The sequence below is a fragment of the Escherichia sp. 20412-1 genome (genome assembly GCF_003027595.1).
In the GTDB taxonomy this organism is placed as follows: Bacteria; Pseudomonadota; Gammaproteobacteria; order Enterobacterales; family Enterobacteriaceae; genus Escherichia; species Escherichia marmotae.
Map to the genome: position 1 here is coordinate 1 of NZ_PYQM01000002.1, position 57,671 is coordinate 57,671.

A 57,671-nucleotide genomic window follows, 5' to 3' on the forward strand; every position below is an offset into this window, starting at 1 on the left:
CAACCAGTTGAGCGGATTCGCGTTTAAACTCTGCGCTGAAATTTCTTTTTTTCATTGGAGCACCTGTGTTGTTCTGAGGTGAGCATATCACCTCTGTTCAGGTGGCCAAATTTAGTGTGCCACTACAATGCTGTTTTAACCTGTCTGTATGTTAAATAAAAGTAATAGTTGTATCTGCATTGTGAGCTGCCAGAAGGCGGATGATGAAGCCTCTGAAAGATGAGGAGGCAGCAGATGTAATTTCACGAAAACAAAGCCAAAGCGCCGTTTATCGGCCTTGTGCAACTCTGGCAGGCGGTGAGAAGCTGGTGGCTGAAAAAGCAGACCCGGCGCGTGTTACAGCAGATGAGTGATGAGCGGTTGAAGGATATTGGGTTGCGCAGGGAGGATGTGGAGTGAAGGACAGTTCGTCGCGGATAAACAGGATTTCTCTATAACCTCCACAAGGAAGTGGTTATTATTGCGCCATTATTGCTTCACGGAAGGACGCCAGGATGAAAGCCACAGAGGCTCGCCTACTCGATTTTTTAAAACGTTCGCAGCAGTTTGTTATTCCCATTTATCAACGCACCTATTCATGGACCGGGCAACAATGTCGGCAACTTTGGGACGACATCATTCGTGCCGGAAAGCGTGACGATATATCAGCGCATTTTATCGGTTCTGTTGTTTATATAGAGCAGGGGTTGTATCAGGTTTCTGGTATTTCTCCGTTGCTGGTCATTGATGGTCAGCAGCGGCTGACGACCGCAATGTTGCTGATTGAGGCTTTATCGCGCCATCTTGGCGAAGACGAAGTTTTTGAGGGCTTTTCGGCAATGAAATTGCGTAATTATTATTTACTCAATCCTTATGAGTCCGGCGAGAAAGGATTTAAATTACTGCTGACCGAGACTGATAAAGACAGTTTGCTGGCGTTAATAAAACAAAGACCAATGCCAGAAAACTATTCCCATCGAATAATGGAAAACTTTACTTTCTTTGATGAGCAAATTGCCAAACTCGGTGATGACTTGAGCCCCTTATGTCGTGGGTTAGCAAAGTTATTAATTGTCGATGTGGCGCTTAATCGTGGTCAGGATAATCCGCAACTGATTTTTGAAAGTATGAATTCCACCGGTAAGGCATTAAGTCAGGCCGATCTGGTGCGCAATTTTATTCTGATGGGCCTCGAACCAGAGCATCAAACCCGGTTGTATGAAGATCACTGGCGACCAATGGAAGTCGCTTTTGGTCAGCATGGTTACAGCGAATATTTTGACAGTTTTATGCGTCATTATCTGACGGTAAAAACGGGGGAGATCCCTCGGACAGATGAAGTCTATGAGGCATTTAAACTGCATGCCCGCAGCCAGAGTGTTGCTGAAAAAGGCGTGGATCGGCTGGTTGAAGATATTCACATCTATGCGGAGTATTACTGTGCGATGGCATTGGGTAAAGAAAGTGACAAATCGCTTGCCACGGCTTTTCATGACTTGCGTGAGTTAAAAGTCGATGTGGCGTATCCTTTTTTACTGGTGCTTTATCATGACTATAAAAATAGCGTTTTGTCTCACGAAGATTTCCTGCGCATAATTCGTTTAATTGAATCTTATGTTTTCCGCCGTGCAGTATGTGCGATTCCGACAAATTCTCTGAATAAGACGTTTGCGACTTTTTATAAGGCCATTAATAAAGAAAAATATCTGGAAAGCGTTCAGGCGCATTTATTAGAACTACCTTCATATCGTCGTTTTCCCAACGATGAGGAGTTTAAACGGGAATTAAAAATTCGCGATCTCTATAACTTCCGCAGCCGCAGCTACTGGTTACGACGACTGGAAAACGATAAACGCAGAGAGCGCGTGGAAGAGTTTACGATTGAACACATTATGCCACAGAACGAGAACCTGTCGGCTAAATGGCGCGAAGAGCTGGGAAGTGACTGGCAGCGTGTGCATAAAGAACTTTTACATACGTTGGGGAATCTCACTTTAACGCGCTATAACTCCCGCTACAGTGACAGATCTTTTGCGGAAAAACGCGATATTGAAGAGGGCTTTAAACATAGCCCGCTCTATTTGAATATCGGTCTTGGACAGTGCGAAAAATGGGATGAAGCTGCCATTCATGCCCGAGCCGCTCGCCTTGCGGAGCTTGCGGTCCAGGTCTGGGGGACGCCGTATCTTCCGGAAGAGGTATTGGCGGTCTGGCGTGCGCAACCGGCCCGCTTGCCCCGGTACAATTTGAATGATTATCCGTTCTTACAAAAAGGTGAGCATAGCCGAATCTTGTTTGATTATTTTTGCGATGCAGTGATGCATATAGATGCCGGGATTACGCAGGAAGTATTGAAACGGTATATCGCCTTTAAAGCTGAAACGAACTTTGTCGATGTGGTGCCACAGAAAAAACAACTGCATTTGACACTGAATATGCCATTTCCCGAACTGATTGATCCTCAACGGATGGCAAGAGATGTAACCGGTATGGCACGTAGTGGCAATGGCGATGTGGAAATTGGTTTCAGCGACCTAACACAACTTCCTTACATTATGGGATTAATTCGTCAGGCATTTGAAAAGCAGATGGAGAGCGCGTTGGTGTAACGCGGCGAATAATACCCGGTAGCACTGGCGCTACCGGGTCAATGTATCAGGCGACTTTCTGTTTACCCGCAATCACCCCAATAAACTCCTGCACCTGCTTTTGTTTACGTACCGACAGCTTGCACACCTGGCGCAGCGACTGCATCAGTTCGCTCTCTTCGGTGGCGGGTGGTTGGGCGGTGAGGACAATACAGCCTTCCATCACTTTGACATCTACCGCCGTGCCGGTGGCAAAACCGGCGGCTTCCAGCCACTGACCTTTCAGGGTGATGGCGGGAATACGGCTGTAATCCGGGTAGCGACTCGCATAACTCACGGTTAATTGACGGTTATTTGCCGGGGAGACTTCTGCTTCGAACGGTTGTGCAATAGAATGCGTGTCAGTCATAACTGCTATTCTCCGATAATAGTGATTGTGATGAGCGGTGCGGGTGTGTTGGCGCACATCCGCACCGCGCTAAATACCTGGATATATCATCAGTAAATACAGGGAAAGTCCAGCTAAAAATAGAATAAAATGGGCGGTTTCTGGAATGATTTAAATATATTTGCGTGAGTTATGATTGGCGTGAAATAATAAAAAGCGCACCGGAAAGGTGCGCCAGAAAATAATGATCAGGATTTTTTACGCGAGGCTTTTTTACCCCCGCTGGCTGCGCGTTCAGCTTTGATTTTTTCCAGCAACGCGGCGGCGCTGTTTTCTCCGCTGATTAATTCCGGGTTTTCGGCCCGCCACTGGGCGGTGAGTTCACCACGGAACGCTTTTGCCAGGATGGATTGCGTCAGGTTGTTGACGCGGGCCAGGGCGTTGTTGACCTGTTTTTCTATGGTGTCGGCGTAGGCGAAGAGTTGCTCGACGCGGCGAACGATTTCGGCTTGTTCGGGGAGTGGAGGAGTTGGGACTGGTATTTCACTCAAATCTTTTTGATTTATTTTAGGTAACACCGTACGGCTTTCTGCATTTGATGCCCAATCAGTGAAAGTGTTGGTCAACATCCAACGGAAAAGAAAATGAGTATCAATTTTACTATTAATGGGGTACATATCAGCACTACACATACCATCAAACGTTGCAATTGTGACTTTGCATAAGTATGGTCGGATTTTCGAGTAAATTATTTGACCTGTATAAAATTCATGCTTAGCACTAGTTACGCCATCTTCTAGAATAGTTTGATAACCAGATGCTTTACCTGTCCATGATTCAATATGATTCGGAGCAAGATGGATTGTATTAGGATAATCAAGTGGTGATTTTAATTTTGACGCAATATCAGCAACTTGATCAAACCGCATCCATGACCAATTATTGGGGATACTTGGTAGTTCTTTATTACGAAATTGTTTTAAACTGTTTTTTTCAGCGGAAAAAAAAGCAGGATTATTATTTTGAGAACGCCATTCTTTTGTTAATTCTCCATTCATGGCAAAGGTAAGCACCGCCTGACGAAAACGTTTCAGGATTTGTGGAATTTGCTCAAGACGTGCTTTGGCGCTGTCTACCTGCGCCAGCAGTGTATCGAGTTTTTCAGCGATGATTTTTTGTTCGGAAAGAGGAACAAGAACAAAATTAAATTTGCTGAGGTCATCTTTGTTAAAACCATTTTGTGCAGAACGAGATAATAATCTTAAAGGAAATTGGAAAATTTCGGATTCAAGATAATATCGAACAAAGGATCGCTCAAGTTGCTTCGGAATAATGACTTTAGCCAATGCAACATTGTATGCACCAGCATGACCTGTGCAAATTCTTCCAAGTGATGCACCATAGCGCCCTATGAGTAAATCTTCTTCTTTGCATTTCTTTAGTTTGCTTGTATCAGGGATGTATGTTGGCACAGGTTTATTGCCGAAATCCCTAATCTGTAATAGGCGTACGTAACCATCTTGCATTTCAGAGATAAATTCTGATTTAGGTGGTTGGGTTCCGCCTTGTACATCCAATAGCTCTGTAAAAGTGGTAATCACCCACCCCTCTGGCAATTTCCCCGCACTCATTCCTTCACCCCACCAAACGCTTCTTCCAGTAACTGACGCTGCAAATCGGCCTCATCGCTCGCTCCCAGTTCACGCATCAGCGCATCCAGTTCAGACAGCGCCTGCACCAGTTCTCCCATCGCTTCTGCCGCTAATACATCCGGCTCCGGCAGGCTGTCGGCATCAATGCTGTCTTTATCTTTCAGCCAGGAGATATCCAGCGAATCGGATTTCGCGGTACGGATCCACTCGCGGCTGAACTTGCGCCAGCGGCTGGTAGCCAGGTGCTGGTCGGTGTTTTTGTTCTCTTCGCTGTCGGCAACTTCCGTCTCTTCGGCGTTAAAACTCCATTCCCCTTCAGTGCGCGGGCTTAAACCGTGCGGGTCTTCGCCATACACGCGCTCAAACGGCTGCAAATGCTCGTCAGTAAACGGCGTGCGCTTGCCGAAACTCGGCATATTGGTACGCAGGTCGTATACCCACACATCATCGGTGCAGTTCTTATCCTGATTCGGGTTCACCACCGTCCCTTTGGTAAAGAACAGCACGTTGGTTTTCACGCCCTGCGCGTAAAAAATACCGGTCGGCAGACGCAGAATAGTGTGCAGATGACACTTATCCATCAGGTCACGACGAATGTCGGTGCCTTTACCGCCTTCAAACAGCACGTTATCCGGCACCACGACCGCCGCACGACCGCCGGGGTGCAGCGTTTCGATAATATGTTGCATAAAGCACAACTGTTTGTTACTGGTCGGGTGAACAAAGGTGCGGGTAATGTTGGTGCCTGCGGCGCTGCCAAACGGCGGGTTAGTGGCGACAATATGCGCCTTCGGCAGGTTTTCACCGTCGCTACCCAGAGTGTTGCCCAGACGGATTGCGCCGCCGTGGTCGAGGTTGCCTTCAATATCGTGCAGCAGGCAGTTCATCAGTGCCAGACGACGGGTGCCGGGCACCAGTTCGAGGCCGATAAACGCGCGGTGGATCTGGAAATCCTGCGTGTCGCCATCAAGGTCGTCCAGATCATTGGTTTGCGACTTAACGTAGCGGTCGGCTTCAATCAAAAAGCCCGCCGTACCTGCTGCCGGGTCCTGCACTACTTCACGCGGCTGCGGTTTCAGCAGATGAATAATGGTTTTAATCAGCGGACGCGGGGTGAAGTACTGGCCCGCACCAGACTTGGTTTCATTCGCGTTCTTCTGCAACAGCCCTTCGTACATATCGCCGAAGTCATCGCGCGACTTACCGTGCGCACCGTTGTACCAGTCCAGTGAATCCATATTGCTGACCAGCTCGGTCAACTGTTTTGGCTGGGTAATGGTTGTGTTGACGTTCTGGAATACCGCCTGCACCAGCTTTTGATTGTCGGCGCCCAGATGTACCAGCAGGTTACGGTAGAACTGCAACTGCTCCTGGCCGATGCGCGATTTCAGGTCATCCCAGCGGTAGCCTTCCGGCAGGTAATCGGCTTCCTGTCCGGTCTCTTTACACATTTTCAAAAACAGCAGCGAGGCGAGTTCATTGACGTAGTTTTGATAGGAAACGCCGCCATCGCGCAGGTTGTCGCACAGCTTCCACAGCTTCGCGACCAGATCGTTATTGTTCATTGTGAGTTCCGTAAATTAAGCAGCGGCCCGCATGTTCGGGGCCGCAGAAAAAGAAATTGCCGGGGGTAATATACACAAAATCATTCAGGTTGCATCAAGGTGGCAAGCGAGTGAATCCCCGGGAGCGTACAGAAGTACGTGACCGGGGTGAACGAGCGCAGCCAACGCAGAGGCAGCCTGAAGGATGAAGTGTATACGTGTCAGGCGAGTTCATCCCAAATATAATCGCTGAATTTATCGAGCAGGTTGTCGAGATTATCGTCAAAGGTTCTTTGCAGCATCGCCTTCCCGCCGCGACGGTGGAAGTTGCCGGTTTTGAACACATCGTCGTCGAGCACCACTTTCTCTTTCAGCGCCTGCGCTAAACGATCGAGCCAGCTTAATTGCTCGCTGCTCCAGTCGTTTTCGCCCTTAATGCGCGTCAGCGCGTGATCGACACGTTCCTCAAACGGTTTCAGCGCATCGCCCACCGCCGCGCGGCGAATATGTCCAATCAGCCGGGCGGCGATATCTTCATTGCGCGTCTCTTTCCACGCTTTGCGCAGGGAAGATTCCTCAAAGTGCTGGCGGTCAAACCACTCCTGTAGCTCGACCAGTCCTTTACGGGTGAGATCGCGCGGGCGATTGATCACCGCCTGCAATGCCGGTTGCGCGTTCGGGGAACGTTGCACCAGCGAGTCAAAGGCTTCGAGGAAATCCTGCGGCGTGTCGTAATCACCGTACAGCGATTTTACGCTCACCACTTCATCGTCAATATCGAGGAAGATCGGCGCATCATTCAGGTTGTTGATGTCGGTTTTCAGCTTTTCCAGACGGGCGATAAAGCCAGGCAGTTTGTTAAAGACTTCGGCGCTCCAGTGCGGCCCTTTTTCCCGCAGGCGCGAGGCGAAGCCGTTAAAGTTCACGCCCGCCGCGTCCTGGCATAGCTCATCCAGACGACGCACCTGTTTGTCTATCGTTTCGCTGCGGTCACGGTTAAACGTGGCCAGGCCGATGATGCGCTGGAGCTTCGCCACCAGTTGTTCATGGCTGTGCTCGGCAAAGCTACGGCCGTCCGCTTCGGTGATTTTATAGGTTCCTGAATCGGTAATTTCGTTGACCAGCGTTTGCAGTTCCACCTTCGGGCGCACCACCACCGGACGCATGGTGTCGACGCTCTCCAGCGTGCTGTAGATATCGACGCAGTCGAAAATCTTAAAGCTGGTTTTATTCACGTCCGGGCATAAGCGCGTGGCGCGGCCTTTCATCTGCTCGTACAGAATACGGCTGCGTACTTTACGCAGGAACACGATGTTACATATCGACGGAATATCGACGCCGGTGGTCAGCAGGTCGACGGTCACCACGATATTAGGCAGCCGCTCTTTATTGAAACGGGTGATCATGGTCTGCACTTTGCGCGCGTCTTTATCGGCATCACCGGTGATCTTGATGATCGCGTCGTGCTCCAGTTGCGGATACTTTTTCTTGAACGCGGTACGCAGCTCTTCCACCACCATATCGGCATGGGCATTGGTGACGCAGAAGACCAGCGTTTTTTGTGACCTGGTCGGGTCAAGGTAATTGGTGAGTTCGTTACAGACGGCGCGGTTAAACGCCGGGATCACCAGACCACGGTTAAAGTCGGCGACCTCAAAATCCTGATCGTCTTCCAGGGTGTCGTTGATCACTTCCCCCTGCGGGCTGATGCGTTCAACCTGTTCGCCTTTGGAGAGATAAACTCCCTCCTGTGCGTTGCGGGTGGTGATCTGAATCGGCGGATCCTGGTCGATCAGAAAACCGTCGATAACCGCGGTACGGTAGGTGTAACGGTAAACCGGCTCGCCGAAAATCTGCACCGTATGCAGCGCCGGGGTGGCGGTGAGGGCGATTTTTACCGCATCGAAGTGATCGAGAATGCGACGATAGGCAGAAACGTAATCCAGTTGGCTGCGGAACTGCAGTTCGCCTTCGGTCTGCTCTTTATCGAGAATGTAGCCGCGATGCGCTTCGTCAACGACGATACAGTCGTAACGGGCCACCGGCATCGGTTCATCTGATTGCAGGGTGCGTTTCACCAGCGACTGTACGGTGGCAACGTGAATTTTGGTACTGTCTTCCGGGAATTTATCCGTCAGCCCTTTAATGTCGAAAATGCTGTTGAAGGTGTCGCCGTTAATACGCGTATCTTCAAACGCGCCCAGCGCCTGCTCGCCAAGAGAACGGCGGTCAACGAGGAAGAGAATGCGTTTAAAACGCTGGGACTGGATCAGGCGGAACATCATGGCGATCGCCGTACGGGTTTTACCTGTACCGGTCGCCATCGCCAGCAGGATCTCTTGTTGACCGTTGACGACAGCCTTTTCAACCGCGCGGACGGCATCTTCCTGATAATAACGCAGGCCCAGCTCGCTCATGCCAGGGTTATTGGCAAACCACTGATTCTGTTTTTGCGGTTCGCTGGCGAGCATTTCCAGCAGCTCTTCCGGGCGATGCCACTCGGGTAGGGCTTTCGACATATTGCGGGTATCACGCACGTCGCGATACCAGATGCCACTTTTAGTCTTCATCGCTGCGCGGTATTCGCGCCCGTTGGTCGAGTAGCAGAAGGGGATTTTAAACCGTTGTTGGCCGCAGGTGTCCTGCCAACTGGTTTCATACTCCGGCACCGCTTCATGCACTTCATCCGGTGAGTAATGCTCAAGCAAGGTTTCCCGCAGGAAGCCATTATCGAAGCATTTACTGTAGCGATACGACTCATTGAGCTTTGCGGGAACGTCGATATTTTTACGTTTCGCCTCTACCACCGCGATGGGCTTGAGGCCGACAAACAGCACATAATCCGCAAAGCCTTGTTTACCCGTTTCATCTTTCCCGGTCGGCCATTCAGCAATGGCTTTATTGACGCCGGGTTCCGGGCGTGCGCCTTTGGAGAAGCGCAGGGTTTTGCTATCGGCCTGCCAGCCTGCTTTACGCAGTTGCGCGTCAATCAGGAAGCGACTCTCTTCTTCGCTAAGGTTGAGTGTGCGCTTGATGGCCTGATCGGTAATTTCTTTGTGGTAAGCCTTACGTTCCTGTTCGGTCTGTTTTGCCAGTTCTGCGTTCTTCTCGGCGAGCTGCGCTTCCAGTGCAGCAAGGCGAGCCTGGGTTTGCGCTTCGGTTTCCTGCTGTTTGCCTTCCAGAATGGCAATATAGCCGTTCAGGGCAACCAGCTTCTGCTGTTGCGCTTCGACTTCTGCCTGAGTCTGCGCTTTTTCTCGCACCTGCTGTTCAAGCTGTTGTTTTAGCGTCAGCACTTCCTGGTGATAGAGGTTCTCGCCACGTTCTGGCAATACAAACACAGGCACCGGGAAGTCATAATCTTTAGTGACCAGACGGTAGTACCAGACTGCCAGGCGGAACCCGAGTCGCAGGCACATCTGGGCATCGTCGAGATCGTTATGATATTCGTGCACCGCCTGGTTACCAATGCGGCGTAATTTGTGGAATACAGAGAGGATGTTGTCATCAACGAAGGCGATTTTGCCGAGTTCGCGCAGGAGATCGTGTTGATTCTCACAAGGGGGGATGTTGAGTAACAGACCAAGATGTTTCGCTGTGGCTTCGCCAAACATACGCATTTTAATCAGCGTCGTGTTGGGATCATCCGGGTAGTTATTTTCCGCCGCACAGGCGATGGCATAAGTGAAGTCGTTGACGCCTTTCAGGAATTCAAAATTGGATTTATTCATCATTGTTATTAATCCATTGCTGTGTGGGCCTGTCCAAATATTTAAGGCCCATAACATCTCATCTTAGCTTTCTGTACCTTTCCGGGCAATGACCGCGGTCACAGCAACTGACTCATTTCTAACGTGTTCGTCTATTTTTGTAGTGCTATAGTAGCCGAAAAACATCTACCTGATTCTGCAAGGATGTACTATGACGGTTCCTACCTATGACAAATTTATTGAACCTGTTCTGCGTTATCTGGCGACAAAACCGGAAGGTGCAGCCGCGCGTGATGTCCATGAGGCTGCCGCGGATGCATTAGGGCTGGATGACAGCCAGCGAGCGAAAGTCATTACCAGCGGACAACTTGTTTATAAAAATCGTGCAGGCTGGGCGCATGACCGTTTAAAACGTGCCGGGTTATCGCAGAGTTTGTCGCGTGGCAAATGGTGCCTAACCCCCGCTGGTTTTGACTGGGTTGCGTCTCATCCCCAGCCAATGACGGAGCAGGAGACGAACCATCTGGCCTTCGATTTTACGAATGTCAAACTCAAGTCACAGCCGGATGCCGTCGATTTAGAGCCAAAAGCCGACACTCCCGATCATGAAGAACTGGCAAAGAGCAGCCCGGACGATCGGTTAGATCAGGCGCTAAAGGAACTTCGTGATGCGGTGGCTGATGAGGTTCTGGAAAACTTATTGCAGGTTTCTCCTTCGCGCTTTGAAGTCATTGTTCTGGATGTTTTGCATCGCCTGGGGTATGGCGGCCACCGTGATGATTTGCAGCGTGTTGGCGGTACTGGAGATGGTGGTATTGATGGCGTAATCTCGCTTGATAAACTGGGCCTGGAGAAAGTTTATGTTCAGGCAAAACGTTGGCAGAACACTGTAGGCAGGCCAGAATTACAGGCGTTTTATGGCGCACTGGCCGGGCAAAAAGCGAAACGTGGAGTTTTTATTACCACTTCTGGATTTACGTCTCAGGCGCGTGACTTTGCCCAATCCGTCGAGGGGATGGTGTTGGTTGATGGGGAACGCCTGGTGCACTTAATGATCGAAAACGAAGTAGGGGTTTCTTCACGTTTGTTGAAGGTGCCGAAACTGGATATGGACTATTTTGAGTGAAAAACCTGGCCGGATGCGCTGTGCTTATCCGGCCTACCAGCCCTTACTTCCTCAACCCCGCAAACGCTGCCCTTATCTCTTCCTCCGGCAACTGGATCCCAATAAACACCATCGTGCTATGCGGTTTTTCATCGCCCCACGGGCGATCCCAGTCGGCGCTGTAGAGGCGCTGGACGCCCTGGAACAGCAGGCGGTTAGGTTCGCCGTCAATCCACAGCATCCCTTTGTAACGCAGCAGTTTATCCGCCGACTCCAGCAGCAGGTTTTCCATCACCCGGGAAACTTCGCTGATATCTACCGGGTAATCCAGTTCCACCACAATCGACGAAATATCGTTTTGTTTATCCGCGATAAAGTGGAAACGCGGTTTGGTGCTGACAACGTTTTCTTCCAGCATAAAACCGTTGGTGTTGAACAGCAGGCCCAGGTCGATGTCGCCGTGAGTGACGGTGTAGACCGGTGCACGGGCGTTGATTCGCGCCAGACGTTCACGCAGTTTTTCTGCTTCGCCTGCGACGTCGGTTTTGGTCAGCAGAATACGGTCGGCGTAGCCAACCTGTGACTGGGCGATAGTGAACTGGTTCATCTGCTCATCGGCATGTACCGCATCTACCAGCGCAATCACGCCGTCCAGCAGGTAACGCTGGCATAAAATCTCATGGGAGAAAAAGGTCTGAATAATCGGGCCGGGATCGGCCATGCCGGTGCATTCAATCACCAGACGGTCGAACTGAATATTGCCCTTGTCGAGATTATCCAGCAGGTCGAGCAGCGCATCTTCCAGTTCGTTGGAGCGGGAACAGCAGATGCAGCCGTTGGTCAGCGTTTTGATCTGCGTGGCGCGGTCGCCAATCAGTTGATCATCGACGGAGACTTCGCCAAATTCGTTTTCAATTACGGCAATCTTATAGCCGTGCTGTTCGTTAAGAATATGGCGTAGCAGGGTGGTTTTGCCCGCGCCTAAAAAACCGGTGAGTAGGGTGACTGCAATCGGGTTCATGCTCTCTCCATTAACAACAGCGCATACCGCCTTTACCATCGCCGCCGTAGCGCGCGTTCTGGCGTTCGCGGAAGAATTCTTCATAGCTCATGTACGGCTTGTCGGGATGGTTGGTCTTCATATGCTCGACGTAGTTGTCGTAGTCTGGAATGCCAATCAACATCTTCGCCGCCTGGCCGAGATATTTTTTTGCCTGTCCTAAGTTACCAAACATTTTGCCTTCCAGATATGCGTAAAGCCCGGAAGAGCCGGGCCGGGGATTTGCCGGATGCGGCGTAAACGCCTTATCCGGCCTACGATAGACATTTTGTAAGCCGGATAAGGCAACCGGTTAGTGATGCGAAGAGATCTTCACGCCGCCTTCCGGGATTGGAACGTACGGCGTTTCTTTGTCAGTACGTTTGTCACTGTTACGCACCTTCAGCCAGGTTTTGAAACCGTAGAAGATGATGCTGTACACCACAATCAGGAACAGAATACTCAGGCCTGCGTTGGTGTAGTTGTTCACAACGATGTGGTTCATGTTGGCAATCTGCTGTGCCGTCAGGTCAGTACCGTTAGCAATCTTCTCTTTGTACTGGCTTGCCATGTAGAAGAAGCCTTCCATCTGCGGGTTGTTGCTGAACAGCTTCAGACCCAGCGCCCAGGTAGTGCAGATAAGCAGCCATACTGCCGGGATAACGGTAACCCAGATGTATTTAGTGCGCTTCATCTTAATCAGCACCACAGTGCTCAGTACCAGCGCCACGGCTGCCAGCATCTGGTTAGAGATACCGAACAGCGGCCACAGGCTCTTAACGCCGCCCAGCGGATCGACCACACCCTGATACAGCAGGTAGCCCCACAGACCCACACAGCCCGCAGTACCGATGATACCGGCAACCAGAGAGTCGGTTTTTTTCAGGAACGGGATGAAGTTGCCCAGCAGGTCTTGCAGCATAAAGCGGCCAGAACGCGTACCGGCATCCAGCGCGGTCAGGATGAACAGTGCTTCGAACAGAATACCGAAGTGATACCAGAAGCCCATGTCAGCCATCGGCAGCACTTTGTGGAACACGTGAGCGATACCTACCGCCAGCGTCGGCGCGCCACCCGCACGGTTCAGGACAGAGGGTTCACCAATGTCTTTCGCAGTTTGCAGGATCTGTTCCGGCGAAATCACGAAGCCCCAGGAACTGACAGTTGCCGCCGCGTGTGCGGTAACGTCTTTCAGTTGTGCCATGATGACAGGCGCGTTCTCGCCACCCATTTCATGCAGGTTAGGCATGGTGATGCCGAGACCCGCTGGCGGGGTGTTCATCGCGAAGTAAAGACCCGGTTCGATGATGGACGCAGCAACCAGCGCCATAATCGCCACGAAGGACTCCATCAGCATTGCGCCGTAGCCAATGAAACGCGCGTCGGTTTCGTTAGCCAGCAGTTTCGGCGTCGTACCGGAAGAGATCAGCGCGTGGAAGCCAGATACCGCACCACAGGCGATGGTGATGAACAGGAACGGGAACAGAGCGCCTTTCCACAGCGGGCCAGTACCATCAATGTACTGAGTCATCGCAGGCATTTTCAGTTCCGGGTTCAGCACCACGATACCCAGCGCCAGGCCGACGATAACGCCGATTTTCAGGAAGGTTGCCAGATAGTCGCGCGGTGCGAGGATCAACCACACCGGCAGCAGCGCGGAAACAAACGCATAGCCAATCAGCGCGAAGGTAATGGTGGTGTCTTTAAAGGTCAGTGCCGGACCCCAGTAAGGGTCGTGAGCAATCACGCCGCCGAAGTAGATAGAGGCAACCAGCAGCACAATACCAATGACAGAGACTTCACCTACACGCCCCGGACGAATAAAGCGCATGTAGATACCCATAAACAGCGCAATCGGTACGGTTGAGCAAACGGTGAAGACACCCCACGGACTTTCGGCCAGGGCTTTAACCACGATCAGCGCCAGTACCGCCAGGATGATGATCATGATTAAGAAACAGCCAAACAGCGCGATAGTCCCAGGTACTGGCCCCATCTCTTCTTTGATCATCTCACCGAGAGATGCGCCGTTACGGCGAGAAGAGATAAACAGCACCATAAAGTCCTGAACCGCACCGGCCAGCACCACGCCTGCCAGCAGCCACAGCGTGCCTGGCAGGTAGCCCATTTGCGCGGCGAGAACCGGCCCCACCAGCGGACCAGCACCGGCGATAGCGGCGAAGTGGTGACCAAACAACACGTAACGGTTGGTCGGAACATAGTTCAGACCGTCGTTGTTAATAACCGCAGGCGTCGCGCGCGTGGGGTCGAGTTTCATCACCTTCTGGGCGATGTACAGACTGTAGTAGCGATACGCCACCAGATACACCGACACAGAGGCGACCACGATCCACAGGGCACTGACGTGCTCCCCCCGACGTAATGCAACTACCGCGAGGCAGAATGCACCGATGATTCCGAGAATCACCCAGGGTATGTGCTTGAATATCTTTTTAGTATCCATAGTAAAACCTGGCATGTATTGATTAATAGTTGGCCGAAGCCGTTCTAGGTTTGCGTTGCGTTTGAGGAGGTAAATTGACCGCTATCCTGCAGTGATGTTGCCAGAGTTACGCGCGCGTAAAGTAAGGTAAATAACTGAGCGGTTATATTAGGGATGTAAGCGGTCAGTTTTGCAGTTGAGCGGTATTGGGCGAGGTTTACGAAGGTTATTTATGTGATGATGATCACACCCAGGGCGAATTTTATCTCCCGGTTGTGTTACTCATATAAAAATTATATTTATTCTATATATATTAAATAACAATATAAAACCACACTTCCCAACCGGTAATATTGTTTTGGCCAATAATATTAAACTATTGGCAAATATTCTCATGTTCAAAATAGATACAATTAGTGTGAAAAAAATAACAAAAGAAAATGTACCAATGCGTGGCTATTGTATTTTTGAACAAAAATAAAAAAGTGAGGTAAATTTAGCCAGTTTAAAGCCGCTACCTATAAAGTTTTCTCATTCCAGGCCGAAAATCCTGCTATCGGTCAACAGGAAAAGAGAAACCATGCTAAAACGTATCAGGATCGTGACCAGTGTACTACTGGTTTTGGCCATTTTCGGCCTTTTACAACTAACATCAGGCGGTCTGTTCTTTAATACCTTAAAGAAGGACAAAGAATACTTCTCCGTTTTACAAACCATTCGCCAGCAGCAATCTACGCTGAATAGCAGTTGGGTTGAGTTGTTGCAGACGCGTAACACCCTCAACCGCGCGGGCATCCGCTACATGATGGATCAGAACAATATTGGCAGTGGTTCAACTGTTGCCGAGCTGATGCAGAGTGCCACTCTTTCACTGAAACAAGCGGAAAAAAACTGGGCAGATTACGAGGCATTACCGCGTAACTCGCGTCAGAGCACAGCGGCTGCTACTGAGATCAAACGCAATTACGATATCTATCACAATGCACTGGCGGAGCTGATCCAGTTGTTAAGTGCGGGCAAAATCAATGCGTTTTTTGACCAACCTACACAGGGATATCAGGACGGGTTCGAAAAGCAGTATATGGCGTATATGCAGCAAAACGATCGTCTCTATGACATCGCCGTCACCGATAATAATGCTTCCTATAACCAGGCAATGTGGGTGCTGGCGTGCGTGCTGATCGTCGTACTGGCGGTGATTTTCGCCGTCTGGTTTGGTATTAAAACGTCGCTGGTGGCACCGATGAATCGCCTGATCGACAGCATTCGCCATATTGCTGGCGGTGATCTGGTGAAATCGATTGAGGTGGACGGTTCCAATGAAGTGGGTCAACTGGCAGAGAGTTTGCGTCATATGCAAAGTGAGCTGGTACGTACCGTAGGCGATGTGCGTAACGGCGCGAATGCTATCTATAGCGGGGCCAGCGAAATCGCCACCGGCAACAATGACCTCTCTTCGCGCACCGAGCAACAGGCAGCTTCGCTGGAAGAGACGGCAGCCAGCATGGAGCAACTGACCGCGACAGTGAAACAAAATGCCGAGAACGCGCGGCAGGCCAGCCATCTGGCATTAAGTGCTTCTGAAACAGCACAACGCGGCGGAAATGTGGTGGATAGCGTGGTACAGACCATGCGTGATATTTCTACTAGTTCGCAGAAAATTGCCGACATTATCAGTGTTATCGACGGCATTGCTTTCCAGACTAATATTCTGGCCTTGAATGCGGCGGTCGAAGCGGCACGCGCGGGTGAACAAGGTCGCGGTTTTGCGGTAGTTGCGGGAGAAGTGCGTAATCTGGCTCAGCGTAGCGCTCAGGCGGCGCGTGAAATTAAGACTCTGATTGAAGACTCGGTTGGCAAAGTGGATGTTGGCTCTACGCTGGTCGAAAGTGCCGGGGAAACGATGGCGGAGATTGTCAGCGCCGTGACCCGCGTGACCGATATTATGGGTGAAATTGCCTCTGCTTCTGATGAGCAGAGTCGTGGTATCGATCAGGTTGGTTTAGCGGTTGTCGAGATGGATCGGGTAACGCAACAGAACGCTGCGCTGGTGGAAGAGTCTGCCGCCGCTGCCGCCGCGCTGGAAGAGCAGGCCAGCCGCCTGACTGAAGCTGTGGCTGTATTTCGTATTCAGCAAGAGCAAAAGCGTCAGCGCGAAGTGTTGGTAGTAAACAGTGTGGCACCGGTTGCGCCGCGCAAAATTGCCGTTGCCGATAGCGGGGATAACTGGGAGACGTTTTAACACAATGACGCCGGATGAGTGCTTCATCCGGCGTTTTTATCGTTATACCAGGAACAGCGAAATTGCCGGGATATATGTGACCAGCAACAGCATCAGCAGCAGGGCTACCAGCAGTGGCAGAGATTGCTTAAAGAAATTACCTACAGAAACTTGCGTGATATTACACACCAGCAGCATCACGGTGCCCACCGGCGGCGTGAACGCGCCAATCGACAGGTTGAAGATCATGATGATACCGAAATGTACCGGATCGATACCAAAGTGTTCGACCACCGGTTTCAGTAGCGGCACCAGGATCAACAGAATGGCGTTTCCTTCCAGAAACATCCCCAACGTCAAAAGCAATACGTTGATAATCAAAAGGAACATATATTTGTTTTCAGTCAGCGAGGTGACGAAATTCGCCACCGCGACGCCAGCATGTTCCATTGAGAAAATCCAACCCAGGGCGGCGCTGGCCATAATCACCAGCATCACCGACGCCGTGGCGCGTGCGGTTTCACCGAGAGCTTTAACTACGTGGGAAACTTTCATTTCACGGTAGATGAAAAAGCCAATCGCCAGAACGATTAATACCGCTGCGGCACCTGCTTCCGTCGGGGTGAAGATATTCGCCCGAATGCCGCCGACTACGGCAAAAATCAGAAACAGCGCTGGCCACGCCTGACCGAGAGAGAACACCACTTCTTTGCCCGTTGGCCAGCTTTCACGCGAGGGTTTGGCGTTTGTTCTGCGGGCGACGAGGTAGACGGTAAACATCAGCACGACCGCACACAGCAAACCAGGCACCAGTCCGGCGATAAACATTTTGCCGATAGAGACATCCGCAACCAGACCGTAAATAATCAGGGCAATTCCCGGCGGTATGATTGGCGTGACTAACGAACCACCAGCGGTAATGGCGGCGGCAAAGGCACGGTTGTAACCTTTGCGTTCCATTTCCGGCACCATCATGCGCGATAACATTGCTGCATCTGCAAGGTTAGAGGCACTGACACCGCCCATCATGGTGCTGACGAGAATATTCGCTACGCCCAGACCACCGCGCATTTTCCCCACCAGGACGTTGGCAATTTGTAAAATGCGTTCTGCAATGCCGGTGTAGCTCATTAGCGTACCCAGCAAAATAAAAAACGGAATAGCCAGTAGTGAAGGACTTTGCGTCGGGGCGATTAGCCTCTGGACGGCAATTTCGATCGGCACGCTGGAGAAGAATAAAAAGTAAGCGATGATGCCAATAAACATCGCCAGATAGACCCGAATGTTAAGAAATAAACAGACGATCATTAGCGGGATAATCAATAACCAACTCATTGTTTTTCGTCTCCGCTATGGGGTTGCTTTATATCGGTGATTAACCAGTAAAGGGTATAGAGAGCAGTTGCCAGCGCGCCGACAGGGACCGCCAGATCGATCCAGAACCAGGAAACTTTCAGTATTTGTGTCACTTTAAACTGCGCCATTTCCGCCAGCCGGTAGCCCAGCCAGGCCATATAAAGCAACACGCAGAGGGAGAGAAGGGCGACCAGAACAGCAATCACTCGTCTGATGGTGGCTGGCAGCATATCCATTACAAAAGGGATGGTCAGATGTGCCCGGTCGCGCTCTGCCACGATACCACCTAGCATCACCACCCAAATCATCAGCATCCCGGACATCTCTTCTGTCCACTGAATCGGTTGGCCGATGAAATAGCGCATAAATACTGCTCCAATTGTCATCACAACCAGAACAAACAGCGCAAAGGCAGCGCTAAACTCTGCCAGTTTGCCGAAAAAACGCATGAAACCTCCTGTAAGGGCTTGTCCTGCTTTTGTGAAAAAAGCAGGACGATTAGCATCGATACTTATTTCAGTTGTTGTTGAATGGTTTCATAGAGGCCAGGTGTCCACTCCGGGAACTGTGAGTAAACTTCGCGGGCTTTCTTACGGAATGGTTCGGTATCAGGATAGATAACCTCTACACCTTCAGCTTGCATGGCTTTCAGCATTTCAGCATCGCGCTCAAGAGTGAGCTTCTGGCTATAGAGCCCAGCTTCATAACCAGTCTGGTGAATCATTTCCAGTTGTTCCGGGGAGAGGGTGCTAAAGAAAGCTTCGCCACCAATCCAGACGGAGGTGTTGGTAAGGTAATTCACCATCGTCAGGTATTTCGCCTGCTCATAGAGTTTTTGTCCTTGCAGAACAGAAATCGGGTTTTCCACTCCGTCAATAACGCCCTGGGTTAACGCAGGATAAACTTCACCTAATGGCATTGGCGTTGGGGTTGCTCCCATCGCCTGAATCGCTTTTATCTGCATGACATTATTAGGCACACGGATTTTTAATCCCGCGAGGTCTTCAACTGTGCGGATAGGTTTTTTAGAAATGATCTGCCGGGTGCCATAAAGATAATTATTCATAACCACATGAATACCTTTTTTCTTCAGGCTTTCATTTTTCTGCTTGAACCAGTCACTTTCATATATTTTGAACAGTTTTTGCGGATCGTCGGTTAAATAGGGGCCAAACAGAATGCCCAAATCTGGTTCATAATCAGCGAGGAATGCGACATCACTCAGGGTAATAACATTCATCCCCATCATGGCTTGTTCAGTCACATCCTGTTTTGATCCCAATTGGGAACTGGGGTAAAGCGCCAGTGTTATTTCACCACCACTTTTTTTATTCAACAGATCCGCCCAGTGGCGCATGACAACATCCAGTGGTTCGCCGGGGTTATTTTCATAGGCAACTTTTATCGAAATCGGTTTTGCCTGAATTATTGTCGGCAGAAAAAGGGTGCTGACAGTAATTAGCATTGCTATTATTTTACTCATCTTCCACGTACTCCATGTTATAGAATAAATAACTCCAACATTACTATCTGGAGAGAAACATCATGAAAAAGTTGTCGTCTGTGCGAAAATAATCAGCGAATAGACTGACTGCTGCAAATGTTTCGTGAATTCGTGCTCCTGGTATGACTTTGCTGCTTTTAATCGGTTTTTAATATGATTTTTATTGTATATCCTTAAGTTATGCAATGTCTGATGAGTAATGGTCTGTTTTCAGATAGATAAGCATTTTTTTAGTATGCGTGTAGTTAGCGTATTTGTTGCGATTTTATAAGGCGGCGACAGGCTATTTCACATAAGGAGTGATTGTTTTTATTTTATAATCTACTGATAATTATTTAAATTGATAATATAAACAGAATAAATTTTCGGTTGACGGTGTATAGCGATATCCTTTAAATTTGTTAAATGCTGAATTGATTTATTTTTGTCAGTTATGTTATCGCCGGGTATTAAAAATGAGAGGTTATTCATATCTGGTTGAAATGTTTGAGTAAAAAAGTTTTTCTGTTGCGTATGCATGAGGAGGGTAGATCATAACCATTCACACTATGAATAAACAAAAGAAAAATAATAAGTTGCATTTCTTAATATACTCTCGTGAGTAAATGTTGCGATTAACGATTAATTGTAAGTAATAGATTGGATGTTATTCTTATGAAGTTAGGTTAGTTATATCCATTATTTATGCATGAGGATGCGGAGTAATTATATGGAAATACTTTTAACGATTTTAATTCTTACTCTGGTTGTTTCATTAACCAGTGTGCTGACACGTCTGTCTCCCATCCAGATTCCACTTCCTTTAATCCAGATTGCTGCCGGTGCATTGCTGGCTCAGCCCATTTTTGGTTTACATGTGGAATTTAATCCTGAACTTTTCCTGTTATTGTTTATTCCACCGTTGTTGTTTGCTGAAAGTTCAAAAATACAACCTAAAGAGTTGATCAAACACAGTCGGGAAATCGTAGGTCTGGCGCTGATCCTGGTCTTAATCACTATTTTTGCCGTCGGCTACGTTATTCATTTACTGTTACCGAATGTTCCGCTTATTGCGGCGTTTGCATTGGCTGCGGTGTTGTCGCCAACGGATGCTGTCGCATTGTTGGGGATCGTCGGTAAAGGACGAATCAACAAAAGCATTCAGGAAGTGCTTGAAGGCGAAGCATTAATGAATGATGCCTCCGGTTTGGTGGCGTTGAAGTTTGCTGTCGCAGTGACTATGGGGACGATGGAATTTAGCGTGTATGGTGCGACTATCGCCTTTTTTGTCGTGGCAGTGGGCGGTATTGCCGTTGGGATCGCCGTTACCTGGTTATATGGTAAAGGACTGTTGTTGATCAGCCGTTACGCTCACGATGAGCCTTCAATCCAGATCGTGTTGATGTTGCTGCTGCCGTTTATTGTTTATCTGGTGGCGGAGCATTTTGGTTTATCCGGCATCCTCGCCGCTGTTGCCGCAGGGCTAACGACCAGCCGTATTGGCGTCGTGCATCATGCGCCTATACGACTGAGAATTAAGGCGAAAAGCTCCTGGTCAATGCTGGAATATGTCTTCAACGGCATGGTATTTTTGATTCTGGGCTTGCAGCTTCCGGCCATCATTTCGGAATCACTGACCCGCGCACAACACGATCCCTTAGTGCAAACCTGGTCGCTGGTGCTGGATATTGTGTGGATCTACCTTGCATTGATGGTTATGCGCTTTGGTTGGCTATGGTTGATGCGTCTGTACAGCCGCAGGCGGAAAAGTAATCATCCAATGCTGTTTGCCGGATACAAAACACGCCACTTGTTGTTAGCGACTTTTGCTGGCGTTCGTGGGGCTATAACTCTTGCGGGGGTGCTTTCTATACCGTTATTACTGCCCGATGGTGAACCGTTCCCTGGGCGCTATTTGCTGGTGTTTCTCGCTACCGGGGTGATCCTCTTTTCGTTGCTGTGCGGCATTATCATTCTGCCGCTGTTATTGGGGAAAAATGTTAGCCTGTTTAGCGATAACCGGCAGAAAGAAGAGATCGCCGCCGATTTGTTTATGTCTAAAATGGCTATCCTGAGCGTGCAAAAAACTCAGCAACGTTTGCTTGGTGCCAGCACGGAAAACCTCGATAATGAATTAATTATGGAAACCGGGGCCAGAATTATCGATTATATGCGGCGTAATGATGATGATATGTCGGCAAACGATAATTCGTTGCATATGCAACGGACAAAACTGGAAAGAACATTTAATCTGGCGGCGCTGAATGCCAAACGTGCAGCTATTTATCAAATGCGAGCAAGGCAAGAAGTGTGTGATGAAACACTGGCTAAAATTGTCAGTGAATTAGATGTACTGGAAGCATTAATTATGGACAGCCAATAATTTTATTGTTGTTTAATCAATAAATGATGGCTGAGTGTTGTTAACTCAGCATCGTTTATTATTGGCTTGATTTTTATGCCGTGATATAAACTCGGAATAGTAGTTTTTAATCTGTACTTAATTTAACGATGATGCTGTTTGACTGAGCGAATCATCGATTGCCTGGCGGTATCGAGATGATTACGCAGCGCGAGTACGGCATCTAAATCACTGCGGCAAATTAGCGCGCTAAGAATCGTCATATGCTCATCAATGGCAATAATATTACGTTGTTTCAGATCGCTTTCATCCCACTGATAATGACAGTGAAAAATCACCGATATAATTTCAAGTGTTTGATTAAAAAAGATGTTGTCAGCCGCAGATAGCAGCATGGCATGAAAATCGCGGTCTAACTGCGAAAACATACGAAAATTACTGCCAATGCTGTCACGCAGTGTCCGGTGGCGTTCGAGCAGTGTTTTTGCCTGTAACCAGCGTGAATCATCATCTGGCAAATTCAGAAAGTGCTGTAACGCGTGTGTTTCCAGCATCTCCCGCAGTTCAAACAGTTGTTCGGCATAAGACTGATCGAACTGCTTCATGCTCCACTGCCCGCGTTTTTCGCTCTGAATCAGACCATAGCGGCCAAATTTTAAAAGGTATTCTCGAACCACGACCGGGCTGACGCCTGCCGTCCGCGCCAGTTGCAGCTCGGAAAAACTCTCTCCGGCGCGTAGCTGACGCTGGTTAATCATGGTGAAAAATGCCTGCTCGAAAATGTAGTTTTGCTCTGTCAGCGAGACTGTGATGCAATCGAAACCATCGTTCTGTTCGGGTTTGCGGGCGACAACATAATCCTTTCCCACCTGGGTGAGCACGCCGCATGCGCTTAAATGCTGGAGTATGTGGCGTACCGTGGTGCGGCTAATGTTATACATTTCTGCCAGTCCACTTTGTGAAGGGAGTGGGGATGGAATATTTCCCCGCGCCATATCTTCAATCACCTGGTTTATGACGTTATGACGTAAATTCTGTGAACGACTCATTGTTCCCTCCAGTACGGTATTAAAAACCGATTTAAAACATTTTTATGCGTGATCATCCGCATATTTCATGGGCAAATTCAGTCGCTCTTATAAATTCGACGATATCTGGGAGTAATAAAATAAAAGGAGCAGTGAATCATGTCTACAATGAAAGTCTTAATTTGTCAGAAAATAAAGAGTTTAGTCTGGAAAATCCGGGAAAGGCCGGTGGCAGGCGACGATGAAGCATTAATTAAAATTAAAGCTGTCGGAATTTGTGGTACAGATATTCATGCCTGGGCGGGTAATCAGCCATTTTTTAGCTACCCACGTGTTTTAGGTCATGAAATATGTGGGGAGATTATTGATGCAGGGAAAAATATTCACAATTTTAATATTGGGCAGCAAGTTGCAGTAATTCCGTATATCTCTTGTCAGCAGTGTCCTGCGTGTAAAAGTGGTCGCACCAACTGCTGTGAAAGAATTTCAGTCATTGGTGTGCATCAGGATGGTGGTTTTAGTGAGTATCTGGCAGTGCCTGCGGCTAATTTGCTACCCGCAGACGGCATTGATCCGCAGGCGGCTGCGTTGATTGAACCTTTCGCCATTAGCGCTCATGCGGTACGTCGTGCGGCAGTTGCGCCCGGCGAGCAGGTGCTGGTGGTCGGTGCGGGGCCAATCGGTCTGGGCGCGGCGGCAATCGCTAAAGCTGATGGTGCACAGGTGGTAGTGGCAGATACCAGTCCGACTCGCCGTGAGCATGTAGCAACGCGTCTGGAACTGCCGGTGCTGGATCCTTCAGCAGAGGATTTTGATGACCAGTTGCGGGCGCAATTTGGTGGTTCTTTGGCGCAGAAAGTGATCGACGCGACGGGTAATCAACATGCGATGAATAACACAGTTAATCTGATTCGCCACGGCGGCACGGTGGTATTTGTCGGCCTGTTTAAAGGCGAGTTGCAATTCTCTGACCCGGAGTTCCATAAAAAAGAAACCACAATGATGGGTAGCCGCAACGCCACGCCGGAAGATTTCGCGAAAGTCGGGAGATTGATGGCGGAAGGGAAAATCACGGCTGACATGATGTTAACCCATCGCTATCCGTTCGCCACGCTGGCGGAAATCTATGAGCGCGATGTAATTAACAATCCTGAGTTGATTAAGGGCGTTATTACTTTCTGATAATCGGATATTGGTAAAGTTGCCATGCAGCGCTCGGGGACGTGTTGGGCGCTGTTTTTTTACGTTTCAATAATATACCGCAGGACGGATAAGGCGTTCACGCCGCATCCGGCAGTTGTGTGCCGATGCCTGATGCGACGCTTGCGCGTCTTATCCGAACTACAACCAGGCAATATTATTACCCTTCACGCTCAACCACTTTGATTTCCACCATACCAATGCCGAGCTTACGCGGCGAGTGGCCGAGAATGTTCCCTTCGTTGGTTACGACAGGTTCCGGTGGAACAATCACCAGCGTATCGGCATCGGTTGGGTTATCGAAATGCAGCGTATTGGTGGTCACTTCATTACCCAGCACGATGGTTTGTTCTTCATTGCCTACGCGTACCGGAATGGGGCGGCCGGCGTTATTACCATAGGCTTTGGCGGTGATCACCAGGTCAAATTTCTTCGGCAGCGGATGTTTGTACTCGATTTTCACTTCATCGCCTAACTGCGCGTTTGACCAGCGTCCCCAGGATTCCGGGCGGGAAATTCCACTGAACTGTTTCACCTCTTCCGGCGCACCAGCGACGTTAAAGATGAAACTGTCTGCTTTGTAGCGAATATCGTTATCGACAATTTTCAGCGTATCAACATTCTCTTTGTAGCGTTTCATGTCGATGACCGTGTCTTTAAACGCTGTTTTGCCTTTCCATTCAGGCTTATCAACATGCTGCACAATTTGTTGTCCGCCAAGTTGACCTTGTGAGACGCACCAGTCGGTAGAGAGCGCCAGTTCCGGTGCCCACAGTTGCGCCATCTTGTAACAGCGGTCAACCCAGACGAAATTGTCTCGTGGGGCGAAATCAGCTAACTGGAAACGCAGAGGTGCGGAGTATTCACTTTCTGGCAGAGGCTCCACGCGTTTATCTGACACGCGTAACAGCAGTGGCAGGCGGAAGTGGCTTCCTGAGAATGCGATCATGTTTTTGTTCTGATCAATGGTGAACGTTTTCATCTCGGTAGGGAATTTCCACAAGCGGATGATATCCGGCTTCCACGCCAGCACTTTCTCTTTAATGTTGAGGAACACTTCTGATATTGACTGACCAGACAGGCTGCTGCGTCCGAGACCGAGGAAGTTATCGCCTCCGAGAATATCCAGCACGGTAGCGCCGTTATCCATCGTGTTACGCTTCACTGCCAGCGTCTCTTGCTGCGGTTTGTCGCCACGGATGACAAAAAACAGGTTGTTGCGATCCTGTTTGTTCAGGTATTTCCACGCGGTGTTGTTCATCGCCAGATGGTCGGAAGAGACCACTATAACGGTATCTTTAAACCACGGAGAGGCTTTGATTTTGTTGATAAACGCCGCGATGTTCTCCTGGCTGCAACTTACCGCGCTGAATGACTGGTTCGGTTTTCCGTCAAAATCATATTTTTTGCGGTTACAGGTACGTGAGATAAAACCATCCGGGTGATGGGTATCGACCGTCAGAGTAAACAGCGAAAACCGTTGGCCGGAGCGAGACAGTTCTTCAAATTTTTTCCATGCTTCGTCCAGCACCGTATCGTCGTAGAATCCCCAGTCGTTGCGATAATGCGGGTCTGCCACCACGCTTTTCAGTTCTTCCGAACCGTACAAATGGTCGAAGCCGTGTGATTTCAGGAACACATCTTTACCCGCAAAACGCAGGTTGGCTCCCTGCACGAAATAGTTCTGATAACCGGAATTTTTCAGGATATCGCCCAGACAGATGTTCTGTGGGAAGAAGCTGGAAACGGATGCAGAGGCGTTGCCTTCAAACGGGGCAAACAGCGGAATGCCACACTGGGAGGCTACCATGCCAGCAATTGTGTAATCGGTTCCCGGCAGTTGCTGCGTATGGCTGAAATCCAGCCCTTCATTTTTTAGCGCCCCCAGTTCTGGCGTGAGATCCGGGAAAGCGTCGTTGTCAAAATAAGTTCGTTCGAGGCTTTCTCCGTAGATATAAACCAGGTTGAGTTTGGGGGAGGGGATGGTTTTTGACGGCTCTTTATAATAAGCCGCAAAGTCCGGATCGCCGTCGCGCGATTGGGATTTCACCAGTTCCGTTATCTGACGAAATGCCGGGCTGGCATCCACTGAACCCAGCGCCAGCAAGAGTGCCAAAAGGCTGTAGCCAAAATGGTGAGGATGATGTCGGCGGCGGCGAAGGATCCATCCCAGCGCGCCGAACACCGCCGTCAGTGCCAGCACAATGCCGATGCCTGGCAGGATATATTTGCTGACGCCTGCACCGGTCAGGCTGTTGGTTAAGGTATAGAGCACCGCGTCGTTAATACCATCGCCAGTAAAATAGTCGCTGGCAAACAGGGTAATATTTAAAACGACAAATAGCCCCAGCACCGTTAACGTGGCTGCAAACCACCAGGTGTTACGTCCCGCTTTCCATGCGTAGATCAGCACAGAGGCGAGAAACAGGGCGAAAGAGAGTAGTTCTGACAACGGGCGATCCTCACTAAACCAGGCCGTGTAGCCGATGTTTAAGATTTTTTGAGAAACACAATGTAATGGCGCTGCCATATTGCTGCAATTCTAGTGTCAAAAAAATGCGATGTTGTTAGGAATTAGTTTATAAACAGGCTTTTTTATTCAAGGTCGCGTCCCGCATAGCGGGGGATGAAAGCGTGAGAAGCGGGAAAAAGAGAAGGGGAGAGCCGCGCCAGCCGATTAACAGTTAAAACGCGGCATTATACAGAACAGATCAGGAGATAAAGTTCAGGCCTTGCTTTAATACCAGATCGCAGGCTTTGGTTTTCACTTTCTCCGCCAGCGGAGTGGTGCCGATGTTATCCAGATTAAGCTGCTGACCATCTTTGGTTTTCAGCAAACCCTGAATGCCATCCAGATAGTTGGTGTCTTCTTTCTGTTCTTCGCTGTTCAGGCCCAGCTTCTCCAGTACCTGATTTTTGATGTTTTCCGCGTCGGTCACTGAAGCCAGCTTTTGTTTCGCGCAATATTGCAGAATACCTGCGGCATTGTTCATATTGTCTGCGCTTAACGCCTGGTTGCCACTGCTAAGCAGACTCGTTAATGAAGAGAGCGACCAACCACCTTCCTGTGTGGTGCTGCTCTGGTTGCTTAACTCGCTGGCGGCGCTGGAAAGCGCATCTTTCCAGGAAGCGGCATGTGTCCCGGCGGAAATGAATGCGGTGGTGATAATTGCACAGCACAGAAGGTGTTTAACAGTTTTCATCATCATTACTCATAATGGAATTTTGTCGCAGTATAACGCCGGAAATGGGGATTAATACTCTTTACCCGTTACCCGACTACGATAACTGTCCCAGTTGAAGATCACCCACAGGCTGTTGCCCAGGCGCATACGATCCATAACGCGTTCGCCCAGCAATTTCGTCATCTCCTCCATATTGCTGTTGGTCAGCATCCCGGTCGGGCGTTTGGAAGAAGAACGACGATCGACGATCTGGTTGATGATCACTTTTTCGTATTTCGATTCGGTCTGTACACCGATCTCGTCGATCACCAGCAGATCAACGTTGCTCAGATCGTTGAGCAGTTGCTCTTCGCTGGTGCCGCTATTTCTGAAAGTATCTTTCATCGCTGACATAATATCGGCAACAGTAATAATCAATACCGATTTGCCGCGTAGCAGTAGTTCGTTGCAGATCGCTGCCGCCAGGTGGTTTTTACCGGTTCCAGGCTTGCCAGAAAAGATAAAGCTGGCGATGTTGCCGTCGAACTCGTCGACATACTGGCGCGCTTTGCTCAACGCATTCATCTGCCCTTCGCATTCAACACGATAGTTCTCAAAGGAGCAGTTCTGATGCAGCGGACGAATGCCGGAGCGGTTAAAGGTGCGCTGCATTTTCATTGCCCGGTTCTCGCGCTCCAGAGCGGCGGCGCGGAGCGCTCCTTGTTCTTTCTGCCACGCCAGAAGCTCTTCACCCGTTTTGAAGGCGGGTTTGATATGGGCAGGCATCATTTTTTGCAGACGTTGCATCAGGTCGCCAACGTTTTTCATCGTTACCCTCTGAATCCCGGTGGAATTTGGCTGTCAGGTTCGCTGACTGTGTTCACATCTCGTTTCGGCAGTCCGCCATTGCTGGCACGACCAATTTGCAGACTGCGCGCCAGTTTTTGTTGCCATTGCACATGATGAAAGACTTTGCCTTCCGCCTGCCAGTAGGCAATGAATGAGGCCAGTTCTTCGGCGGTGGCGGGTTCTCTTAGCGCCACGCCCCATAATGCGGCCAGGCGAGTAAAATCAGCATCTGGCCGCCAGTCCGGGTACATGGCGAATTTTCCCATCGGTACGGCAACGGGGGGAGTTTGCGGTTCCTGATAGAGTTGATCGTCCAGAGCGACATCGCTTCCTGGACGTGTCAGCTTTTCTTCCAGCGCCAGCAGTTCAGCAAGACGTGAGGGCGTGACGGCATAAAACGCCGGAGCGTTGTTAGCAAATACGGCAACCATACCGCCTTCAGCTTTTGCCAGAACGGTCTGGTGATCGTGTACCAGGGCGTCAATACCAACGACGTCCGGGGTCAAAACTCTGGAAGACATACTGTTTCTCAATATGGAACGATGAACGAGAAGGGAGATTACTTTTATAGTAACACACGGATGAAAGGAGGCTGTCTCTCATCCGTGTGCTTTAAGCGAGGCAATTTTATACGCGAGGGCGCTTGCGGTACAACCATAATCCAGGAATGGAAAGGCCGATGGATAACGCGCCAACAATTGATGATGCCGTAAGAAAGTTGGTTAACAGGGTAATCATCAACGGCTCGCTGTAACCTAACTGGCTGATTTTTACGGCTGAAATCATTGCTGTATAAGCAGAGATACCGGGAAACATAGGGATAACGGCTGCCACGGTAAAGACTTTCGGATGCGCCAGATACCAGCGTGACCATTGAATACCAATGGTGCCGACCAGCATGGATGCCATAAAGGTTGACCATTCAATATTCAGCCCGGTATTCATTAAGATCATTCGAGAGCCATGACCAATCGCGCCAAGCAGTGCACACCAGCGTAACGCCCGAACCGGCACATTGAATACCATCGCAAAGCCGACTGCAGGAATTGCCGCGAGGATCATATCCTGCACTAGTGCTAAGAGAAATTCGATCACACCCATCCGCGTAGTCCCCAAATCGTGAGTGCCATCACCACGCCAACGCAGGTAGCCAACGTCAATAGGCTGGCAATCGCCCAGCGTGCCAGCCCGGTATTGATGTGCCCTTTAAACATATCAGCGACGGCATTAATCAACGGAAAGCCCGGCACCAGCAGCAGAACGCTGGCAGCCATCGCGATTGTTGGCGTATTGCTGAAGGCAGGGAGTTGTAAAAGCAAACCAGAAATCGTGGTGGCGGCAAATGCGGTGATGCAAAAGTTTATCTGAGGGTGGAGATGACGTTGCGCCAGTAGCTGACGGATATACATTGCGACCGTGCTGGCAAAGAAGGTGATGACGGCACCATCCCAGCCACCTTTATTGAGCTTACAGAAACAGGCGCATGACAGACCAACCATCAAGGCGACCAGCCATCTCGGGTAACGTAAGGGTTGAATCTGGCTAAAACGTTTCTCCACGCCTTTGTAATCCAGCAGGTGATGCTCCGCCAGAATCACAATATGCTGAACTTCCGTCACTACATGCATATTAATGCCGCGATCGTGATTTTTGCGCGTAGATGTCAGGCATTGCCCATCTTTAATGGTAGTAAGCACAATGGCGTTCGAAGAGATAGAACTTTCGACGCAGTCCATTCCCAACGCCCGACCCAGTCGCGAGGAAAGCTCATCAACTAACGCGCTTTCCGCTCCATGTTGCAAAAGAAATAATCCACACTGGATACAAAGCCGTGTTACGGCCCGCTGTTGCTCAGTCTGCATAACTCGTCCTTTGTCATAGACGTGCTGCGTATTGTTCAAATAATGAGACCCCATTTGTATCATGAAGAGCGGTTGTTTTGGGGTAGGTTAAGATCAAAATTGCGCTGATTAGTCCTGGTTGGCGGGTGAAGTTCAGTGGCGAAAAGCGAATTTTTTATCGCTGCAAAAAAATTATCATATGAATATTATAATTATAATGAATTTATAATTTGTCTCTTACGGATTAGAGTAATGGATGGCCGTTCGTGCTTTTGAATTTTAAACAGATAAAATCATCAGATTTTACTGATTTTTTTTGTATAAATGCTGACGAGATGTTTTTTGTTCGATGGGAAGGCGGTGTTTTAATTATATCTTAAACTAATGGAATTCCAGGGTTTTCATTAAGTATTTCTAACAAGTCAATTTAGTTATTTTAAATGTCTCCAGGCTATTTCACCAGGTTATCATTTGATGCTAACCTTCTGACACATGCCGTGGAGTTATTGTGCAGCAGGAGTATGCTGATATGAAAGTGAATGCTAAGGATAATTTATTCGCTTAATCTATTAATTTGCTGGAAGCATTTAAGGAATGAATATCCTGAATAAACCATCATAATTTTTAGACAGTGGATGTGGAGGAAATATGTTGCCAGGATGCTGCAAAAATGGAATTGTTATCAGTAAAATACCGGTTATGCAAGCAGGGTTAAAAGAGGTCATGAGGACTCACTTCCCTGAATATGAAATAATATCCAGAGCCTCCGCGGAGGATCTTACCTTATTACAATTACGTCGCTCCGGATTAGTCATTGCCGATTTAACCGGCGAAAATGACAATCCACATTCCGTTTGTGAACATTATTATTCATTGATCTCACAATACAGGGAAATTCATTGGGTTTTCATGGTTTCGCGTGCCTGGTACTCTCAGGCGGTAGAACTGCTTATGTGCCCGGCAGCGACGTTACTGTCCGATATCGAACCCATTGAGAATCTGGTTAAGACGGTTCGTTCCGGTAATGCGCATGCAGAGCGTATCAGCGCCATGCTGACCTCCCCGGCAATGACTGAAACTCAGGATTTTAGCTATCGCACCGTCATTCTGACACTTTCAGAGCGCAAGGTACTGCGGTTGTTAGGCAAAGGATGGGGCATCAACCAGATAGCTTCATTGCTTAAGAAAAGCAATAAAACCATCAGCGCACAAAAAAACAGTGCGATGCGTCGGCTGGCAATTCACAGCAACGCTGAGATGTATGCATGGATAAATAGCGCGCAGGGAGCAAGAGAACTTAACTTGCCTTCGGTTTATGGAGATGCCGCAGAATGGAACACAGCCGAATTAAGAAGAGAAATGTCGCACTCATAGAGAAGTACGTCATGAGTAGTATCGGTATTGAAAGCTTATTCAGAAAGTTTGCGGGTAACCCTTATACACTCCATATCTATAGAAGCCAGGAGGCGTTTCAGGATGCGATGTCGCGGGTCTCATTTGCGGCGGTTATTTTTTCTTTTTCTGCCATGAGAAGTGAGCGCAGAGAGGGATTATCTTATTTGACTGAGCTGGCTATTAAATTTCCGCGTACCCGGCGTTTAGTTATTGCGGATGATGATATTGAAGCACGATTAATCGGATCATTATCGCCATCACCGTTGGACGGTGTATTAAGTAAAGCATCGACGCTGGACATTTTTTATCAGGAGCTGTTTCTGTCATTAAATGGCGTGCGTCAGGCTACCGATCGCCTGAACAATCAGTGGTACATTAATCAAAGCCGGACGCTAAGCCCAACGGAGAGAGAAATATTGCGTTTTATGTCGCGTGGCTACTCAATGACACAAATTGCCGAGCAGCTTAAACGAAATATTAAAACGATCCGCGCGCATAAATTTAATGTGATGTCGAAACTGGGCGTCAGTTCCGATGCTGGGTTGTTGGAGGCTGCAGACATTCTGTTATGTATGCGGGTTTCAGAAACAAGCAATGTGTTGCATTCCTTTTAATACGCTAATGCCGGGTTATCACCCCGGCAGAGTTTTTCATTTCAGCGTACAGTCGCCGCATTGCTGTACATCCGGCAAGCGATAACGTTGGCAGCAGGTACGGCGCACCAACAGGCCGTCGCGCAGCACCACCGTACGCCAAAGAGGATTATCTTCACCCGTGGAGAGTGTTTTCTCAAAAAAGAGAGCATGGCGAAGTGATTCAACAGTCGCATCACCAAGTAACTGCTTCATCTCAGTCAAATACCAGTTGATCAGATAGCCGGTATTACTCCAGATAAGTTTGCCATTGATTTCGCCGGTGGCTTCTAATGCCTGCACAACCGGGGCGATCGCCTGACTGATTAACTTTTCCATTCGCTGCTGTGGCAAATGCGGAGCGTTCTTGTCCTCACACACGTCGATCCAGAAACAGGCGGCACGCCCGGTTTCGTGAAACTCAACGTGAAAATGTTCCGGGGAAAGATCTAACGCTTTTTCCTGTGTTAACAGCGCCAGCATTAATGGCGGCATCATCAGACCGATATACCATTGCGCCCACAGTGAGATCAGCGGCTTATTCTCGCGGAGCATCAATGGTTGATTGCGGTAGATATGATCGGAATAAACAGCCAACAGGGAACGCAGGGCCGTTGGAGAAGACCATTGCGCCAGCGTCAGGGCGCTAAGTGGGGCGGGTTCATCCAGACGGATAAACTCCAGCAAATGTTCACGATGTTCTGCGATCGTCGCACGTACTGTTTCCGCAAGTGTTGGATCTTGCGGCTGGAGATGCGTTCGCCAGATAACATCTTCAAGAAGCGGTGCGGAACGATAGGCCATAATCGTGATAGTAATCTAAATGATAATGATTGCTAATCCTAGCGATAGGTTTAAACGATAGCAAGGGATTTTGCTAGCTTGCAAACGATAAAAATTATCATATGATATTGATTATCATTATCAATAAAAGAGATGAAACCATGTTGCAACGTACACTGGGCAGTGGTTGGGGAGTGTTGCTGCCGGGATTGCTGATTGCAGGACTGACGTATGTGGATTTATCGCCGGAACTGTGGCGGATTGTCATGCTGATGGGATTATTGGTGACACCGCTGATGCTGTATCACAAACAGTTACGGCATTATGTTTTGTTGCCATCGTGCCTGGCGCTAATTGCGAGCGTCATACTGATGATAACGAGCTGGGATCAAGGATGATAAAACAGGGAAGAAACAAGAAAGGAAGTAAAGATAATTGGTGCGAGGGGGGGGACTTGAACCCCCACGTCCGTAAGGACACTAACACCTGAAGCTAGCGCGTCTACCAATTCCGCCACCTTCGCACAGTCATCTTACTTTTTTGATATCGCCTCGTTGGTGCGAGGGGGGGGACTTGAACCCCCACGTCCGTAAGGACACTAACACCTGAAGCTAGCGCGTCTACCAATTCCGCCACCTTCGCCCAGTGCGAGCAATATCAACGTGGTTTTTGGTGCGAGGGGGGGGACTTGAACCCCCACGTCCGTAAGGACACTAACACCTGAAGCTAGCGCGTCTACCAATTCCGCCACCTTCGCATACCATCAATTCTTAAAAAAGAATTGCTACCACGGAGGCGCATTCTAGTGGTTTTCAGTTTTTCGTCAATAGTTAATTGTCGCCTGATGTGTGATTGCTGGAAAAATGGCCATCAGTGGATTGTGGATAATTCGTTTGTCGGTCAGATCAGGCGTTCACGTCGCATCCGACATGGCTTGTGGCTGTATATGCCAGATGCGACGCTGACGCGTCTTATCTGGCCTACGGAGGGCTAACGTACAGGTTTTGTTGGTTGGATAAGGCGTTTACGCCGCATCCGACACGGCATGCGGCGACAGGTGCCAGAGACTTAACCTTTCTTCGCCTGGCGGGTCATAATGGCGCGATACACCTTGAAACGCCCGGTTTGTGCGATGACTTCATGGAAGCCAAATGTTTCATCCAGCAGATCCGGATAAGGCAGGAACGCATTCGCTACAATCCGCAACTCGCCGCCGCTATTAAGATGACGTACCGCGCCGCGAATCAACGTTTGCGCAGCATCAAGGCTGGTTTGCATTCCATCGTGGAACGGTGGGTTGGAGATAATCATGTCAAAACGACCTTTCACCTCGGAAAAGACGTTGCTGGCAAAGACTTCACCTTCAACACCGTTAGCGGAAAGTGTCGCGCGACTGGCTTCTACTGCCGGTGCGGAGACATCGCACAAGGTGAGGCGAATTTTCGGTGAATGGTGCGCAAAAGCAACCGAAAGCACGCCTGCACCGCAGCCGACATCCAGCACTTTGCCTTTCGTGTGCGGAGTAAATGTCGAAAGCAGCAACTGGCTACCGACATCCAGGCCGTCACGACTAAACACGCCCGGCAACGTTTTGACCGTCAGGCCATCAACGTTGTATTCGCCCCAGAATTTATCAGCATCAAACTCCGGCTGCTTTTCCAGACGACCAAAATAGAGGCCGCAGCGGCGGGCGCTGTCTACCTTATTCAGTGGTGCGTAGTCCGCCAACATCTGCTCGGCGCTGCGCACACCGCTGCGGTTTTCGCCCACGACGAAAATATCTGTCCCTACTGGCAGCAGTGACAGTAGGTTCATCAGTTGGAATTGCGCTTCTGGTTTGTTCTTCGGCCAGTAGTAGATCAGCGTATCGCAATCTGCGACGTCGTCCGCCGTAGCGATCAGGCTAAAACGGGCGTTATCACCCATCTGGCGACTTAACACCTGCCAATGGTGGAATTGCTGGGTATGAGCACGACTGGCCGCGGTATCTAAACGCGCGGGCAGGTCATCCTGTAAGTCACCGGCAAACAGAATACGGCTTTGTTCGAAATCATCACTGTGGCGCAGCAAGACTTCACTTGCCGGGGTAAATGCAGACATGGAATGCTCCTCAATTGATACTGGCGGCGATTATAGCCATATGTTGGCGCGGTATCGACGAATTTGCTATATTTGCGCCCCTGACAACAGGAGCGATTCGCTATGACATCCCGACGAGACTGGCAGTTACAGCAACTGGGCATTACCCAGTGGTCGCTGCGTCGCCCTGGCGCGTTGCAGGGAGAGGTAGCCATTGCGATCCCGGCACACGTTCGTCTGGTGATGGTGGCAAACGATATTCCCGCCCTGACCGATCCGCTGGTGAGTGACGTTTTGCGCGCATTAACTGTTAGCCCCGAGCAGGTACTGCAATTGACGCCCGAAAGGATCGCGATGCTACCGCAAGGTAGTCGCTGCAACAGTTGGCGGCTGGGCACTGATGAACCGCTGTCACTGGAAGGTGCCCAGATAGCATCCCCGACGCTCACTGAATTACGGGCAAACCCAACGGCACGCGCCGCGTTATGGCAACAAATTTGCACATATGAACACGATTTCTTCCCTCGAAACGACTGATTTACCAGCGGCTTTTAACATTGAACAACGCGCCCACGCCTTTCCGTGGAGCGAAAAAACCTTTGCCAGCAACCAGGGCGAACGCTATCTCAACTTTCAGTTAACGCAAAACGGCAAAATGGCGGCGTTTGCGATTACGCAAGTGGTGCTGGATGAAGCTACATTGTTCAATATTGCTGTCGATCCCGACTATCAGCGTCAGGGATTGGGAAGGGCGCTACTGGAGCATCTGATCGACGAACTGGAAAAACGCGGCGTGGCAACGCTATGGCTGGAGGTCCGCGCCTCAAACGCTGCCGCCATTGCCCTGTATGAAAGTTTAGGTTTTAACGAGGCGACGATTCGCCGCAATTACTACCCCACCACGGACGGTCGCGAAGACGCCATCATCATGGCGTTGCCAATCAGTATGTAAGACAAGGTGGAATAATGAAGTGGGACTGGATTTTCTTTGATGCCGATGAAACGCTGTTTACTTTTGACTCGTTCACCGGCCTGCAGCGGATGTTTCTTGACTACAGCGTCACCTTTACCGCTGAAGATTTTCAGGACTATCAGGCCGTTAACAAGCCACTGTGGGTGGATTATCAAAACGGCGCGATCACTTCATTACAGCTTCAGCACGGGCGTTTTGAAAGCTGGGCCGAACGACTGAACGTCGAGCCAGGTAAACTCAACGAGGCCTTTATAAATGCGATGGCGGAAATCTGCACGCCGCTGCCGGGCGCGGTTTCCCTGCTTAACGCCATTCGCGGCAACGCCAAAATCGGCATCATCACCAACGGCTTTAGCGCCTTGCAGCAGGTGCGTCTGGAACGCACGGGCCTGCGTGATTATTTCGATTTGCTAGTGATTTCCGAAGAAGTTGGTGTCGCCAAGCCGAATAAGAAAATTTTCGATTATGCCCTGGAACAGGCGGGCAATCCTGACCGTTCACGAGTGCTGATGGTCGGTGATACTGCTGAGTCCGATATTCTCGGTGGTATCAATGCCGGGCTTGCGACCTGCTGGCTGAATGCGCATAACCGTGAGCAACCAGAAGGTATCGCACCCACCTGGACCGTTTCATCGTTGCATGAACTGGAGCAACTCCTGTGTAAACACTGATTGCCTCCCCCCCGTTGATGGGTAAAATAGCCGCAATTTTTCGTTTTCAACAAGCGCGGCGCGATGCCGCTTACTCAAGAAGAAAGAATTATGACGTTGTCTCCTTATTTGCAAGAGGTGGCGAAGCGCCGCACTTTTGCCATTATTTCTCACCCGGACGCAGGTAAGACTACTATTACCGAGAAGGTGCTGCTGTTCGGACAGGCCATTCAGACCGCCGGTACAGTAAAAGGCCGTGGCTCTAACCAGCACGCGAAGTCGGACTGGATGGAGATGGAAAAGCAGCGTGGTATCTCTATTACCACTTCTGTGATGCAGTTCCCTTATAAGGATTGCCTGGTTAACCTGCTCGACACCCCGGGGCACGAAGACTTCTCGGAAGATACCTATCGTACACTGACTGCAGTGGACTGCTGCCTGATGGTGATCGACGCCGCAAAAGGTGTAGAAGATCGTACCCGCAAGCTGATGGAAGTTACCCGTCTGCGCGATACGCCGATCCTCACCTTTATGAACAAACTTGACCGTGATATCCGCGACCCGATGGAATTGCTCGATGAAGTTGAAAACGAGCTGAAAATCGGTTGTGCGCCGATCACCTGGCCGATTGGCTGCGGCAAGCTGTTTAAAGGCGTTTACCATCTTTATAAAGATGAAACGTATCTCTATCAGAGCGGTAAAGGTCACACCATTCAGGAAGTGCGCATTGTTAAAGGGTTGAACAACCCGGATCTCGATGCTGCTGTTGGTGAAGATCTGGCGCAACAACTGCGTGATGAACTGGAATTGGTGAAAGGCGCATCTAACGAGTTCGACAAAGAGCTGTTCCTTGCAGGTGAAATCACCCCGGTATTTTTTGGTACTGCGCTGGGTAACTTCGGCGTGGATCATATGCTGGACGGGCTGGTGGAGTGGGCGCCTGCGCCGATGTCGCGTCAGACAGATACTCGCACTGTAGAGGCGAGCGAAGACAAATTTACCGGCTTCGTATTTAAAATTCAGGCCAACATGGACCCGAAACACCGCGACCGCGTGGCGTTTATGCGAGTCGTGTCCGGTAAATATGAAAAAGGCATGAAACTGCGCCAGGTGCGTACCGCGAAAGACGTGGTGATTTCCGACGCATTGACCTTTATGGCGGGCGACCGTTCGCACGTTGAAGAAGCTTATCCGGGCGATATCCTTGGTCTGCACAACCACGGCACTATTCAGATTGGCGACACCTTTACCCAGGGTGAGATGATGAAGTTCACCGGTATTCCGAACTTCGCACCAGAACTGTTCCGCCGTATCCGCCTGAAAGATCCGCTGAAGCAAAAACAACTGCTCAAAGGGCTGGTACAGCTTTCCGAAGAGGGCGCGGTACAGGTGTTCCGTCCGCTCTCCAACAACGACCTGATCGTAGGTGCGGTTGGTGTGCTGCAGTTTGATGTGGTGGTATCGCGCCTGAAGAGCGAATACAACGTTGAAGCCGTGTACGAGTCGGTCAACGTTGCCACCGCCCGTTGGGTAGAATGTGCGGACGCGAAGAAATTCGAAGAGTTCAAGCGTAAGAACGAAAGCCAACTGGCGCTTGATGGCGGCGACAACCTCGCTTACATCGCTACCAGCATGGTGAACTTGCGCTTAGCGCAAGAGCGTTACCCGGATGTTCAGTTCCACCAGACTCGCGAACATTAATTCTTGCCTCAAGGGCGCGGCAACCGCTGCGCCCTGTCACTTTCCCTTCCTTATTAGCCGCTTGCGGAATGTTCTTAAAACATTCGCTTTTGCTTATGTTTGCGCGTTTTTTAGCCGATGCGGCGAGCGGTTTCAAAATTGTGATCTATATTTAACAAAGTGATGACATTTGTGACGGCTTTAAATACCGTTCAATTCGTGGATATCAGTATTTAAAACCGTTAAATGTCATTCGATTGATATTAATAACTGATCCAGAGGCTGTGATGGTCGTTATTCATCACTCATCGCTTTTGTGATGGCGACCATTGACTTCTGTACAGGGTGAAGTCTCTCCCTTTCAGCAATGCAACCTCGTGTTGCCAGGCTCAAATTATGAGCAAACATACAGGAATACATCGATGACTATGACAAAACTGAAGATTTCGAAAACGCTGCTGGCCGTAATGTTGACCTCTGCCGTGGCGACAGGCTCTGCTTTTGCGGAAAACAACGCGCAGACCACCAACGAAACCGCAGGGCAAAAAGTCGATAGCTCTATGAATAAAGTCGGTAATTTCATGGATGACAGCGCCATCACTGCGAAAGTGAAGGCGGCTCTGGTGGATCATGACAACATCAAAAGCACCGATATCTCTGTTAAAACCGATCAAAAAGTCGTGACTCTGAGCGGATTTGTTGAAAGCCAGGCACAGGCTGAAGAGGCCGTGAAAGTGGCTAAAGGAGTTGAGGGTGTGACCTCTGTCAGCGACAAACTGCACGTTCGCGACGCTAAAGAAGGCTCTGTGAAGGGTTACGCAGGTGATACCGCCACCACCAGTGAAATCAAAGCCAAACTGCTGGCAGACGATATCGTCCCTTCCCGTCATGTGAAAGTTGAAACCACCGACGGCGTGGTTCAGCTCTCCGGTACTGTTGATTCCCAGGCACAAAGCGACCGTGCTGAAAGTATCGCTAAAGCGGTAGATGGTGTGAAAAGCGTTAAAAATGATCTGAAAACTAAGTAATTCGTCGTAATTCGTCCTCCCGAACTTTGTCGGGAGGCGCGATGTGCACCACACTAAAAAATATCGCATTGAGTGATTTGCACGCTCATATCAAGCGGTGACATTAACTATGGTAAAGGAGACGCTTATGTTTCGTTGGGGCATCATATTTCTGGTTATCGCGTTAATCGCCGCCGCACTTGGGTTTGGTGGTCTGGCCGGTACTGCTGCAGGTGCAGCAAAAATTGTCTTTGTCGTCGGGATTATTCTGTTCCTGGTGAGTTTGTTCATGGGCCGAAAACGACCCTAGATTTCAGACCATTAAGAAAATTTTATACAAAGCCAGTCCAGCGGACTGGCTTTTACGGTTTTAGCGAATAATAAATTGCGTTACTTTGTCAGTCTTTCACATTAAAAAAAAGGAAGGCAGAGGTGGGGCAGCGAATACCTGTAACGCTTGGTAATATTGCGCCGTTGTCGCTAAGGCCGTTCCAGCCCGGGCGTATTGCGCTGGTGTGCGAAGGCGGTGGGCAACGCGGAATCTTCACGGCTGGCGTGCTGGATGAGTTTATGCGCGCGCAGTTTAATCCTTTCGATCTTTATTTTGGCACGTCTGCCGGGGCGCAGAACCTTTCGGCGTATATTTGTAACCAGCCTGGTTACGCCCGCAAAGTCATCATGCGCTATACCACAAAACGCGAATTTTTCGATCCAGTGCGTTTTGTGCGTGGCGGAAATCTTATCGATCTGGACTGGCTGATAGAGGCGACGGCCAGTCAGATGCCGTTGCAGATGGATACCGCCGCGCGGCTGTTTGAGAGCGGCAAATCGTTTTATATGTGTGCCTGTCGTCAGGACGATTACACGCCGAACTACTTTTTGCCGACCAAACAAAACTGGCTGGATTTGATTCGCGCCTCAAGTGCGATTCCTGGTTTTTATCGCACCGGAGTTTCACTTGATGGAATTAACTATTTTGATGGTGGCGTCAGCGATGCGATCCCGGTTAAGGAAGCGGCAAGACAAGGAGCGAAAACGCTGGTGGTGATCCGCACTGTGCCGTCGCAAATGTATTACACACCGCAGTGGTTTAAACGCATGGAACGCTGGCTGGGCGACAGTAGCCTGCAACCGCTGGTGAATTTGGTGCAGCACCATGAAACCAGTTATCGTGACATCCAGCAATTTATTGAAAAACCACCGGGCAAGCTGCGGATATTCGAAATTTATCCGCCGAAGCCGCTGCATAGTATCGCCCTGGGAAGTCGGCTTCCGGCGCTGCGCGATGACTATAAACTCGGGCGTTTGTGCGGTCGTTATTTTCTGGCAACCGTCGGTAAAATGCTAACCGAAAAAGCGCCGCTTACCCGCCATCTGGTGCCCGCGGCGACGCCTGAATCGATCGTCATTCCGCCTGCGCCAGTCGCCAACGATACGCTGGTTGCTGGGGTGAGTGACGCTCCGCAGGCGAATGACCCGACATTTAATAATGAGGATCTGGCTTGATTTGCCGTTTTATCGATACCCACTGTCATTTTGATTTTCCGCCGTTTCGTGGCGATGAAGAGTCCAGCCTGCAACGCGCGGCACAAGCGGGCGTAGGCAAGATCATTGTTCCGGCAACCGAGGCGGCAAACTTTGCCCGCGTGTTGGCGCTGGCGGAAAATTATCAACCGCTGTACGCCGCGTTAGGGCTACACCCAGGGATGTTGGATCAACACACCGATGAGTCGCTGGAACAGTTACAGCAGGCGCTGGAAAGACGTCCCGCAAAGGTGGTGGCAGTGGGGGAGATCGGTCTGGATCTCTTTGGCGATGATCCACAATTCGATCACCAACAGTGGTTGCTCGACGAACAACTGAAACTGGCGAAACGCTATGATCTGCCGGTGATCCTCCATTCGCGCCGTACTCATGACAAACTGGCGATGCACCTTAAACGCCACGATTTGCCACGCACTGGCGTAGTCCACGGTTTTTCCGGCAGCCTGCAACAGGCCGAACGGTTTGTACAATTGAACTACAAAATCGGTGTAGGCGGCACCATCACTTATCCACGCGCCAGTAAAACTCGCGATGTAATAGCGAAACTGCCACTGGCGTCGTTGTTACTGGAAACCGACGCGCCGGATATGCCGCTCAACGGTTTTCAGGGGCAGCCCAACCGCCCGGAACAGGCCGCCCGGGTGTTTGCCGTGCTGTGCGAGTTACGTCCGGAAGCAGAAGATGAGATTGCTGAAGCGTTGCGTAATAACACATATGCGATGTTTAACGTGCCGTAGGACGGGTAAGGCGTTCACGCCGTATCTGGCAGTTGGCGCACAATGCCGGATGCGACGCTGACGCGTCTTGTCATGCCTACTGGCCTGTGCCACCGGCATGTCACAAATACAGCGCCGGAAATATCAATCGACTCACCTCACGCTCCTTTAACGCGCCAGCCAACTGCTCAACATCTTCCGGCGTGGCGCTCGGCCAGTTTTGCGCTTCTCCATACACACCGTGCGCATGAAACGCGTTCAGCCGTACAGGAACGTCACCAAGTTGCCTGATAAACGCTGCCAATTCATCAATATGCTGCAAATAATCCACCTGATTGGGGATTACCAGCAAACGCAGTTCCGCCAGCTTACCGCGCTCTGCAAGCAAACAGATGCTGTGCTTAATCTGTTGATTATCGCGTCCGGTTAACTGTTGATGGCAGGCGCTATCCCACGCTTTAAGATCGAGCATCGCGCCGTCGCACACCGGGAGTAATTTTTCCCAGCCGGTTTCGCTCAACATGCCGTTGCTGTCCACCAGACAGGTAAGGTGGTGCAGTTGTGGATCGCTTTTGATGGCAGTAAACAGTGCCACCACAAACGGGAGCTGGGTCGTGGCTTCGCCGCCGCTCACCGTTATCCCTTCGATAAACAGCACCACTTTGCGGATATGACTAAGCACTTCGTCCACATTCATCGATTGTGCCATCGGTGTGGCGTGTTGTGGGCACATCTTCAGGCAGGTATCGCACTGCTCACAGACCGCAACGCTCCACACCACTTTGCTGTCGACAATCTGCAACGCCTGATGTGGACACTGCGGCACGCACTCCCCGCAATCATTACAGCGCCCCATCGTCCACGGATTGTGGCAATTTTTGCAGCGCAGATTACAGCCCTGTAAAAACAGAGCCAGACGACTGCCTGGCCCGTCAACGCAGGAGAAGGGGATGATCTTACTGACTAAAGCGCATCTGCTGTTCATGGCTTATCACGCGCGGTTGGCGTTCCAGAATACGAGTGTTACGTGCAGCTTCTTCGCCCAGCCATGTGGTGTTGGTACGTGAGCCTTCGGCGCGATATTTTTCTAAATCTGACAAACGCACCATATAACCGGTAACACGAACCAAATCGTTACCGCTGACGTTGGCAGTAAATTCGCGCATTCCGGCTTTAAAGGCACCGAGGCAAAGCTGCACCAATGCCTGCGGATTACGCTTGATGGTTTCGTCGAGCGTCAGAATGTCGCTGATCCCGGAGTAGTAATATGCATGATGTGGAGCGACGGTTTGCAGATGGGTGATCGGATCTGGCTCATCGCCATACGGCAAGCGCGCCCCCGGTGTGGTGCCAACATCAGAACTGATCCCCGACTGTGCGTGTAACATGGCGCGTTTTTGCCAGCCATATTTTACGGGAGTATTGGCGACAAACTCCGCCAGTTGCGCGCTGATGCGATAACCCACTTCATTTGCGGCGGCTTCTTTACCGTAGCGCGCGGCAATCCCTTCTTTCTCGCACAGCAAGTTAACCGCTTCTGCCAGCCCGTACATGCCAAACATCGGCACAAAACGTTCAGGATCAATCAACCCTTCTTTCACCAGGAAGCTATTCTCAAAGAAGTGTGATTGTTGATAGAGGAATTCACACCGCGCATCGATGATGGCGATCTGCTGCTGGCAGTAGTGCGGTAGAGTGCGCGTAAAAAAGTCATCCAGCGACTCACTACGTTCAGCAATGGCCTTCAGGTTAAGGCGCACCAGCGTGCTGCCACCACCGGCCAGCGGCAGTGAGTTGTAGCAGCTCACAATCCCGTAGCCCCCTTTTGTGAAAATTTTATCATGTGCCGGACCATTGGCGATGTGCGGTTTGCTACATTCACAGATGTTCTTCGCCACTTCCAGCAGCAGGTCATCAGGAGTGATTTCGGGATCGTAGATAAAGGTCAGATTCGGTGAAACCTGCTTCAACTCGGCATCTGCGCGCAGTATTGCACGAGTGATGGGGGAATCGAACGGGCCGATATTGGCGTGCATAAAGGCGTCTGGCAGGGTTCTGTCGAGATAACGCCAGAAACGTTTTATTCGAATATCAATCTCGTCCTGTGTTAGAATTTTCACATATGGTTGCAACAACGCATCCAATTGCCCAAGGTAGACCGGCATCGATGTGACTGACGGGACATGGTGATAAAGAATGGTCAGCAGGGAGAGCGCATCATCAAGATCTTTGGCGCCTTCCAGCTCCAGCCATTCAGAACCGTTGGCCAGAAAACGGGCGTAATCGGGTAAGACATAGCGCGGTTTGTACGGCGCATGACCTTCAAACATATCGCAGATTATACCTTCATCCAGCGCACGGCGGGCTTCGGCAGGCAGCTCCGGGTAAGGCAGATTGTTTTCTGCTTCCAGCGCCAGAAAATGGCGCTTCTGCTCCGGGCTAAGTACCGGGCTGGTGACAATTTGCTGGCAACGTTGTTGCAGTGCAATTTCATGAGAAGTGGGCATCTTCTTTTCCTTTTATGCCGAAGGTGATGCGCCATTGTAAGAAGTTTCGTGATGTTCACTTTGATCCTGATGCGTTTGCCGCCACTGACGCATTCATTTGAAAGTGAATTATTTGAACCAGATCGCATTACCGTAATGCAAATTTGTAAGTAGATTTTCTTAATTGTGATGTATATCGAAGTGCGTTGCGAAGTCGATGTTAGAATACTAACAAACTCGCAAGGTGAATTTTATTGGCGACAAGCCAGGAGAATGAAATGACTGATCTGAAAGCAAGCAGCCTGCGTGCACTGAAATTGATGGACCTGACTACCCTGAATGACGACGACACCGACGAGAAAGTGATCGCCCTGTGTCATCAGGCCAAAACTCCGGTCGGCAATACCGCCGCTATCTGTATCTATCCTCGCTTTATCCCAATTGCTCGCAAAACGCTGAAAGAGCAGGGTACCCCGGAAATCCGTATTGCTACGGTAACCAACTTCCCACACGGTAACGACGACATCGAAATCGCACTGGCAGAAACCCGTGCGGCAATTGCTTACGGTGCCGATGAAGTTGACGTGGTGTTCCCGTACCGCGCGCTGATGGCGGGTAACGAGCAGGTTGGTTTTGACCTGGTGAAAGCCTGTAAAGAGGCTTGCGCAGCGGCGAATGTGCTGCTGAAAGTGATCATCGAAACCGGTGAACTGAAAGACGAAGCGCTGATCCGCAAAGCGTCTGAAATCTCCATTAAAGCGGGTGCTGACTTCATCAAAACCTCTACCGGTAAAGTGGCAGTGAACGCGACGCCGGAAAGCGCGCGCATCATGATGGAAGTGATCCGTGATATGGGCGTAGAGAAAACCGTTGGTTTCAAACCGGCGGGCGGCGTGCGTACTGCGGAAGATGCGCAGAAATATCTCGCGATTGCCGATGAACTGTTCGGTGCTGACTGGGCAGATGCGCGTCACTATCGCTTTGGCGCTTCCAGCCTGCTGGCAAGCCTGCTGAAAGCGCTGGGGCACGGCGACGGTAAGAGCGCCAGCAGCTACTAAGCTGCCTTGTGCCAGAGGGTGGATGCCGGATGCCCCTGTAGGCCTGATAAGACGCGCCAGCGTCGCATCAGGCTGTCAGCAGTGATGCCGGATGCGGCGTGAACGCCTTATCCGGCCTACGGGGCGAGTGCCATGCAGGCTTGATAAGAAGCTGCCAGCATCAGGCAATAACAACATCCGCCATCTGGCAACAACGCCTTCAAACTTATTCCACGGGAGGTTACCTTGTTTCTCGCACAAGAAATTATTCGTAAAAAACGTGATGGTCATGCGCTGAGCGATGAAGAAATTCGTTTCTTTATCAACGGCATTCGCGACAACACTATCTCCGAAGGGCAGATTGCCGCCCTCGCGATGACCATTTTCTTCCACGATATGACAATGCCGGAGCGTGTCTCGCTGACCATGGCGATGCGAGATTCAGGAACCGTTCTCGACTGGAAAAGCCTGCATCTGAATGGCCCGATTGTTGATAAACACTCCACCGGTGGCGTCGGTGATGTCACTTCGCTGATGCTTGGGCCAATGGTCGCTGCCTGCGGCGGCTACATTCCGATGATCTCCGGTCGTGGCCTCGGTCATACTGGCGGCACGCTCGACAAACTGGAGTCAATCCTTGGCTTTGATATCTTCCCGGATGACAACCGTTTCCGCGAAATCATTAAAGATGTTGGCGTAGCAATTATCGGCCAGACCAGCTCACTGGCTCCGGCGGATAAACGTTTCTACGCGACCCGCGACATTACCGCTACTGTTGACTCAATCCCGCTGATCACTGCCTCGATCCTGGCGAAGAAACTGGCGGAAGGTCTGGACGCACTGGTGATGGACGTGAAAGTGGGTAGCGGCGCGTTTATGCCGACCTATGAACTCTCTGAAGCCCTTGCCGAAGCGATTGTTGGCGTGGCAAATGGCGCAGGCGTACGCACCACCGCGCTGCTGACCGACATGAACCAGGTGCTGGCATCCAGCGCTGGTAACGCGGTCGAAGTGCGTGAAGCGGTACAGTTCCTGACAGGTGAATACCGTAACCCGCGACTGTTTGACGTCACAATGGCGCTGTGCGTGGAGATGCTTACCTCCGGCAAACTGGCGAAAGATGATGCCGAAGCGCGCGCGAAATTGCAGGCTGTGCTGGACAACGGTAAAGCGGCAGAAGTCTTCGGACGTATGGTAGCGGCACAAAAAGGCCCGACCGACTTCGTTGAGAACTACGCGAAGTATCTGCCGACAGCGATGCTGACGAAAGCAGTCTATGCTGATACCGAAGGTTTTGTCAGTGAAATGGATACCCGTGCGCTGGGGATGGCAGTGGTTTCGATGGGCGGTGGTCGCCGTCAGGCATCTGACACCATTGATTACAGCGTCGGCTTTACTGATATGGCGCGTCTGGGCGACCAGGTTGACGGTCAGCGCCCACTGGCGGTGATCCACGCGAAAGACGAAACCACCTGGCAGGAAGCGGCGAAAGCGGTGAAAGCGGCAATTAAACTTGCCGATAAAGCCCCGGAAAGCACTCCAACTGTCTATCGTCGTATCAGTGAATAACGGTATACTGATCTGATCATTTAAATTTGAAGCACTGAGTACGGAGAACATATGAAACGTGCATTTATTATGGTGCTGGACTCATTCGGCATCGGCGCTACAGAAGATGCAGAACGCTTTGGTGACGTCGGGGCTGACACCCTGGGTCATATCGCAGAAGCTTGTGCCAAAGGCGAAGCTGACCACGGTCGTAAAGGTCCGCTCAATCTGCCAAATCTGACCCGTCTGGGGCTGGCGAAAGCACACGAAGGTTCTACCGGTTTCATTCCGGCAGGAATGGACGGCAACGCTGAAGTTATTGGCGCGTATGCATGGGCGCACGAAATGTCATCCGGTAAAGATACCCCGTCGGGGCACTGGGAAATCGCCGGTGTACCGGTTCTGTTTGAGTGGGGATACTTCTCCGATCACGAAAACAGCTTCCCGCAAGAACTGCTGGATAAACTGGTTGAACGCGCTAACCTGCCGGGTTACCTCGGTAACTGCCACTCTTCTGGTACGGTCATTCTGGATCAACTGGGCGAAGAGCACATGAAAACCGGCAAGCCGATTTTCTATACCTCCGCTGACTCAGTGTTCCAGATTGCCTGCCACGAAGAAACGTTTGGTCTGGATAAACTCTACGAACTGTGCGAAATCGCCCGTGAAGAGCTGACCAACGGCGGCTACAACATCGGTCGCGTTATTGCCCGTCCGTTTATCGGTGACAAAGCCGGTAACTTCCAGCGTACTGGCAACCGCCACGACCTGGCAGTTGAACCGCCAGCACCGACCGTGCTGCAAAAACTGGTTGATGAAAAACACGGCCAGGTGGTTTCGGTCGGTAAAATTGCAGACATCTATGCCAACTGCGGTATCACCAAAAAAGTGAAAGCGACCGGCCTGGACGCGCTGTTTGACGCCACCATCAAAGAGATGAAAGACGCGGGTGATAACACCATCGTCTTCACCAACTTCGTTGACTTCGACTCTTCCTGGGGCCACCGTCGCGACGTCGCCGGTTATGCTGCGGGTCTGGAACTGTTCGACCGCCGTCTGCCGGAGCTGATGTCTTTGCTGCGCGATGACGATATTCTGATTCTCACTGCTGACCACGGTTGTGATCCGACCTGGACCGGTACTGACCACACGCGTGAACACATTCCGGTACTGGTTTACGGCCCGAAAGTGAAACCGGGTTCGCTGGGGCACCGCGAAACCTTCGCAGATATCGGTCAGACTCTGGCAAAATATTTTGGTACTTCTGATATGGAATATGGCAAAGCCATGTTCTGATGGATTTGGGCGGAGCAGCGGCTCCGCCCTTGATATTGTCACAAAAAGGATAAAATAATGGCTACCCCACACATTAATGCAGAAATGGGCGATTTCGCTGACGTAGTTTTGATGCCAGGCGACCCACTGCGTGCGAAGTATATTGCTGAAAATTTCCTTGAAGATGTCCGTGAAGTGAACAACGTTCGCGGCATGCTGGGCTTCACCGGTACTTACAAAGGCCGCAAAATTTCCGTAATGGGACACGGTATGGGTATCCCGTCCTGCTCCATCTACACCAAAGAACTGATCACCGATTTCGGCGTGAAGAAAATTATCCGCGTAGGTTCCTGTGGTGCAGTTCTGCCGCACGTAAAACTGCGTGATGTAGTTATCGGTATGGGTGCCTGCACCGATTCCAAAGTTAACCGCATCCGTTTTAAAGACCATGATTTTGCAGCTATCGCTGATTTCGACATGGTGCGTAACGCAGTAGACGCAGCTAAAGCACTGGGCGTTGATGCACGTGTTGGTAACCTGTTCTCCGCTGACCTGTTCTACTCTCCGGACGGCGAAATGTTCGACGTGATGGAAAAATACGGCATCCTCGGCGTGGAAATGGAAGCGGCTGGTATCTACGGTGTGGCTGCAGAATTTGGTGCGAAAGCACTGGCTATCTGCACCGTGTCTGACCACATCCGCACTCACGAGCAGACCACTGCCGAAGAGCGTCAGACCACCTTCAACGACATGATCAAAATCGCACTGGAATCTGTTCTTCTGGGCGATAAAGAGTAATTGTGTTTCGCCTGAAAGGCGATTGTCATGTTAAGCCGGAACGGGAGACCGCTCCGGTTTTTTAGTATCTATTCATCAATAGCAACTGATTTATAGATTTACTATTATTTTTCATATGGATAGAAAATAAAATCCATTCAAGTATCTATTCACGAATCTATTCATTTATGTTCAGCCGTCATCCAGGAAGGGCATATCAGTAACTCTGGTGGACAACCATAAATTCCTGCCATTTTGCTTTTGATGTTTGAGCTAAGCCGTTCCGTCTTTTCGATTCGTTTTAGAGTATTAATCGAGATACCTAACATTTTACTTACTTCAGCAAGCGATAATTTATGCCTGATACGCACGGCGGCTAGCCAGGAAATACGCTGGCTGAACATTAAGTTGATAATCTCCCGTTCCTGTTTTTTCAGATCGATCATATTTCCTTCCCTGGATATTTTAATCAGCGAGTTACCTTACCGCCCCTGCCATCCACGCTGACAACTCCCGTAGCTCTTTTTCCTGTTCCGGGAAGTCAACCAGCAGCGCTTCGCACTCCTGTTGCAGCATATCCGCGCGGTACAGACAGCCTTGCAGTCGCCCGGCGAGGGCTTCCAGCGGCGCGGGGTTGAGGCTGTCGGTAAACACCTGGGCGCGGGTGATATGGCCTTTTTCAACGTCGAAATGCAGTTCCACGCCGCCCCAGGTAAAGCGTTCATCCAGCAGATGCGAGAATGCCGGAGCCTGACCGAAGTTCCACTCCCAGCTACTCTGGCGGGCAAAGGTTTCGATGAAGTTTGGCAAGTCTGGCGTTTTGTCCGGGGAGATGATTTCCGCTGCTACGCGCTCGCCATAATGGGCGAAAAAGGCCTCGGTTATGGCCTCGCAAACATGCTCATGGGTAATTCCCGGTAGCAATTCGGTCAGATTGGTCACGCGGGAACGTACCGATGTGATGCCTTTCGCCGCCAGTTTCTTTTTATCCGGGTTAAGGTAGTTTGCCAGGCGACTCAGGTCGGCATTGAGCAGCAAAGTGCCGTGGTGGAAGCCGCGATCTTTGGTTTCGCGATAGGCCGAGCCAGAGACTTTACGGTCTCCCTCGGTTGTTTTCACCACCAGATCGTTACGTCCGGAGGCTTCGGCGCTGACGCCGAGCGCGTTCAGTGCATTGAGTACAATTGACGTAGAGATGGTTTTATCGTACTCCGGCTTGCCAGCCATAAAGGTAAAGCAGGTATTACCGAGATCGTGGAACACCGCGCCGCCGCCACTACTGCGCCGCGCCAGGCGGACATTATCTTCTTCCATCCGCCGGGTATTACACTCTTTCCACGGGTTTTGTGCGCGGCCAATCACTACCGTGTCGGCGTTACGCCAGAGAAACAGAACGCGCTGCGTGGCGGGCATCTGGCGAAAAATACACTCTTCCACCGCCAGGTTAAACCACGGGTCGTAAGAGTCAGAGATAAGCAGGCGTAATGTATTCATAACGATTTCCTTTCTTGTTGTAATGGGTCACTCTTTTTTCTCGCCTTCTTCCTCTTCCGGCACCGGTTTGCTGGCGGTTAGCAGGAAGGGCGATTGTTGCCAGCGGGTGCGTTTACCCTGTAATAGCGTGCGGGTCAGCACCACGCCGATTGCCAGCGAGAGCAGCAGCATCAGGCGTAAAATGTTGGTGGTGTTATCCACCTGTTTGGCTTCGGTGGCGAGTGTGTGGGTGTCGAGCGTCAGGCGCAGATAGCCGAGCGGACCATTTTTCCCCGCAATGGGTTCGACAATTTGCTGGTTAAAATAGCCACCTGCTTTTTTACCGTCGAGTGCCAGACGGTCGCGTACTTCTACGCTTTCGCCTGCGCGGGCAATAAGATCGCCTTGTTCGTCATATACGCCTGCGTCAAGGATGCGGCTTTCATCTGTTAACTGGTTGAGTATTGACTGAATGCGCTTTTCATCCGGCGAGTCGGTACGCATCAGCGGCGCAACGTTCAGCGTCACCTGACGTGCCAGGGTGCGGGCCAGCTCTTCAAGCTGCGGATTACGCTGGCGCTGGTGGTTTTGACTGAACCAGGAAGCACCTTGCATCAACGCGACCAACAAAGCGAGACAGAACAGGACAATCACTGCCCGATGCAGCCGGAATTTTAGTTTTGTGCGAGCCATATTCCACCCGTTGAAAATTTGAGACTTAATGTTGCCAGAAGCAATGGATACAAGGTAGCCTCATGCGTTATTTTCCCTGCTTCGAACGATTTTACAGGAGCCTTAATGCCTAACATTACCTGGTGCGACCTGCCTGAAGATGTCTCTTTATGGCCAGGTCTGCCTCTTTCATTAAGTGGTGATGAAGTGATGCCACTGGATTACCACGCAGGTCGTAGCGGCTGGCTGCTGTATGGTCGTGGGCTGGATAAACAACGACTGACCCAGTATCAGAGCAAACTGGGCGCGGCGATGGTGATTGTTGCCGCCTGGTGCGTGGAAGATTATCAGGTGATTCGTCTGGCAGGTTCGCTCACCGCGCGTGCTACGCGCCTGGCCCATGAAGCACAACTGGATGTCGCGCCACTGGGGAAAATTCCACATTTGCGTACGCCGGGGCTGCTGGTAATGGACATGGACTCTACAGCCATCCAGATTGAATGTATTGATGAGATCGCCAAACTGGCCGGGACAGGTGAGATGGTGGCGGAAGTGACCGAACGGGCGATGCGCGGAGAACTCGATTTTACCGCCAGCCTGCGTAGCCGCGTGGCGACGCTGAAAGGCGCTGATGCGAACATTTTGCTTCAGGTACGGGAAAATCTGCCGTTGATGCCAGGCTTAACGCAACTGGTGCTGAAGCTGGAAACGCTGGGCTGGAAAGTGGCAATTGCCTCCGGTGGCTTTACCTTCTTTGCCGAATATCTGCGTGACAAACTGCGACTCACTGCCGTGGTAGCCAATGAACTGGAGATCATGGACGGTAAATTTACCGGCAATGTGATCGGTGACATCGTCGATGCACAGTACAAAGCGAAAACCCTGACCCGTCTGGCGCAGGAGTATGAAATCCCACTGGCGCAGACCGTGGCGATTGGCGATGGTGCCAACGACCTGCCGATGATCAAAGCGGCAGGGCTGGGGATTGCCTACCATGCCAAACCAAAAGTGAATGAAAAGACGGAAGTCACCATCCGTCACGCTGATCTGATGGGAGTGTTCTGCATCCTCTCTGGCAGCCTGAATCAGAAGTAATTGCCCGCCCGTCATCCTGCGGGCGGCACAGCATTAACGAGGTACACCGTGGCAAAAGCTCCAAAACGCGCCTTTGTTTGTAATGAATGCGGGGCCGATTATCCGCGCTGGCAGGGGCAGTGCAGTGCCTGTCATGCCTGGAACACCATCACCGAGGTGCGTCTTGCTGCGTCGCCAACGGTGGCGCGTAACGAGCGTCTCAGTGGCTATGCCGGTAGCGCCGGGGTGGCAAAAGTCCAGAAACTCTCCGATATCAGCCTTGAAGAGCTGCCGCGTTTTTCAACCGGATTTAAAGAGTTTGACCGCGTATTAGGCGGCGGCGTGGTGCCGGGAAGCGCCATTCTGATTGGCGGTAACCCAGGTGCCGGGAAATCCACGCTGTTGCTGCAAACGCTGTGCAAACTGGCCCAGCAGATGAAAACGCTGTATGTCACCGGCGAAGAGTCGCTGCAACAGGTGGCAATGCGCGCTCATCGCCTTGGCCTGCCGACTGACAATCTCAATATGTTGTCGGAAACCAGCATCGAGCAGATCTGCCTGATTGCCGAAGAAGAGCAACCGAAGCTGATGGTAATTGACTCCATCCAGGTGATGCATATGGCGGATGTACAGTCATCGCCTGGCAGCGTGGCGCAGGTGCGTGAAACGGCAGCTTACCTGACGCGCTTCGCCAAAACGCGCGGGGTGGCAATCGTCATGGTTGGTCACGTAACCAAAGATGGTTCGCTGGCTGGCCCTAAAGTGCTGGAACACTGTATTGACTGTTCGGTGCTGCTGGACGGCGATGCTGATTCCCGTTTTCGCACCTTACGCAGCCATAAAAACCGCTTCGGCGCGGTAAATGAGTTGGGCGTATTCGCGATGACTGAACAGGGGCTACGCGAAGTCAGCAACCCTTCAGCAATCTTCTTAAGTCGTGGCGATGAAGTGACGTCCGGCAGTTCAGTGATGGTTGTGTGGGAAGGAACGCGTCCGCTGCTGGTGGAGATTCAGGCGCTGGTCGATCACTCGATGATGGCGAATCCACGCCGCGTGGCGGTGGGGCTGGAACAAAACCGTCTGGCAATCCTGCTGGCGGTGCTGCACCGTCACGGTGGTCTGCAAATGGCCGATCAGGATGTGTTTGTAAACGTGGTCGGCGGCGTGAAGGTGACTGAAACCAGCGCCGACTTAGCGTTACTGCTGGCGATGGTTTCCAGCCTGCGTGACAGACCGCTGCCGCAGGATCTGGTTGTGTTTGGTGAAGTTGGGCTGGCAGGAGAGATCCGCCCGGTGCCCAGCGGTCAGGAGCGAATTTCAGAAGCGGCGAAACACGGCTTTCGGCGGGCGATTGTACCGGCGGCCAACGTACCGAAAAAAGTGCCGGAAGGGATGCAGATTTTTGGCGTTAAAAAACTCTCCGACGCGCTTAGCGTGTTCGACGACTTATAATGAGAGATACGGAGGGAGATATGTCGTCATTTGATTACCTGAAAACTGCCATCAAGCAACAGGGCTGCACGCTACAGCAGGTGGCCGATGCCAGCGGTATGACCAAAGGGTATTTAAGCCAGTTACTGAATGCCAAAATTAAAAGCCCCAGCGCGCAAAAGCTGGAGGCGTTGCACCGTTTCCTCGGGTTGGAATTTCCCCGGCAGAAGAAAACCATCGGTGTCGTATTCGGTAAATTTTATCCGCTACATACCGGACATATCTATCTTATCCAGCGTGCCTGTAGTCAGGTTGATGAGCTGCATATCATTATGGGGTTTGACGACACCCGTGACCGCGCGTTGTTTGAAGATAGCGCCATGTCGCAGCAACCAACGGTGCCGGATCGTCTGCGCTGGTTATTGCAAACTTTTAAATATCAGAAAAATATCCGCATTCATTCCTTCAATGAAGAGGGCATGGAACCGTATCCGCACGGATGGGATGTGTGGAGCAACGGCATCAAAAAGTTTATGGCCGAAAAGGGCATTCAGCCGGATCTGATCTACACCTCGGAAGAAGCCGACGCGCCGCAGTATATGGAACATCTGGGGATCGAAACGGTGCTGATCGATCCGAAACGCACCTTTATGAGTATCAGTGGTGCGCAGATCCGCGAAAACCCGTTCCGCTACTGGGAATATATTCCTACCGAAGTGAAGCCGTTCTTTGTGCGTACTGTAGCGATCCTCGGTGGCGAGTCGAGCGGTAAATCCACTCTGGTAAATAAACTCGCTAACATTTTCAACACCACCAGTGCGTGGGAGTTTGGTCGTGATTATGTTTTTTCGCATCTTGGCGGTGACGAGATTGCGTTACAGTATTCTGACTACGATAAAATCGCGCTGGGACACGCACAATATATTGATTTTGCAGTAAAATACGCCAATAAAGTGGCGTTTATCGACACCGATTTTGTCACTACTCAGGCGTTCTGCAAAAAGTACGAAGGGCGTGAGCATCCGTTCGTGCAGGCGCTGATTGATGAATACCGTTTTGATCTGGTGATCCTGCTTGAGAATAACACCCCGTGGGTGGCGGATGGTTTACGTAGCCTTGGCAGTTCGGTGGATCGCAAAGAGTTCCAGAACCTGCTGGTGGAGATGCTCGAAGAGAACAATATCGAATTCGTGCGGGTCGAAGAGGACGATTACGACAGCCGTTTCCTGCGTTGTGTGGAGCTGGTGCGGGAGATGATGGGGGAGCAGGGATAAGACCCAATGCCTGATGAGACGCTTACCGCGTCTTATCAGGCCTGGAGTTTCACAACGTATTGAAATCGCTGTGTTTGTAGGCCGGATAAGGCGTTCACGCCGCACCCGGCATTTTACGCATTACTTCGCAATACGCTTGTACTTGATACGCTTCGGCTCCAGCGCGTCTGCGCCCAGCGTGCGTTTCTTGTACTCTTCGTACTCGGTAAAGTTACCTTCGAAGAACTCAACCTTACCTTCATCCTGGTAATCCAGAATGTGCGTGGCAATACGGTCGAGGAACCAACGGTCGTGCGAGATAACCATCGCGCAGCCAGGGAACTCCAGCAGGGCGTTTTCCAGCGCGCGCAGGGTTTCGATATCCAGATCGTTGGTCGGTTCGTCGAGCAGCAACATATTGCCGCCAACCTGCAGCAGCTTCGCCAGATGCAGACGACCACGCTCACCGCCGGAGAGTTCGCCAACACGTTTACCCTGATCAACCCCTTTAAAGTTAAAGCGGCCAACGTAGGCGCGGCTTGGCATCTCGGTGTTACCGATCTTCATGATATCCAGCCCGCCGGAAACTTCTTCCCAAACGGTTTTGCTGTTATCCATTGAGTCACGGAACTGATCAACCGACGCCAGTTTCACCGTTTCACCTAAAGTGATGGTGCCGCTGTCCGGCTGTTCCTGACCGGAGATCATGCGGAACAGGGTCGATTTACCCGCGCCGTTCGGCCCGATGATCCCGACGATCGCCCCTTTCGGGATCGAGAAGGTCAGATCATCAATCAGCAGGCGATCGCCGTAGGATTTACGCAGATTGCTGACTTCTAACACTTTATCGCCCAGACGTGGTCCAGGTGGAATAAACAGTTCGTTGGTTTCGTTACGTTTCTGGTATTCGGTGCTGTTCAGCTCTTCAAAGCGTGCCAGACGTGCTTTACCTTTCGACTGACGGCCTTTCGTGCCCTGACGTACCCACTCCAGCTCTTTTTCAATCGACTTACGACGCGCCGCTTCTTGCGAGGCTTCCTGCGCCAGACGCTGATCTTTTTGCTCCAGCCAGGAGGAGTAGTTACCTTCCCACGGAATACCTTCACCGCGGTCAAGTTCGAGGATCCAGCCCGCGACGTTATCGAGGAAGTAACGGTCGTGGGTAATCGCCACAACGGTCCCTTCGAAGTCATGCAGGAAGCGTTCCAGCCACGCTACGGATTCCGCATCCAGGTGGTTGGTCGGTTCGTCGAGCAGCAGCATGTCTGGTTTTTCCAGCAGCAGGCGGCACAACGCTACGCGACGACGCTCACCACCGGAGAGGTTAGCAATTTTCGCGTCCCAGTCCGGCAGACGCAGCGCATCCGCCGCACGCTCCAACTGAACATTCAGGTTGTGACCGTCGTGAGCCTGGATGATCTCTTCCAGACGGCCTTGCTCTGCGGCCAGCTTGTCAAAGTCTGCATCTGGATCGGCGTACAGCGCATACACTTCGTCCAGACGTTTCAGGGCATTAACTACTTCGGAAACCGCTTCTTCAACGGACTCACGTACAGTGTGTTCCGGGTTTAGCTGCGGTTCCTGCGGCAGATAGCCAATCTTGATATCTGGTTGTGGACGCGCTTCACCTTCGATGTCTTTATCAATGCCCGCCATAATGCGTAGCAGGGTAGACTTACCCGCGCCGTTCAGACCCAGAACGCCGATTTTTGCCCCGGGGAAGAAACTCAGAGAGATGTTTTTCAAAATATGACGTTTCGGCGGAACAACTTTGCCGACACGATGCATGGTATAAACGAATTGAGCCACGTTGGACTTCGCCTCTATGTTTATCGTGATGATGAGTTTTCAAAGGCGAAGTGTAGCCTGTTTCCCTGCCTAATCCCAGCCGGTCGATCACCCTCTCAGTAAAAGTAAAAAAGTGTCCATAACGTGGCGGAAACGGCAATGACTGGTTAGCATAAATCTATTACGCGGCATGACGCTGCATTGATGTATTTACACTTAGAGGAAGCGCTTGTGGAAAAAGCCAAACACGTTACCTGGCGGCTGTTGGCTGCCGGTGTCTGTCTGCTGACGGTCAGCAGCGTGGCGCGAGCCGACTCACTGGATGAGCAGCGTAGCCGCTACGCGCAAATCAAGCAGGCCTGGGATAATCGACAAATGGATGTGGTTGAGCAGATGATGCCATCCCTGAAGGATTATCCTCTTTATCCCTACCTGGAATACCGCCAGATTACCGATGACCTGATGAATCAACCGGCGGTCACGGTCACTAACTTTGTTCGCGCTAACCCCACGCTTCCTCCGGCTCGCACGCTGCAATCTCGTTTCGTCAATGAACTGGCGCGACGTGAAGACTGGCGCGGCCTGTTAGCTTTTAGTCCGGAAAAGCCAGGCACAACCGAAGCGCAATGTAATTACTACTATGCAAAATGGAATACCGGGCAGAGCGAAGAAGCCTGGCAGGGGGCGAAAGAGCTGTGGCTGACAGGAAAGAGCCAGCCTAACGCTTGTGACAAGTTATTTAGCGTCTGGCGCGCGTCCGGCAAACAAGATCCGCGGGCGTATTTAGAGCGTATCCGCCTGGCGATGAAGGCGGGTAATACCGGCCTGGTGACGGTGCTGGCAGGGCAGATGCCCGCCGATTACCAGACTATTTCTACGGCAATTATTTCACTGGCAAACAATCCCAATACGGTGCTGACTTTTGCACGAACGACCGGCGCGACTGATTTTACCCGTCAGATGGCCGCGGTGGCGTTTGCCAGTGTGGCGCGGCAGGATGTAGAAAACGCACGATTGATGATCCCTTCACTTGCCCAGGCACAACAGCTTAATGAAGATCAGATTCAGGAGCTACGTGATATCGTTGCCTGGCGTTTGATGGGCAACGATGTCACCGACGAACAGGCGAAGTGGCGTGATGATGCAATTATGCGTTCGCAATCCACGTCGTTGATTGAACGCCGTATAAGGATGGCGCTTGGCACCGGCGACCGTTCGGGGCTGAATACATGGCTGGCGCGCTTGCCGATGGAAGCGAAAGAGAAAGATGAATGGCGCTACTGGCAGGCGGATTTGCTGCTGGAACGTGGGCGTGAAGCTGAAGCAAAAGAGATTTTGCATCAACTCATGCAACAGCGTGGCTTCTACCCAATGGTTGCTGCGCAGCGCATAGGCGAAGAGTATCAACTGAAGATTGATAAAGTGCCGCAGAACGTCGATAGCGC

At 50.8% G+C, this 57,671-nt stretch carries 50 protein-coding genes, 3 tRNA genes and 1 pseudogene (1 of these 54 running past the window's edge); 26 read left to right on the plus strand and 28 right to left on the minus strand.

Features of this window, described 5'->3' with window-relative positions:
• Positions 1–270: 270 nt before the first annotated feature.
• The 3 genes and pseudogenes from C7B16_RS01695 (at position 271) to C7B16_RS01705 (ending at position 2,588) form a co-directional block, all read left to right on the plus strand.
• Positions 271–399 carry a DUF1127 domain-containing protein gene (locus C7B16_RS01695; protein WP_228995449.1) on the plus strand — a complete coding sequence of 43 codons (129 nt, stop codon included), beginning with the start codon at positions 271–273 and terminating at the stop codon, positions 397–399.
• A 95-nt stretch (positions 400–494) separates the two neighbouring features.
• Positions 495–1,148 (plus strand): annotated as a pseudogene (locus tag C7B16_RS01700) (DUF262 domain-containing protein); the annotation flags it as partial.
• Between the two features lie 276 nt (positions 1,149–1,424).
• On the plus strand, positions 1,425–2,588 hold the full coding sequence (locus C7B16_RS01705) for a GmrSD restriction endonuclease domain-containing protein (RefSeq protein WP_107179294.1): 1,164 nt from the start codon (positions 1,425–1,427) through the stop codon (positions 2,586–2,588).
• Positions 2,589–2,634: 46 nt separating this feature from the next.
• Here the strand turns inward: C7B16_RS01705 and symE are convergent, their stop codons facing one another.
• The 4 genes from symE to hsdR form a co-directional block, all read right to left on the minus strand.
• Positions 2,635–2,976 carry an endoribonuclease SymE gene (symE, locus tag C7B16_RS01710; protein WP_107179295.1) on the minus strand — a complete coding sequence of 114 codons (342 nt, stop codon included), beginning with the start codon at positions 2,974–2,976 and terminating at the stop codon, positions 2,635–2,637.
• Between the two features lie 227 nt (positions 2,977–3,203).
• Positions 3,204–4,586, minus strand: a complete 1,383-nt coding sequence (locus tag C7B16_RS24755) for a restriction endonuclease subunit S (RefSeq protein ID WP_181244184.1) — start codon at positions 4,584–4,586, stop codon at positions 3,204–3,206.
• Positions 4,583–6,172 carry a type I restriction-modification system methyltransferase gene (hsdM, locus tag C7B16_RS01725; RefSeq protein WP_107179296.1) on the minus strand — a complete coding sequence of 530 codons (1,590 nt, stop codon included), beginning with the start codon at positions 6,170–6,172 and terminating at the stop codon, positions 4,583–4,585. The genes C7B16_RS24755 and hsdM overlap by 4 nt, the downstream gene beginning before the upstream one ends.
• A gap of 200 nt (positions 6,173–6,372) precedes the next feature.
• A complete protein-coding gene (hsdR, locus tag C7B16_RS01730) occupies positions 6,373–9,885 on the minus strand; it encodes a type I restriction-modification system endonuclease (protein ID WP_107179297.1) in 3,513 nt (1,170 codons plus the stop codon).
• A 187-nt stretch (positions 9,886–10,072) separates the two neighbouring features.
• Between hsdR and mrr the strand changes: the two genes are divergently transcribed.
• The gene (gene mrr, locus C7B16_RS01735) at positions 10,073–10,987 is read left to right on the plus strand and encodes an adenine/cytosine-specific restriction endonuclease Mrr (RefSeq protein WP_001517695.1); all 915 of its coding nucleotides are present in this window, start codon (positions 10,073–10,075) and stop codon (positions 10,985–10,987) included.
• A 43-nt stretch (positions 10,988–11,030) separates the two neighbouring features.
• Here mrr and yjiA read toward each other — a convergent pair whose 3' ends face one another.
• From yjiA to btsT, 3 genes are all read right to left on the minus strand, one after another.
• Complete coding sequence (yjiA, locus tag C7B16_RS01740; RefSeq protein ID WP_001297640.1) at positions 11,031–11,987, minus strand: GTPase; 957 nt, start codon at positions 11,985–11,987, stop codon at positions 11,031–11,033.
• Positions 11,988–11,997: 10 nt separating this feature from the next.
• Positions 11,998–12,201 (minus strand): YbdD/YjiX family protein, encoded by a 204-nt coding sequence (locus C7B16_RS01745; RefSeq protein ID WP_000467859.1) that lies wholly within the window; start codon positions 12,199–12,201, stop codon positions 11,998–12,000.
• Positions 12,202–12,318: 117 nt separating this feature from the next.
• Positions 12,319–14,469 (minus strand): pyruvate/proton symporter BtsT, encoded by a 2,151-nt coding sequence (btsT, locus tag C7B16_RS01750; RefSeq protein ID WP_019841686.1) that lies wholly within the window; start codon positions 14,467–14,469, stop codon positions 12,319–12,321.
• Between the two features lie 559 nt (positions 14,470–15,028).
• On the opposite strand from btsT, the gene tsr reads away from it, so the two are divergent.
• Positions 15,029–16,690: a methyl-accepting chemotaxis protein gene (tsr, locus tag C7B16_RS01760; RefSeq protein WP_000919638.1), complete on the plus strand. Its 1,662-nt coding sequence runs from the start codon at positions 15,029–15,031 to the stop codon at positions 16,688–16,690.
• Between the two features lie 42 nt (positions 16,691–16,732).
• Here tsr and C7B16_RS01765 read toward each other — a convergent pair whose 3' ends face one another.
• From C7B16_RS01765 to C7B16_RS01775, 3 genes are all read right to left on the minus strand, one after another.
• Positions 16,733–18,004, minus strand: coding sequence for a TRAP transporter large permease (locus tag C7B16_RS01765; RefSeq protein ID WP_000118645.1), 1,272 nt, complete (start codon positions 18,002–18,004; stop codon positions 16,733–16,735).
• A complete protein-coding gene (locus C7B16_RS01770; RefSeq protein WP_001210260.1) occupies positions 18,001–18,474 on the minus strand; it encodes a TRAP transporter small permease in 474 nt (157 codons plus the stop codon). The genes C7B16_RS01765 and C7B16_RS01770 overlap by 4 nt, the downstream gene beginning before the upstream one ends.
• A 62-nt stretch (positions 18,475–18,536) precedes the next feature.
• Positions 18,537–19,508, minus strand: coding sequence for a C4-dicarboxylate TRAP transporter substrate-binding protein (locus C7B16_RS01775; RefSeq protein WP_001468480.1), 972 nt, complete (start codon positions 19,506–19,508; stop codon positions 18,537–18,539).
• 730 nt (positions 19,509–20,238) lie between these two features.
• Here C7B16_RS01775 and C7B16_RS01780 point away from each other — a divergent pair.
• Entirely contained in the window at positions 20,239–21,891 is a 1,653-nt protein-coding gene (locus tag C7B16_RS01780; RefSeq protein ID WP_001468481.1) for a Na+/H+ antiporter, read from the plus strand.
• A gap of 122 nt (positions 21,892–22,013) precedes the next feature.
• Here C7B16_RS01780 and C7B16_RS01785 read toward each other — a convergent pair whose 3' ends face one another.
• Complete coding sequence (locus C7B16_RS01785; protein ID WP_000091590.1) at positions 22,014–22,919, minus strand: GntR family transcriptional regulator; 906 nt, start codon at positions 22,917–22,919, stop codon at positions 22,014–22,016.
• A gap of 138 nt (positions 22,920–23,057) precedes the next feature.
• On the opposite strand from C7B16_RS01785, the gene C7B16_RS01790 reads away from it, so the two are divergent.
• Entirely contained in the window at positions 23,058–24,080 is a 1,023-nt protein-coding gene (locus C7B16_RS01790) for a zinc-binding alcohol dehydrogenase family protein (RefSeq protein ID WP_000106014.1), read from the plus strand.
• 178 nt (positions 24,081–24,258) lie between these two features.
• Here C7B16_RS01790 and opgB read toward each other — a convergent pair whose 3' ends face one another.
• The 6 genes from opgB to C7B16_RS01820 form a co-directional block, all read right to left on the minus strand.
• Positions 24,259–26,550, minus strand: coding sequence for a phosphatidylglycerol--membrane-oligosaccharide glycerophosphotransferase (opgB, locus tag C7B16_RS01795; protein ID WP_024193626.1), 2,292 nt, complete (start codon positions 26,548–26,550; stop codon positions 24,259–24,261).
• A gap of 259 nt (positions 26,551–26,809) precedes the next feature.
• Positions 26,810–27,304 carry a DUF2501 domain-containing protein YjjA gene (gene yjjA, locus C7B16_RS01800; protein WP_107179344.1) on the minus strand — a complete coding sequence of 165 codons (495 nt, stop codon included), beginning with the start codon at positions 27,302–27,304 and terminating at the stop codon, positions 26,810–26,812.
• 48 nt (positions 27,305–27,352) lie between these two features.
• Positions 27,353–28,090 (minus strand): DNA replication protein DnaC, encoded by a 738-nt coding sequence (gene dnaC / locus C7B16_RS01805; RefSeq protein ID WP_001468484.1) that lies wholly within the window; start codon positions 28,088–28,090, stop codon positions 27,353–27,355.
• A 2-nt stretch (positions 28,091–28,092) separates the two neighbouring features.
• A complete protein-coding gene (gene dnaT, locus C7B16_RS01810) occupies positions 28,093–28,632 on the minus strand; it encodes a primosomal protein DnaT (protein WP_001468485.1) in 540 nt (179 codons plus the stop codon).
• A 106-nt stretch (positions 28,633–28,738) separates the two neighbouring features.
• Positions 28,739–29,212, minus strand: a complete 474-nt coding sequence (locus tag C7B16_RS01815) for a threonine/serine exporter (protein ID WP_000538195.1) — start codon at positions 29,210–29,212, stop codon at positions 28,739–28,741.
• Positions 29,203–29,973 (minus strand): threonine/serine ThrE exporter family protein, encoded by a 771-nt coding sequence (locus C7B16_RS01820; RefSeq protein ID WP_001468486.1) that lies wholly within the window; start codon positions 29,971–29,973, stop codon positions 29,203–29,205. Before C7B16_RS01820 ends, C7B16_RS01815 begins: the two co-directional genes overlap by 10 nt.
• Before the next feature lie 627 nt (positions 29,974–30,600).
• On the opposite strand from C7B16_RS01820, the gene C7B16_RS01825 reads away from it, so the two are divergent.
• Both C7B16_RS01825 and bglJ read left to right on the plus strand, forming a co-directional pair.
• Entirely contained in the window at positions 30,601–31,326 is a 726-nt protein-coding gene (locus C7B16_RS01825) for a helix-turn-helix domain-containing protein (protein ID WP_000936620.1), read from the plus strand.
• Entirely contained in the window at positions 31,284–31,961 is a 678-nt protein-coding gene (gene bglJ / locus C7B16_RS01830; protein WP_107179298.1) for a DNA-binding transcriptional activator BglJ, read from the plus strand. The genes C7B16_RS01825 and bglJ overlap by 43 nt, the downstream gene beginning before the upstream one ends.
• A gap of 36 nt (positions 31,962–31,997) precedes the next feature.
• Here the strand turns inward: bglJ and fhuF are convergent, their stop codons facing one another.
• Positions 31,998–32,783, minus strand: a complete 786-nt coding sequence (gene fhuF, locus C7B16_RS01835; protein ID WP_016262840.1) for a siderophore-iron reductase FhuF — start codon at positions 32,781–32,783, stop codon at positions 31,998–32,000.
• A 140-nt stretch (positions 32,784–32,923) separates the two neighbouring features.
• On the opposite strand from fhuF, the gene C7B16_RS01840 reads away from it, so the two are divergent.
• Positions 32,924–33,160 (plus strand): DUF1435 domain-containing protein, encoded by a 237-nt coding sequence (locus C7B16_RS01840; RefSeq protein ID WP_001468488.1) that lies wholly within the window; start codon positions 32,924–32,926, stop codon positions 33,158–33,160.
• Between the two features lie 38 nt (positions 33,161–33,198).
• Here C7B16_RS01840 and C7B16_RS01845 read toward each other — a convergent pair.
• From C7B16_RS01845 to rsmC, 4 genes are all read right to left on the minus strand, one after another.
• Positions 33,199–33,285, minus strand: a tRNA-Leu gene (locus C7B16_RS01845).
• 32 nt (positions 33,286–33,317) lie between these two features.
• Positions 33,318–33,404: transfer RNA gene (locus C7B16_RS01850), tRNA-Leu, on the minus strand.
• A gap of 28 nt (positions 33,405–33,432) precedes the next feature.
• Positions 33,433–33,519: transfer RNA gene (locus C7B16_RS01855), tRNA-Leu, on the minus strand.
• 311 nt (positions 33,520–33,830) lie between these two features.
• Positions 33,831–34,862 (minus strand): 16S rRNA (guanine(1207)-N(2))-methyltransferase RsmC, encoded by a 1,032-nt coding sequence (gene rsmC, locus C7B16_RS01860; protein WP_001272304.1) that lies wholly within the window; start codon positions 34,860–34,862, stop codon positions 33,831–33,833.
• A gap of 102 nt (positions 34,863–34,964) precedes the next feature.
• On the opposite strand from rsmC, the gene holD reads away from it, so the two are divergent.
• The 8 genes from holD (at position 34,965) to C7B16_RS01900 (ending at position 41,433) form a co-directional block, all read left to right on the plus strand.
• A complete protein-coding gene (gene holD, locus C7B16_RS01865) occupies positions 34,965–35,378 on the plus strand; it encodes a DNA polymerase III subunit psi (RefSeq protein ID WP_000204034.1) in 414 nt (137 codons plus the stop codon).
• Positions 35,347–35,793: a ribosomal protein S18-alanine N-acetyltransferase gene (gene rimI, locus C7B16_RS01870; RefSeq protein WP_001092453.1), complete on the plus strand. Its 447-nt coding sequence runs from the start codon at positions 35,347–35,349 to the stop codon at positions 35,791–35,793. The genes holD and rimI overlap by 32 nt, the downstream gene beginning before the upstream one ends.
• A 14-nt stretch (positions 35,794–35,807) precedes the next feature.
• Complete coding sequence (yjjG, locus tag C7B16_RS01875) at positions 35,808–36,485, plus strand: pyrimidine 5'-nucleotidase (RefSeq protein WP_000870712.1); 678 nt, start codon at positions 35,808–35,810, stop codon at positions 36,483–36,485.
• A 90-nt stretch (positions 36,486–36,575) separates the two neighbouring features.
• The gene (prfC, locus tag C7B16_RS01880) at positions 36,576–38,165 is read left to right on the plus strand and encodes a peptide chain release factor 3 (RefSeq protein WP_000175960.1); all 1,590 of its coding nucleotides are present in this window, start codon (positions 36,576–36,578) and stop codon (positions 38,163–38,165) included.
• 401 nt (positions 38,166–38,566) lie between these two features.
• On the plus strand, positions 38,567–39,172 hold the full coding sequence (gene osmY / locus C7B16_RS01885; protein ID WP_000178899.1) for a molecular chaperone OsmY: 606 nt from the start codon (positions 38,567–38,569) through the stop codon (positions 39,170–39,172).
• 127 nt (positions 39,173–39,299) lie between these two features.
• Positions 39,300–39,461, plus strand: a complete 162-nt coding sequence (locus C7B16_RS01890; RefSeq protein WP_000490275.1) for a DUF1328 domain-containing protein — start codon at positions 39,300–39,302, stop codon at positions 39,459–39,461.
• Between the two features lie 122 nt (positions 39,462–39,583).
• A complete protein-coding gene (locus C7B16_RS01895; protein ID WP_000531526.1) occupies positions 39,584–40,657 on the plus strand; it encodes a patatin-like phospholipase family protein in 1,074 nt (357 codons plus the stop codon).
• Positions 40,654–41,433, plus strand: coding sequence for a metal-dependent hydrolase (locus C7B16_RS01900; RefSeq protein WP_000563020.1), 780 nt, complete (start codon positions 40,654–40,656; stop codon positions 41,431–41,433). Before C7B16_RS01895 ends, C7B16_RS01900 begins: the two co-directional genes overlap by 4 nt.
• A 100-nt stretch (positions 41,434–41,533) precedes the next feature.
• Here the strand turns inward: C7B16_RS01900 and C7B16_RS01905 are convergent, their stop codons facing one another.
• Together C7B16_RS01905 and C7B16_RS01910 are read right to left on the minus strand one after the other, a co-directional pair.
• Positions 41,534–42,397: a YjjW family glycine radical enzyme activase gene (locus tag C7B16_RS01905; RefSeq protein ID WP_107179300.1), complete on the minus strand. Its 864-nt coding sequence runs from the start codon at positions 42,395–42,397 to the stop codon at positions 41,534–41,536.
• Positions 42,369–43,919 carry a YjjI family glycine radical enzyme gene (locus C7B16_RS01910; protein ID WP_105268056.1) on the minus strand — a complete coding sequence of 517 codons (1,551 nt, stop codon included), beginning with the start codon at positions 43,917–43,919 and terminating at the stop codon, positions 42,369–42,371. Before C7B16_RS01910 ends, C7B16_RS01905 begins: the two co-directional genes overlap by 29 nt.
• A gap of 257 nt (positions 43,920–44,176) precedes the next feature.
• On the opposite strand from C7B16_RS01910, the gene deoC reads away from it, so the two are divergent.
• The 4 genes from deoC to deoD all read left to right on the plus strand — a co-directional run bounded on the left by deoC (position 44,177) and on the right by deoD (position 48,556).
• Positions 44,177–44,956 (plus strand): deoxyribose-phosphate aldolase, encoded by a 780-nt coding sequence (gene deoC / locus C7B16_RS01915; RefSeq protein ID WP_001295412.1) that lies wholly within the window; start codon positions 44,177–44,179, stop codon positions 44,954–44,956.
• 225 nt (positions 44,957–45,181) lie between these two features.
• Positions 45,182–46,504: a thymidine phosphorylase gene (gene deoA / locus C7B16_RS01920; RefSeq protein ID WP_107179301.1), complete on the plus strand. Its 1,323-nt coding sequence runs from the start codon at positions 45,182–45,184 to the stop codon at positions 46,502–46,504.
• A 51-nt stretch (positions 46,505–46,555) separates the two neighbouring features.
• Complete coding sequence (gene deoB, locus C7B16_RS01925; RefSeq protein ID WP_107179302.1) at positions 46,556–47,779, plus strand: phosphopentomutase; 1,224 nt, start codon at positions 46,556–46,558, stop codon at positions 47,777–47,779.
• Between the two features lie 57 nt (positions 47,780–47,836).
• Positions 47,837–48,556 (plus strand): purine-nucleoside phosphorylase, encoded by a 720-nt coding sequence (gene deoD, locus C7B16_RS01930; RefSeq protein WP_000224873.1) that lies wholly within the window; start codon positions 47,837–47,839, stop codon positions 48,554–48,556.
• 161 nt (positions 48,557–48,717) lie between these two features.
• Here the strand turns inward: deoD and C7B16_RS01935 are convergent, their stop codons facing one another.
• From C7B16_RS01935 to C7B16_RS01945, 3 genes are read right to left on the minus strand one after another with little or no spacing between them, the layout of a single operon-like run.
• Positions 48,718–48,981 carry a helix-turn-helix domain-containing protein gene (locus C7B16_RS01935; RefSeq protein ID WP_107179303.1) on the minus strand — a complete coding sequence of 88 codons (264 nt, stop codon included), beginning with the start codon at positions 48,979–48,981 and terminating at the stop codon, positions 48,718–48,720.
• A 31-nt stretch (positions 48,982–49,012) separates the two neighbouring features.
• Positions 49,013–50,029: a lipoate--protein ligase LplA gene (gene lplA, locus C7B16_RS01940; RefSeq protein ID WP_001094692.1), complete on the minus strand. Its 1,017-nt coding sequence runs from the start codon at positions 50,027–50,029 to the stop codon at positions 49,013–49,015.
• 27 nt (positions 50,030–50,056) lie between these two features.
• The gene (locus tag C7B16_RS01945) at positions 50,057–50,701 is read right to left on the minus strand and encodes a YtjB family periplasmic protein (RefSeq protein WP_000124620.1); all 645 of its coding nucleotides are present in this window, start codon (positions 50,699–50,701) and stop codon (positions 50,057–50,059) included.
• A gap of 105 nt (positions 50,702–50,806) precedes the next feature.
• Here C7B16_RS01945 and serB point away from each other — a divergent pair, with 105 nt between their 5' ends.
• Genes serB through nadR form a run of 3 tightly spaced genes read left to right on the plus strand, consistent with a single transcriptional unit; the run spans position 50,807 to position 54,459 of the window.
• The gene (gene serB, locus C7B16_RS01950; RefSeq protein ID WP_001132950.1) at positions 50,807–51,775 is read left to right on the plus strand and encodes a phosphoserine phosphatase; all 969 of its coding nucleotides are present in this window, start codon (positions 50,807–50,809) and stop codon (positions 51,773–51,775) included.
• A gap of 48 nt (positions 51,776–51,823) precedes the next feature.
• Complete coding sequence (radA, locus tag C7B16_RS01955) at positions 51,824–53,206, plus strand: DNA repair protein RadA (RefSeq protein ID WP_001029699.1); 1,383 nt, start codon at positions 51,824–51,826, stop codon at positions 53,204–53,206.
• A gap of 20 nt (positions 53,207–53,226) precedes the next feature.
• A complete protein-coding gene (gene nadR / locus C7B16_RS01960; RefSeq protein ID WP_000093824.1) occupies positions 53,227–54,459 on the plus strand; it encodes a multifunctional transcriptional regulator/nicotinamide-nucleotide adenylyltransferase/ribosylnicotinamide kinase NadR in 1,233 nt (410 codons plus the stop codon).
• Positions 54,460–54,579: 120 nt separating this feature from the next.
• Here the strand turns inward: nadR and ettA are convergent, their stop codons facing one another.
• On the minus strand, positions 54,580–56,247 hold the full coding sequence (ettA, locus tag C7B16_RS01965) for an energy-dependent translational throttle protein EttA (RefSeq protein ID WP_000046765.1): 1,668 nt from the start codon (positions 56,245–56,247) through the stop codon (positions 54,580–54,582).
• A gap of 210 nt (positions 56,248–56,457) precedes the next feature.
• Between ettA and sltY the strand changes: the two genes are divergently transcribed.
• Positions 56,458–57,671, plus strand: partial view of a murein transglycosylase gene (gene sltY / locus C7B16_RS01975; protein WP_000409422.1) — the 5' portion only. It continues 724 nt past the right edge of the window; 1,214 of the gene's 1,938 nt are visible here — the first part of the coding sequence; its start codon is at positions 56,458–56,460; its stop codon lies off the right edge, out of view.

Excerpts from the sequence above, each read along its gene's own strand:
- C7B16_RS01705 (WP_107179294.1), top strand. The coding sequence starts at position 1,425 with ATGGCATTGGGTAAAGAAAGTGACAAATCGCTTGCCACGGCTTTTCAT.
- symE (WP_107179295.1), bottom strand. The coding sequence starts at position 2,976 with ATGACTGACACGCATTCTATTGCACAACCGTTCGAAGCAGAAGTCTCC.
- C7B16_RS24755 (WP_181244184.1), bottom strand. The coding sequence starts at position 4,586 with ATGAGTGCGGGGAAATTGCCAGAGGGGTGGGTGATTACCACTTTTACA.
- hsdM (WP_107179296.1), bottom strand. The coding sequence starts at position 6,172 with ATGAACAATAACGATCTGGTCGCGAAGCTGTGGAAGCTGTGCGACAAC.
- hsdR (WP_107179297.1), bottom strand. The coding sequence starts at position 9,885 with ATGATGAATAAATCCAATTTTGAATTCCTGAAAGGCGTCAACGACTTC.
- mrr (WP_001517695.1), top strand. The coding sequence starts at position 10,073 with ATGACGGTTCCTACCTATGACAAATTTATTGAACCTGTTCTGCGTTAT.
- yjiA (WP_001297640.1), bottom strand. The coding sequence starts at position 11,987 with ATGAACCCGATTGCAGTCACCCTACTCACCGGTTTTTTAGGCGCGGGC.
- C7B16_RS01745 (WP_000467859.1), bottom strand. The coding sequence starts at position 12,201 with ATGTTTGGTAACTTAGGACAGGCAAAAAAATATCTCGGCCAGGCGGCG.
- btsT (WP_019841686.1), bottom strand. The coding sequence starts at position 14,469 with ATGGATACTAAAAAGATATTCAAGCACATACCCTGGGTGATTCTCGGA.
- tsr (WP_000919638.1), top strand. The coding sequence starts at position 15,029 with ATGCTAAAACGTATCAGGATCGTGACCAGTGTACTACTGGTTTTGGCC.
- C7B16_RS01765 (WP_000118645.1), bottom strand. The coding sequence starts at position 18,004 with ATGAGTTGGTTATTGATTATCCCGCTAATGATCGTCTGTTTATTTCTT.
- C7B16_RS01770 (WP_001210260.1), bottom strand. The coding sequence starts at position 18,474 with ATGCGTTTTTTCGGCAAACTGGCAGAGTTTAGCGCTGCCTTTGCGCTG.
- C7B16_RS01775 (WP_001468480.1), bottom strand. The coding sequence starts at position 19,508 with ATGAGTAAAATAATAGCAATGCTAATTACTGTCAGCACCCTTTTTCTG.
- C7B16_RS01780 (WP_001468481.1), top strand. The coding sequence starts at position 20,239 with ATGGAAATACTTTTAACGATTTTAATTCTTACTCTGGTTGTTTCATTA.
- C7B16_RS01785 (WP_000091590.1), bottom strand. The coding sequence starts at position 22,919 with ATGAGTCGTTCACAGAATTTACGTCATAACGTCATAAACCAGGTGATT.
- C7B16_RS01790 (WP_000106014.1), top strand. The coding sequence starts at position 23,058 with ATGTCTACAATGAAAGTCTTAATTTGTCAGAAAATAAAGAGTTTAGTC.
- yjjA (WP_107179344.1), bottom strand. The coding sequence starts at position 27,304 with ATGATGAAAACTGTTAAACACCTTCTGTGCTGTGCAATTATCACCACC.
- dnaC (WP_001468484.1), bottom strand. The coding sequence starts at position 28,090 with ATGAAAAACGTTGGCGACCTGATGCAACGTCTGCAAAAAATGATGCCT.
- dnaT (WP_001468485.1), bottom strand. The coding sequence starts at position 28,632 with ATGTCTTCCAGAGTTTTGACCCCGGACGTCGTTGGTATTGACGCCCTG.
- C7B16_RS01815 (WP_000538195.1), bottom strand. The coding sequence starts at position 29,212 with ATGGGTGTGATCGAATTTCTCTTAGCACTAGTGCAGGATATGATCCTC.
- C7B16_RS01820 (WP_001468486.1), bottom strand. The coding sequence starts at position 29,973 with ATGCAGACTGAGCAACAGCGGGCCGTAACACGGCTTTGTATCCAGTGT.
- C7B16_RS01825 (WP_000936620.1), top strand. The coding sequence starts at position 30,601 with ATGTTGCCAGGATGCTGCAAAAATGGAATTGTTATCAGTAAAATACCG.
- bglJ (WP_107179298.1), top strand. The coding sequence starts at position 31,284 with ATGGAACACAGCCGAATTAAGAAGAGAAATGTCGCACTCATAGAGAAG.
- fhuF (WP_016262840.1), bottom strand. The coding sequence starts at position 32,783 with ATGGCCTATCGTTCCGCACCGCTTCTTGAAGATGTTATCTGGCGAACG.
- C7B16_RS01840 (WP_001468488.1), top strand. The coding sequence starts at position 32,924 with ATGTTGCAACGTACACTGGGCAGTGGTTGGGGAGTGTTGCTGCCGGGA.
- rsmC (WP_001272304.1), bottom strand. The coding sequence starts at position 34,862 with ATGTCTGCATTTACCCCGGCAAGTGAAGTCTTGCTGCGCCACAGTGAT.
- holD (WP_000204034.1), top strand. The coding sequence starts at position 34,965 with ATGACATCCCGACGAGACTGGCAGTTACAGCAACTGGGCATTACCCAG.
- rimI (WP_001092453.1), top strand. The coding sequence starts at position 35,347 with ATGAACACGATTTCTTCCCTCGAAACGACTGATTTACCAGCGGCTTTT.
- yjjG (WP_000870712.1), top strand. The coding sequence starts at position 35,808 with ATGAAGTGGGACTGGATTTTCTTTGATGCCGATGAAACGCTGTTTACT.
- prfC (WP_000175960.1), top strand. The coding sequence starts at position 36,576 with ATGACGTTGTCTCCTTATTTGCAAGAGGTGGCGAAGCGCCGCACTTTT.
- osmY (WP_000178899.1), top strand. The coding sequence starts at position 38,567 with ATGACTATGACAAAACTGAAGATTTCGAAAACGCTGCTGGCCGTAATG.
- C7B16_RS01890 (WP_000490275.1), top strand. The coding sequence starts at position 39,300 with ATGTTTCGTTGGGGCATCATATTTCTGGTTATCGCGTTAATCGCCGCC.
- C7B16_RS01905 (WP_107179300.1), bottom strand. The coding sequence starts at position 42,397 with ATGAACAGCAGATGCGCTTTAGTCAGTAAGATCATCCCCTTCTCCTGC.
- C7B16_RS01910 (WP_105268056.1), bottom strand. The coding sequence starts at position 43,919 with ATGCCCACTTCTCATGAAATTGCACTGCAACAACGTTGCCAGCAAATT.
- deoC (WP_001295412.1), top strand. The coding sequence starts at position 44,177 with ATGACTGATCTGAAAGCAAGCAGCCTGCGTGCACTGAAATTGATGGAC.
- deoB (WP_107179302.1), top strand. The coding sequence starts at position 46,556 with ATGAAACGTGCATTTATTATGGTGCTGGACTCATTCGGCATCGGCGCT.
- deoD (WP_000224873.1), top strand. The coding sequence starts at position 47,837 with ATGGCTACCCCACACATTAATGCAGAAATGGGCGATTTCGCTGACGTA.
- C7B16_RS01935 (WP_107179303.1), bottom strand. The coding sequence starts at position 48,981 with ATGATCGATCTGAAAAAACAGGAACGGGAGATTATCAACTTAATGTTC.
- lplA (WP_001094692.1), bottom strand. The coding sequence starts at position 50,029 with ATGAATACATTACGCCTGCTTATCTCTGACTCTTACGACCCGTGGTTT.
- C7B16_RS01945 (WP_000124620.1), bottom strand. The coding sequence starts at position 50,701 with ATGGCTCGCACAAAACTAAAATTCCGGCTGCATCGGGCAGTGATTGTC.
- serB (WP_001132950.1), top strand. The coding sequence starts at position 50,807 with ATGCCTAACATTACCTGGTGCGACCTGCCTGAAGATGTCTCTTTATGG.
- nadR (WP_000093824.1), top strand. The coding sequence starts at position 53,227 with ATGTCGTCATTTGATTACCTGAAAACTGCCATCAAGCAACAGGGCTGC.